Origin of the sequence: Acinetobacter sp. 161(2023) (genome assembly GCF_037027805.1) — a bacterium.
GTDB lineage: Bacteria > Pseudomonadota > Gammaproteobacteria > Pseudomonadales > Moraxellaceae > Acinetobacter.
Window position 1 is genome coordinate 1 of the sequence record NZ_JAZEYD010000007.1, and the last position, 57,671, is coordinate 57,671.

The following is a 57,671-nucleotide window of genomic DNA, read 5'->3' on the forward strand; positions in this document are numbered from 1 at the left end:
AGTATTCATAATGAGTTGTGGATCAGTTTTAATGGTCAGTAAGGCTTGTCCTTTACGAACATATTGCCCCGTGCTCACATAAATCGCTGTAATCTGACCAGCTTGTGGCAAGTTAACGTTATAAATCGCCTGTGGTGGATTTTGAATACTGCCATATACAGTAATTGTATCCATCAATGATTTTTTCACAGGAAACTGGGTTCGTACCAAAGCAACAGGTTCCACATCCTTTGTAGGCTGATCTTTGCTATCGGCAAATACCAATCCACTACTCAAGGTACTGGTTACCAAGATGGCAAAAATAAAAACATTCTGTTTGTTCACGGTGTAACTCCAGCAGATTGCAGTACGGGCAATCCTAATAAAGTATTTAATCCAACTGCTTGCTCGCGAATTGTTTGCTCTAGATTAAGCAAGTCCAGCTTCTGGTTGAGCATATTGTTCTGCAAGGTAAGCCAAATTTGGTCATCGATTAAACGTTGTGTATGTGCTGGGGTAGCTTTCTCTACATCTTGCTGCAACTGCTTTAAACGAAGGTAGCGCTCATGCCAAATTGCCACATTCTGCTGCTGTTCTGCTTGCAAACGCTGTACTTCAAACACCGTCTGATTTAAACGTGACTGATATTCTTCATACATGCGTTGTCTGGTCGCCTTTTCGACAGCAATATTGCCTCGGTTACCGTTAAACACGGGCAAATTGAGTGAAATGCCTAGGCTTTGACTGGAAACTCCCGAAGAGTCTTTCGCTTGCGTTAGGCCAATATTGAGTGAAGGAAATTGAGACCAGATGGCCTGACGTAACTTAGCATCTTCACTGCTATAACCTGCACGCAAAGCCAATAGGTCAGGTCTATGCGTATTGATATGATCCAGTGCGACACGAATCAGTTGAGCGTCCACAACCTTAGGCCTTTGAGCCATGTCCTGATCATTAAATTTTAAATTGAGTTGTGTGTTTGCGGCTAAACCCAGTAATGCATTTAAATCATGACGTGCTACTTGCTGTGCTGTTTTTAAGTCATCAATACGACTATTTATAGCTTGCAAAGCGACTACATCAGCATTTACCTGATCACGCGTGACTCCAGCTGTTTGCATTGCTTTCATCATGCGATTCACTCGATCTTTTGCGATTGCTTGATTTTGCAATTGCACTGACAGTGTTTTTTGCTGCATTTGTAATCGGGTCATTAATAACTGTGCTTGACCTACCACCTGCCACTCTTGCCATAGCAGATTCAACTCAGACTGATGCAAGCTTTCCTTGGCCTGTTTTTTAGCTAAAGAATGCGTCAATAAAGCAATAAAATCATAACTCAGACCAATACTAGAAGCTGCTTGAGATCCAGCCGCCACACGGATGTCATGCGCTAAACTCAACTGAGGATCGGGTAACAAGCCTGCGGAATATACCTGTGCTTCCGCAACGCCCATATCTTTTCGTGCGAGCTGAAGCGCTGGATTATTGCTCACTGCCAACATTGTAATATTCAGCGCATCTAGCCCGAGTTCTGGATTAAATGGATATGCCTTTAGCGCAGGAAAAGGATTAAGCAAACCACGATCAACCGTTAGATCATGGTAATTTGTAGCGGTTGGTAATGATAAAGCTTGGTAGCTCACACACCCTGATAAACAAAGTGTGAGAAGCAATGAAGTACTCAGGCCAGCGTACAAATTTTTCTTATACATAAAAGTTATAAATCAAAATTAATGCAGTAGTTTGGAAAAACTAAAACAATTTTCTTAAAAAGAAATTAAGCAATCATATATAAAATGATCATTTTTCATCGTGTTTGCTTAAAGCCAAAAATCAAAAAGAGTAATAAAAATTTTTTCAAAAATAGATATATAGTGTTATTTATTAATAAATTATATGACACAAGTTTTCAATCTTAGCTTCAGAAAATGCACTACCCTAGAGACAATACACCAATAAAATACGTTAATCTTTACAATTTATTTGATAAAGAAAAAATTAAAAATAGTTTTTGCTAAGAAGAGAATCTAAGCTCTCTTCATAAATACTTATTTCCACTCCTCACACGTTACAGTAACTCTTTCGAAGGTGGCATTACCCCTTTGATTAAGCAGATGTATAAAAAAAGCTTAAAAGAAACAGCTTAGGCTTTCTTAATACTAAGCAAAATAAAAATAATAAAAACGTTATCAGTTATTTAATTTTTCTATGCTTTTATTCCTCCGCAAAAACATTGCAAATGAGTCTCATTTATATATACTTTACACACTTTTTGGGGTCTAGTCGGCACTACGGTTCACTTGAATAGTTGCTCTTTTTTTAGCCTCAACACGATTTTCTATATCACCTAGGTATACTTATGTTTGCTTTCTCCCCACGTAAAAATTTAATTACTGTTGAAATTTTAAAACATAGTAGCCCCTTACTTTTATCATTGCTGCCTATCATATCTTGGGCAGAAACAACTGCGGCCCAACCTGCTCAATTAGAAACCATTAAAGTTCAGGCTGAAGCAAACTCAAGCTATATCGAAAATCAAACGGCATCGACCTTACGAGGCAATCAAAAAAATCTAGAAAGCCCACAAACCGTAAATGTCGTTTCTAAGCAATATATGAAAGACTATTTACCTGCAAATCTGGACAATGCACTGACCCAAGTCAGCGGCATTACGCAGGGTAATACTTTAGGCGGTACGCAAGATACCGTAATGAAGCGTGGTTTTGGTGATAACCGTGACGGTTCAATTACCGTAAATGGTATGCCGATTGTGCAAGGCCGAACCATGAATGCAGCAGTTGAACAAGTTGAAGTTTTAAAAGGCCCTTCTTCGTTACTCTATGGCATTATGGATCCGGGTGGTGTGGTTAATGTCATTACAAAAAAACCGGAGACTACCCAGAAAACTGAACTTTCAATATATGGTTCAAGCTTTGCTGCGGGTAAAAATGGTTTAGGCGCAAGCATCGATACTACGGGCGCGATTAGTGATAGTAACTTTTCCTATCGCTTTATTGCCGATCACTCAGATGCAGACTATTGGCGTAATTTTGGTAACCTCAAACAGTCATTAATTGCTCCATCTTTAGCATGGGATAATGGTCAAACTAAAGTGAACCTGAGCTATCAATACCGCCACTTTGATGTACCTTTTGATCGCTCTACCGTTTTTGATCCAAAAACAAACAAAGCCCTACCCATCTCTAAATATCAACGTCTAGATGAAGCTTTTAACCAAATGAAAGGTGAAGATCATTTAGCTCAACTGTTGGTAGATCACCAAATTAATGATAATTGGTCGGCTCACTTCGGCTATACCTACAACTACGAAACCTATGATGCCAATCAGTTACGTGTAACCAAGTTAGATACGACCAAACATACCGTGACACGCCGTACCGATGCGACTTTAAATGCAGAAAGTATAGACAGTAATGCTCAAGCTTACATCAATGGCTCAACCAATCTGTTTGGTTTAAAACATGATATTCAAATTGGTTCAGACATTGAATATCGCAAATATTTCCGTCCAGATATGGTTCGTGGTGATACCTCAACCTTAGATTATTTAAATCCAAGTTTTGGAACTGTTGAACCATCTCAAAATGTTGTCGCATCAGATAGCGACCAAACAGATAAACTACATACCTATGGTTTTTATGTTCAAGATGCCATTCATTTAAATGAAAAATGGATTGCTGTACTTGGTGGTCGTTACCTAAACTATGAGCAAACTGCTGGACGTGGCAGACCATTTAAGGAAAATACCAATACCAACGATGATACTTGGCTCCCACACGCAGGTTTAGTCTATCAATGGAATGACCAACTTTCATTCTATGGTAGCTATACCGAGTCACTTAAGCCATCTTCTTCAATTGCCCCTTTAGGCGGCGATGCTGTCATTAATGCAGATGTTCAACCTGAACAAGCTAAGTCTTATGAAGTTGGTGCAAAATATGAATTAAATGACCGTGTTAAAGCCAATTTTGCAATCTACGACATTAAAAAACGTAATGTTTTAGCTAAAATTACCAACTCGTCTACTAATGAAGTCGAACTCCATACAACGGGCGCTGTTCGTTCTAAAGGTGCTGAACTCGACCTGACAGGCCGTCTAACAGATCAACTTGATGCTACCCTCACCTATGCCTATACAGATGCTAAAGTGACTGAAGATGAAAGTGGCCTAGAGGGCAACCGCCTAAACAATGTGGCGCGTAATACAGCTTCTCTGGCATTGGCCTATAATTATGGGCAGCTTTACAACGGTAACTTACGTTTAGGCTTGAGCGGTAATTATGTAGGAAAACGTGCTGGTGATTCGGAAAATACCTTTGACCTACCTGACTACACACTAGCCAATGCCTTTGTGAGTTATGACACCACCATTGCTAAACAAGCGGTCACTTTCCAATTTAATTTAAATAATATCTTTGACACAACTTACTACACAGCTAGCGTCAATAATTTGGCCGTATCTCAAGGTGACTCTCGCCAAGCAGTATTACGCGCAACCTTTAAATTTTAAAACACAGGATCAGAGCAGTGTTTAAAGCGCTGCTCTTTCGAGATCAATATGAAAAAGCTTCTTTCTACGGTAGTGTTGATTGGCACACTGTTTAGCTCTTCTGTTTACGCCCAAACACGAATTGCTCTAATCTCACAGATCAAGGGGTCATCGGCTAGTACAGATGTCGCTATTCAAAAATACTTGCAGAGTAAAGGCTATCAAGTTGAAGTATTAGATCAATCTGTTTCACCAAATAATTTAAAGAACACAGATTTGGTCATCATCTCTTCTACTGTTGCTTCTAAAAGCCTTCAATCAGGCTGGCGTCAACTGCCCGTTCCACTGATGACGTGGGAAAACGACTATCTTGATGATTTGGCTATGACAGGTAAACGCATTAATACCGATTTTGGCGAAGTCGAGAAAGAACGTTACTTGTGGCTGGTAAATGCTCCACATCCGTTATCTGCACATCTTGCTGCGGGAACTCACAATGTCTATAAAGCGCAAGCACCAATGAGTTGGGGCAAACCCGGCTTAGGCGCGACCATTATTGCGACCATTTATGGGCAACCTGAAAAAGTGGCAATTTGGGGTTATGAGAAAGGTGCAACTATGGATTATGAATCTTTAGCTCCTGCAAAACGACTCATGTTCTTTCTTAACAATGACACCTTTACCAATCTATCTGACGATGGGTTAAAACTGTTTGATGCCTCAATTCAATGGCTCATCAATAAATAAAATTCTTCAGAAAAATTTTGTTTTGGGGATAGTTGATTATTTACATTTGCTTATCCCTGAAATAAAGCTTTTTACGTCTACAGCAGACACTGCTGCATTTATTATTTTTTTTATTTTTCTACTATTAATATACAACGTTCACACGTACCCAATCTTCATATTGGGTGGCCTGAACATTGGTACTCGATGTAATTACCCCATGAATAGGAATATTTTCTTTCATTCCTGTCGCAATACTTGAGTGTATTTTACTTCCTGACCCTCCCCAAATTTGCGTATGACCAGCATCTTGAAATAGTACATATGCTACAGAAGCTGTGCTTGCAGCAGACTTAAGCTCAAAGTTATTGTCTGAGGTGACCGCTACTTGATATGGTGTATTTTTGCTACATTGGACAGATACATCGGTTCTTGCGGCAGCAACTGGCTGAGCGCGTACAACTGAACCAAAATCTAAATTACCTTGGGTTGAAACTTCACAAGTGTCTACAATGGTTAAGCTAACCTTTAATGAAGTAGATGCATTTCCAGCCTCTGCGCTATTTATTATCAGCATTCCCATAAGGGAAAATAAGGCGTATTTAATGACTTTCATTTCTTCTCCTTATCTTTTTTTGTTCTAATTTCTACTCATCTTTATATTTTCATTTTTCTGTTTTACTAAAGAAACAGTTTCAGGATTATTTAGTTATAAAACTTAATATCGCCTACTGTCAATCGATAATAATCACATGATTTTCATATTATTCTTATAATTTGTGATGGAATAAACGTAATCTATCTAATTTAAAAAGTAGTTAATATTTTTTATTCCTGTTAATTACATTTAATAAACTATTTTATTAGGAGTTAAGAACTAGTGGATACCTCAATGTAATAAGTACTTAAAAATCATTTTTTTAAATACTGAAGCTTAACAAAGTTTAATTTACCAACCTTATTAAGCTGCATTTTTAAAATTAAAAATTGATTTAAATTAATAGTTTATACTTTTACTCAATAGCTAAATAAATTATTATCCCCTTATCTAAAGTTAAAATAGAAAATTTTTATTTTTAATGATTGAAGATAATTTCTTTACTTCAATTTCGACCAAATCAAATTCAACGAATGGATCACTCTTAAGAACATCTTGAAGATGATCTTTATTAACGAGTGTACTTAGAATAAAACCAGCGTTTTCATTCTCGATAGGTCCAGCCAAGATGAAATGACCCAAATCAATGTTTTCCTTCAACCATGCTTTGTGACTTTCAAGATGCTTACGAATGATCTCATCTGAAACTTTATAAGTTAACGTAATATATGAAAGCATAATTAATCTTCTTTTTTATTTAAGTTGCTAATGACTTCATCAATACTTGACAGAGCTTTTTGAATTTCAATATCTTTAATCACTGGGGCTTTTGATGTTCCCTCTGCTCTCACAAAATGAATATCTTTAATGCCTAAAAAATTGAAAAAAGCGGTGATGTATTTTTCTTGAAAGTCCATATGAGAGAGAGGCTCTTTTGAATAGAATCCTCCTCTTGCAGATAAAATTACTACTTTACGCCCCTCTGATAAGCCTACGGGGCCATTTTCTGTATATTTAAATGTTTTACCTACCTGTGCAATTCGATCAAACCATGCTTTTAACTGAGTAGGAATAGAAAAGTTATACATAGGGGCAGATATTATAATGAGTTCACTATTTAGGAACTCGACAACCAACTCATCGGAAAGCTGATGTTCCTTAACTACATTTTTATCAGAAATATCTATATTTAAGTTTCTAAAACCTGCTGCGATTTCTCCTGTTAAATGGCTTATAGGATCTTTAACAATATCTCTATAAGTAATTTCATTTTGATAATCTGCTTTGTTGAACCGCTCTATAAAAGTAGCTGCCAGTTTTCGAGATATAGATTGTTCGCCAAGAATACTCGAATCAATATGTAAAATTTTCATAAATATCGCCTAATGAGAAATTACTATTTAAAGCTTTTAGCTGCTTTATCAATAAGTTTAGAAACTTGATCTGGGTGAGAAATCAAAGATAAATGACTAGAGTTGAGCTGCATTACATTTGAGTGAGTTTGTTTAGAAATCAATTCCTGTGTTCGCGGACTCAATGCATTGTCGTGAGTTGTAATGAGATACCACGTAGGCTTTACACGCCACGCAGCTTCAGAAATTTTTTGAGTGAATGCTTTAGCAGAGATAGGCTGTTGAACAGATGCAAGTAACTTAGCTTGCTTTTCCGACATATCATTCGCCATTACGTGTTGAAACTTTTTAGAGTCATCTAACCAGATTAGGTCATTTTTATCAGGCTCCATCCCCTCCATTGGCGATTTTAATCGGGTGAGTAAATCTGATGCCGATTCATTACTGTCCGGTACAAGGGCTGATAAATAAACAATACCTTTCACATTTGGTGCATTACCTGCTTCTGTTACAACCACACCACCCCAAGAATGACCAACAAGAAGTACGTCACCTTTTTGTCTTTCTAAAACTCGTCTTGTCGCATCAACATCTGCATCTAAAGAAGTTAATGGGTTTTGAACGGAAGTAACATGGTATCCAAGCGATTGCAATCGACTTGAAACAGCACTCCAACTAGATCCGTCAGCAAAGGCACCATGCACTAAAACAATATTTTTAACTGCTGCATGAGCACTTTGAATCACAAATGGAGATAGCGTTAACGCAGATAGCATTAAACGGTAAGTTAAACTTTTAACTTTATTATTTTTCATGATCATTCATTCCAATAACTATTCAACTTTTTAAAAGTATAGTAGGTTTGAAATTATGGGATAGATGTCTTATAAGACAACATTCATGCAAAATCAGCCAAACTATGTAAGCTCAATTTATGAAAATCTTAATTTATGTGCCTCAATTTTGTATTTATTCAGCCATAGCCGGAATTAATGATATTTTCTGGATTGCCAACAATATTATAAAAAGCAAAAACTTATTGAATTTAAAAAACTTAAAGGAAATTAATGAGTTTAAAGTTAACCTCGTAAGTATTGATGGTAAGCCTGTTGTAAATGCGCAAAATAAAATGATAGATGTAGATCTTTCGATAGAAGAAGCAATAAATAGTGATTTAATTATTGTGCCAGGAATGATGCTCAGCGATGAACAAACTCCCATTATTCCTTCAGAATATAAAGCAGTATTAGAATGGCTCCAAAACGAAAATATCAAAAAAACAATTATATGTGGTGTTTGCGCTGGAACTTTCGTACTTGGAGATGCAGGCTTATTAAATAGGAAGAACTATGCCACCACATGGTGGTTGTATCATACCTTTCAAAAAAGATTTTCAAATGGAAAATTAAGTTGGGGCAAAACCTTTGAAAAAGATAAAAATATTATTACAACTGGTGGTCCACTATCTTGGATTGAACTCGTACTTTATATTATTAATCAATTTGCAGGACCGGAAGTCGCCAAGGCAACCTCAGATTTAGCAGTTGCAGGAGCACAGCCTGTATCTCAGCAAATATATGTGCCTGAAGGTTTTACGAGTTCAGTTGATCCTTTGCTCATGAAAATTGAAGAGTTTGTTAAATATACTAATCCGAATATTTCACTTGAAGAACTAGCTGAAAAATTAAATATAAGCGAAAGAACACTTTATAGAAAAGTTAAGAAATTAACCAATGAAAGTCCTAAAGATTTAATTACTCGATTTAAAATAGAGAAAGCATGTTACTTATTAGAAAACAATAGTTTATCTATTAAGACAATCGCACAAAATTGTGGTTACAGTGAAGATACTGCCTTTAGAAAAGCTTTTATAAAGATCTTAAATATGAACCCATTAGAATATAGAAAATATATTAAGAATAGAGTTTAAAGGAATTGAATAACTGAAAGAAATATCATTCGAAATTGGCTTTTTCGTGAATAAGGAAAAAGCCGTCTAAGCTTAGATTCCTATCTCACAATAACTATGCCCCAACAATAACCTGTAAAACTAAATAATTCTATCCATCCTCTTAATTACAAAATAAACAATCAAAGTAAGGTAATTAGAAATAGAATACACCTTTACATATTATATGGATTTACATATCGTCAATCTTCTAGATTCAATCCAAAGAAGACTGTACAGTTAACTTTAAAATGAATAATTTTGGCAGTTAAAGCCACCCTAGTTGTTAATTTGAGAAATGATTGTTATGAAAAAATATTTATTCCTACTTTTACTCAGCTCTTTTTCGGTTCATTCATTTGCTGCCGATAAACTCAATGGTACTGTCTGGAAAACCATTGATGATGAAACCAATCAACCTAGAGCACTGGTTAGATTTAGCGAAGATAAAAATGGGGTTCTATCTGCGAACATTGAAAAAATCCTTGTTACAAATGAAGCAAATAAATGTACGATGTGTGAAGGTACCTACAAAAACAAATCTTTAGTGGGTTTAACCATCGTCAAAAATTTAAAAAATGTAAGTCAAAATAAATATGACAAGGGATCTGTTCTCGACCCTCAGTCAGATAAGACTTATAAATTTAGTGTAATCGTATCACCAGATTGGGATAAACTTACCGCCCGTGGGTACATTGGTATCTCTGCAATTGGCCGCAACCAAACGTGGTATCGAGTTAAATAAGCTTTAAGCACAAAGCCTTGTTCTTAAAATTGCATGGTTTTTTGAAGTCATCACTTGCCTCAAAAACCATGTAATTTTCCATTTAATCTTCTAAATATTGTTAGGCTAGTTAATTAGTTAAAGATGGGATAAGCCCTATCATTTAATTGATTTACCTTAAACAAGTAGGCTTAAAGAAGCATTCCACCACAGCATCCCTTTCATCCAAACTGTTTAAGCTTAAAACCTGTAGCAGCAAACCATCTATTAGGTTTAAAACCATGTCCGCATCTGGTTTTATTGCACAAGTTTCCAAGCTAAAAATCAAATCAAAAATCTCTCGAAGCAGCCATTTTCGATATTCAACCGCCAGATGGTAGGCTTGAGGATAAACAAGTTTAATTTCAAATATGGCTTTGAGTAATAAGTGATAGAGGCTATTGAAACAGACATGTAAGCGCACAATTTCTTTGAGTTTATCGCTTGAGGTGCGATAACGACTTGAGTAGACAATCGAAAGTACGTCTTCTTTCAGCATGCTTTTTTGAAAGACAATGCACATTTCAATCAAATCTTCTTTTGAGTGAAAGTAGTTGTACAAGGTGCCTTTTGGTATTTTGGACTCTTTGGCGATCAGATCTACACCTGCTGTCTGAAAACCATAAGTGGTAAATAAACGTATAGCCGTTTGAACGACTTTTAGTTTTTTGGAAGAGATTTCTAAATGTGGCATATTTTTACCGTTATAAAAAAATTATTGTTGTATATAAATGAGATATAAAAGCCTTCCACTTTTCTAAAGGTGAAAAAAGGCACAGCAAAGCCGTAAAGACTGTGCTTGGCACATCTCAAGTTTTATTGTTAATGCAAATTTTTGAGCCGTAATGACTTAAAGCCTGAAAACCCTAAAGGTGATCAAGCTGCTTTAAATTTTTAAGCTGTGTCGTTATAGCTTTTGGCAAGGGTTGCCAAGAAATAATGAATGTGCAAAGCCAACTCCTTTTTATTGGGAGTTCTGCCAAAACATTAAAATTATGGTGGCAGAACGGAAGAGGGTTCGCAGACTGGTCACACAACCAGCACACCATAGGTGTCCCTCTCCCGTCCTACCGCTACGGGAGGGAACGAGAGTACACACAAAACTACTCCTCAGATGGAATAGCCCTGATGCGGTGTGAAACGGTCTGCGACGACCGACTGGCAATGTAGGCCAGCAGGCAAAGGATAGTGCCCAACCCTCTTGCAGTCAAGCACACAAAATGACATTTGTTTTAAAATAGATCATTAAAAAGTAAGGATAAATAATTAATAAGTTATGGTTAAATTGGAATTTATGAAGAGGCATTTCCCTGCTTAAAGTAGGAGGCAAAATTCACTAACGACTATATAGCGGATCTTCCTCAACAAAAAATACCTCACCCGATGAAGGTAAAACCCATTGATAAGTTCCTTCTATTTTCTTCATTTTTTCTTTGAAAATATCATATATCGCTATAAGGTTATGTTTTTCATCATATTCCCCTACATAGCCAAGTTCCTTTTCTTCATGAAAATCTCTAAACATTTTATGCATTTTTACGGCTCTAAGTTCCATCTCTTTTCTCCTTTTTATTATCAATATAATTATTATGATCTTTTTTTAATTTCAATACTAAAAAAAATGTACCCAAATATATCTTCCAGAAATATCAAATAAATAGTTATCGTAAATTTAATATTTATCAAACCTAAACTTTTGCATATCGTATGGTATACCTAACTTTATGCTCCATTTAAAATAAAAAAAAAATCAAATCTGGAACCTCTTAAAAAATAATAAAGAGGCCTAAGCCTCTTTATTATTATCGCACTAAAAATCAGTCATCCATCATAGCGAACTCTTGCGCAGGAATGCCCACAAAAAAGTAAGGATAAATAATTCGGTATTATCAAAGATAAATCACAACTAAAAATGCAAAAATGCCATACAAACCGCTTACTGCTACCAATGCTCGGTCATTGACCACACCGCGTCGGAACAAGCTCCACAGAAATACAATAGCCAGTGCGGTAATAACACCTGATGCTAATAGCAAAGAATCAAAGCGCCACGGTGTGAAGAAAATACCTAATGCACTTGGAATGGTGGCCTGAATCATCATAGCACCTGAAATGTTAGCTAAAGCTAAACGCTCTTTGCCTTGGCGCACCCAAATCAGAGCATTCATAATTTCAGGTAATTCTGTAGCTACAGGACTCAGTAACAAGGCAACTATGTGAGGCGGCCAGTTTAGAAGTGTACCAATCGCTTCAAGTTGAGCAACAAATGTGTGTGATGCAATGCTAATCACAACTAAAGCCAGCAAGACTTGTAGACCAGCCCAACCTAATGATGGTTCGGCTGTGTTTGGACGAAATTTAAGAGGTTCTAGTTCTTCTTCATCTGAGGCTGTGTCCGCCTCCTTAATCTCACGCCAAACATAGGCTGCATAAGCCGCTAAAAATAGTATGCCTAACCAAGGTTTGATTGCAAATGCCACTAAACCAAGCGCCACTTTTAATACAAAGATAGCAAGGAAAGAGATTTGATCTCGACTTAACCGAGCATAATCAACTTGTACTTGATGCGAAGTTCGAGCTAACTTCTTGCGATGAAGAATTAATACCAGACCAACTACGGCGTAACCCAAGGTAGCCAGAACCAATGGGCCACCCATTGCAGCCCCAACACCAAGATCTTTTTGTTCTGGAGTATTACCAAATACGACAGCCATAAAAGTGACTGCACTTTCAGGCAGCGCTGTACCAAAAGCTGCGAGAACTGAACCTACTGCGGTTGCCCCAAGGTTAAGACGCTTACCAAACCATTCAATGCCGTTAACGAAATATTCACAGGCGAGATAAATTGCCCCAGCGGACAAAAAGAATAAGATAAAAGTGAGGAGCATAGGAATAGTTCCAGCCGGGCGAATAAGAAACCATTGGCGCGACAACGCTCCTCGCCCGACTAGCAAAGTACGTTGCGGCCAAAGGTCTCGCCTAGCTCATACTGTTATACAGTGGCTGAACACGCCATGAGACACTGATCTCAAGTTTGTTGACGTGGTCTTCCTAGCGGGTACTAGGAATGGCTACTCCCCAATGACAATGCTGTGGATTTTAGCAGTGATTTAATTACAACTCTATAGAGTTGGTCAGACAAAATGTATTTCTACACTGGCATGTACAATTTCTTCATGAATAGACAATGCTTTTTTGACCAAATCAGGTGTTAAATCTGTTCTATTCGTTTCTAAAGCCAAAATGCATGAAAATTTTTCCTTACCTACTTTCCATACGTGTAAATCTGTAATTTTCACTTGGGACAATTGCTCAATTACTTCTTGTATTTCTGCCACCACAGGATGTGACATCTCCGCATCTAATAAAGTTTTTCCTGTATCACGTAAAAGCCCCCAAGACCACTGCGCAACCAGTATGGCACCAACGATCCCCAATAAAGCATCTAAAAAGTTCCATCCAAAATATTTACCAGCAATAAGAGCGACTATGGCTAATACCGAAGTTACAGCATCGGCAACCACATGTATAAACGCAGCTTTATGGTTTAAATCGTGATGGTGATCATGATGATGGTGACTATGCTCATGATCATGATGGTGGTCATGTCCGTGATTATCATGTAATAACCATGCACAGATTATATTGACAGCCAAACCTACAACAGCAATAGGAATCGCTTCATTGTAATGGATATCAACGGGATGAAGTAATCGATCAATAGATTGAGCTCCCATTAATAGCGCAACAACCATTAATATGATTGCACTACTATAGCCCCCCAAAATTTCAATTTTCCACGTTCCGAAACTAAAGCGTTTGTCATGGGCATAACGGCGCGCCATTTTGTAAGCAACATAAGCCAACCCTAGAGCAACCATGTGTGAACTCATGTGCCAGCCATCAGCCAAAAGTGCCATGGAGTTAAATATCCATCCACCCACAATTTCAAAGACCATCATCACCGCAGTTAAGATGGTTGCAATCAAAATTTTCTTTTGAGCAAGCGGGTTTCCTTCATCAAACTGATGAGAATGATAGCGTTCTAAATTACTGTTGATTTCCATATTTATGTTCGTTCAATGATACTCCCCTATAGTATATATTTTTTTGAAAGAAAATATGTCATCTCTCTAGTGAGACACGAAAATTTTTAATAAGTATTTGACCTTCAAGACTCATGCACCAGAACATATAGATATATTTTTAGGAAAATATAGTGTTCAAATGGGTAATGAGCCAGAAGCCAAAATCTTATTAGTTATTACTCTTTTAATGTACCGAAAAATAGCGGCTTTAGAATTGCCTCAGATGAAAACGTTTAGCCAGCTTCTTTTGCAAAATAATAACCAATATTGGGAACCCTGCTGCGGAAATTGCACATACCGCCAGTAACGTATTTACACTTTGTGGCGTCATGCCATGAGCAGGTAATAAAAAGGCAGATAAGAAAAAAGCAACTGTTGTCAGCAAATACATGATGGATGTCTGTAATGAAGAAAATCCAGCTCGTTGTCGGTCGTTAGGAAACTGCATCGTAACCACTGAAGATGACACCAAACGACTATAAGATGCACCGAGAAATAAACTAATAAATAACGCTGCATGCTCATAGCCCAGCATTGGTATAAGCAAACTGAGTATAAAGACTAGAGTCGAAGCTGTAGCCAGTAGTAAAGCAGAAAAACGGGAGGTTAACGCCCCTGTAATTTTTGTAGACAAATAACCTATCACGCCCCCACAGAAGAAGAGCCAAGGCAGCAAATTTTTCGAAGCGCCCAACTGCTCAATCATTAATGGTGCCAAAATAGGAATGACCAGCATAGGACTAAACTGTACAAGTGCATTACTGGAAGCGAACAGTAAAGTTTGCATATCGAGAGGCTGCTTAGCGAACGTGTCTAAAGAGATTGGATCTTGGGGGATGATGGATACAATCAATGGCAGTGCCAACACACACAATGCACTTATGAGCCACAAAGCTACATGCCAGTCATAATGTGTGCACAAAAATAATATCGTGGGCATTCCTACAATACTTACTATCGAAAATGACGCAATCACCGTCGCCAACATTTTTCCGCGCAAGTTAGGCGGCACGTTGTTTATCAATATACTGATACCCACGCCCATGGTGGTACCACCAACCAACCCTGCGCAGAATCGAAGTGCAAGTAGAAAACTAAAACTGGATGTGAATGTAGTTAAAAGTGTCAGTAGAGCTAAGAGTGCCATATTGGCGATTAAAAATTTTTTCTTATTGAAATGACCAATCCAGTAAAAGGCAATGACTCCAGAAATGACAGCACCAAGTGTGTACATGCCTGACACATAGCCTGAGAATGATACAGGCACCGCGAAATCTGTTGCCATAAAAACAAATACAGGGTTGAACACCATATATTCCAGTGCATTGGTGAACTGGACAAAAGCAATTACAATGGCTATCCGCATGAGAGCTTTATGATTAAATGTCTGCATGACTGGGGGCATAGCAAGCAACCTATGAATGAAAGATATCCGAGTTTAACTACTATCAATGGTGTTTATTATATGGTAGAAATGGCACTTATTATTATCAAATATGGGATAATTGATGCGTCCGACTCTGGATTTTAATACCCTGAAAGTGTTCATTGCTGTGGTTGAAAGAGAAAGTTTTGTTGGAGCATCGAAAATCCTTGAAATGCCGACATCAAACGTGAGTCGCTGTATTTCTCAGTTAGAAGAAAAACTGGATCTTCAGCTCATTGAGCGTAGCACCCGACATATGAAACTCACTCAGGCGGGGCAACTACTCTACACCCGAGCAAAACCATTATTAGAGGCACTTGAGCAAACTGAGACAGAATTAACGTCGCGGCAAATGCAACTCAAAGGCCCTTTACGAATCTGTATTCCCAATGAAATAGGCCCCGCATTGCTAGGTTCTATTATTGCCGATTTCGCCTGTCAGTACCCAGACCTAGAAATTAGCTGTGTTACCAATTTGTCAGGTTTAGAATCTCTGCGAGATGATCTGGATTTAGCTATCATTATTACCCGTGGTCAGATGGATAACAGTGACTACATCGCTCGTCATCTGGTGACTATCCCTTGCACCATTGTTGCAGCCCCCTCCGTCATTCAGCGTTATGGCACCCCGACTCATATTCAGCAATTTGAAGAGTTACCCTGTATTACAACAGTAAGTGCACTCAAAGGTTCTCCTTGGCAATTTGTAAATAAGAAGGGTGAATTTGAGACCATTAAGGTTAAAGGACATTATCGGGTAAACAGCGGAGAGATGGCCGGACAAGCGGCCGTATCAGGTATCGGTTTTGCGATTCTATCCAAGCAAGCTTGCCAACCCTACATTAGCGATGGACGTTTAATCGAGATTGAGTTTGAACAATCGGCAGCCCCATTGCAATTATTCGCACTTTATTCAAATCGCCGTTACTTACCCGCTAAAACAAGAGCGATTATTGATTTCATGCAGCAGAAATTAAGTGATAGTTTGAGCTGATAAAGTCACTTTCTTTTTGCTGTTTATTTCTTCGCTCATTTTAGGAATCCTTTTTGCCAATCAGTCGCAATTTGTTAAGATGGCAAGCTTGGGAAATTAAGTTAAGCTCTCACACACTGTTGACTCAATTTTGACATAAAAAAGGTACACTAAAAGGTATACTTTTTTCTTTGATTAAGTCCAATTCATACAGAAGTTGTTAGAATTGGTTAGATGACCAAACGTAAAATATTATTGATTTTTTAAGGGTTTATTACGCATGAATAGCGCTGAAATCATGGCCGATCTCTCCACCCACACTCCAATGATGCAGCAATATCTCAAGGTTAAAAAAGACTATCAACATGCGTTGCTGTTTTATCGTATGGGCGACTTTTATGAACTTTTCTTTGAAGATGCCCATTTAGCAGCTAAACTTTTAGGTATTACCTTAACCCATCGTGGTAAAGCAAACGGCAACCCAATTCCAATGGCAGGCGTTCCCTATCATTCGGCAGAAGGTTATCTTGCACGCCTTGTCAAAGCTGGGCGAACTGTAGCTATTTGCGAACAAGTCGGAGAAGTAACCGGTAAAGGTCCGGTTGATCGTAAAGTTGTTCGTATTCTGACCCCAGGTACTTTAACTGATGATGCTTTACTCAGCAGTTATCAATCGTCTAATCTCGTTTCATTATGCATTCATCAAAACCAAATTGGTTTTGCGTTACTCGACTTAAGTGCAGGCATTTTTAAAGTTCAACAGCAAGATTACAAGCCAGAACAATTACCTATTGAACTTGCGCGTTTAATGCCAAGTGAAATCTTGATTGATGAAGACTTGGTCGACACAAATATTATCGAGCAAATTAAAAAACACTTAGAATGCCCTGTTACCAAACGTCCAAATGTAGACTTCAATCTAAATAACGCACAAAAAACTTTATGTGACCAGTTTACGGTATCAACGCTTTCAGGTTTTGGTTTAGACCCACTGCCTTTAGCTAAAGCTGCTGCCGCTGCACTCATTCACTATGCAAAAGAAACACAAAAAACTGCATTACCACATATCCGTTCAATTCAGCTTGAGCAAAGCACAGACTTTATTGCGCTCGACCCTATCACGCGTCGTAACCTAGAAATTATTGAACCGTTATTTGAACATGGCACCTCATTATTCCAATTGGTAAATGATTGCCAAACGGCAATGGGTGGTCGTTTATTAAGCCGTACACTCATGCAACCTGTTCGTGATACAGCCTTGCTCGATGCTCGTTTAGATGCGATTGAACAACTCATTCAGGGCTACCATGAAAGTCCTGTTCGTTTAGTGCTTAAAGAAATTGGTGATATTGAACGTGTGCTTAGCCGCGTTGCACTAGGCAGTGCGCGACCACGTGATTTAGTACAGCTTCGTCACGCATGTGCACAAATTCCAGCTTTAAGAACAGCGTTAACTCCAGTCATTCAAGCGAAAAAATCTAAGTTATTAGTTGAACTTGATCAAGAACTTGGTGATTTTAAAGCGCTTCATCAACATTTAATGGCAGCCATTGTTGAAAACCCACCTGTATTACTTCGTGATGGCAATGTAATTGCAGAAGGCTACGATGCTGATCTCGATGAATTACGCCAAATTCGCGATCATGCAGGTCAGTTCCTCATTGATTTAGAAATTAAAGAGCGTGAACGTACCGGCATTAATACCCTTAAAATCGGCTATAACCGTGTAAGTGGTTACTACATAGAACTGACTCGTGCTCAAGCTGAACAAGCCCCTGCTGACTATATCCGTCGCCAAACTTTAAAAAATGCTGAACGCTACATTACCCCAGAACTAAAAAGTTTTGAAGATAAAGTACTATCGAGTGAGTCGCGTGCATTAGCACGTGAAAAAGCGCTATTTGAAGCTTTACTTGAAAATCTTCGTGAAAATATTGCTCATCTCCAAATGATGAGTTCAGCAATTGCTCAAATTGATGTGGTTGCAAACTTTGCTCATCAAGCACGTTTAAATAATTGGGCGCGCCCTGAATTTACTCCAGAAACTGGAATTAAAATTCAGGCAGGTCGACATCCTGTAGTTGAAGCATTAAATAAAGCACCATTTACCCCAAATGATACTTTCCTTGATGCTCAGCACCGCATGGCAATTATTACCGGTCCAAACATGGGCGGTAAATCAACCTTCATGCGTCAAACAGCATTAATTAGTTTGCTTGCTTATTGCGGTAGCTATGTGCCAGCTAAAGCAGCCAAGCTTGGTCCAATTGACCGAATTTTCACTCGTATTGGTTCAGCCGATGATTTATCTACAGGCAAATCTACCTTTATGGTTGAAATGACAGAAACTTCGCAAATTCTGCACCATGCCACCAATCAATCGCTGGTTTTAATGGATGAAGTTGGCCGCGGAACCAGTACTTATGACGGTTTATCTTTAGCATGGGCTTGTGTGGTTGATTTAACAAAGCGCGTAAAATGCTTATGTTTATTTGCCACTCATTATTTCGAGTTGACTGAACTTGGTAGTGAAGCAGGAATTGATAACTATCATGTTACGGCGCAAGAACTTAATGGCAATCTGATTTTATTGCATAAAGTTCAGCAAGGCCCTGCAAGTCAAAGTCATGGTTTACAGGTTGCAAAATTAGCAGGCATTCCTGCCAACGTTATTAAAGAAGCACAAAAGCGTTTACGCATTTTGGAAAAACAGCAGCAGCAACATCTTCAAACCAGCTTTCAAAATGATTTGTTTGCTCCACCAGATGCGAACTCTGGTTCACAAATTATAGAAAAAGTTGTCGAAATCGAAGTTTCATCCCCTGCTCTAGACTTACTTAAGCAAATTGAAGTCGATAACTTATCGCCTCGTCAGGCGCTTGAACAACTCTATGAGCTGAAAGCTGCTCTGAAATCTTAATAAATCATGTCTGAATAAGCAGGCTTCGGTCTGCTTATTCATCTCGGAGAATAATATTTATATGATCTTAAGATCTTTACAAAATTCAGAAATCGATCTTATTTGGCAGCAGATTAGCCGTCGTGAATTAATTACTCAAAACTACATACAAAAACAGCAACATTTAGAATTAGTAGATTGTTTTTTTGATGTGCAACATTGGGACTCATATCATCTAGAAAATGATCCGCCTAAACTCAAACAACTCTATGAACAAGGTTCAATATTTGTCGGTGCATTTGATGCCGCAGAAAAATTGGTTGGCGTGAGCGTAGTCTCAAATCAACTTATAGCGGATTACCCCCAAGCGAAATTACTCCACTATTTCTATGTCGATGCAGACCGACAAGGTCAAGGTATTGGTACCAAACTTATGCAAGCTGCAAAAGAGTCCGCCAAGCAACTCGGTGCAAAGCAATTGTATATTTCAGCGACCCCAAGTCGACGCACTGTAGATTTCTATATGAGGCATGGTGCACAACCGTTAAGTCTCCCAGATCAACAACTTTGGCAGCTCGAACCTGAAGATATCCACTTGCTGTGTACCCTTTAGTGCTACAGATTTAGGAAGCTTTCAACAAAAACAGCAGAAAATCAAAATTTGTAAAAGAAAAAATGAGAAGTTAAGGCATTTCATAAAATAGATGCCTTGACTTAAATGACATCTGAATATTTAAAGAAAATATTTTTTAAGTTATTGTTTTATAAAATATATTATTATTTTAATTTTATAGACAAGCAGTTCATAAGACTGAAAGATCTGTTTGATTATCAACGTATTAACTTATCTTCATATGCATGAATAAAGAATATCAATAAAAGCAATTGTTTGTTTACCCCTTTTTTGCCTAAAATAAGCTATTCGAAATGAAACCATATTTTTTAGGTAGCTGTCGCCATGACCTTTGTTGTCACTGAAAATTGTATTAAATGTAAATACCAAGATTGCGTAGAAGTTTGTCCTGTAGACTGTTTTTACGAAGGTCCGAATTTCCTAGTGATTAATCCGGATGAATGTATTGACTGTGCATTATGTGAACCAGAGTGCCCGGCAAATGCAATTTTCTCTGAAGATGAGTTACCAGCAGGTCAGGAAGCGTTTATTGAATTAAATGCTGATCTTTCTCAAAAATGGCCTAACATTACTCAAATTGGTGACCAGCCAGCTGACCGTGAAGAATGGAACGGCAAACCTGATAAATTACAATATCTTGAAAAGTAATTTAAAAAAAGATCAGCAAGTGCTGATCTTTTTTATACCCTATTCAAACATTTCATTGCAAATTCCTCGTAATTTGTGCGCTGTTTTGCATTAAAATAGCCGCAATATTTATAAGCTTTTGATTTTTCTTATGCGGAAGTTTTTGCAGAGTATGGTGCCCTTATGCATAATCCCAGTGGTTATGGTAGGTTGTGTCAGCTCTCCCCAACACACAACAACAGGCAAAACCTCTCCAAGTGGTAAACGAATCTTTATCCCACAAGAGCGCGTTATTATCGAGCGCCCGATTCCCCCTAAAGTTGAGCCTGCTTCCTATCGCGCTTGGTTAAATATAGGCGATCATTATGAACGCGTACGTGAATATGAAAAATTTCTAGCGCGTAATGAGGTGGCAGGTATCGTACCAAGTTTTGAATTATTAAGATCAGCTCGTGATTGGCAAAAATGCGGTAGTTCAGAATATGCAGTACCAAACCGTGAGCTATGGAATAACTCTTTATCAACTCTACGCGTATTTAAATATTTAGTTGCCACAAAAATTTTAACCGACTTTGAAGTGACTTCAGTTTATCGTGACCTGCCTTTAAACCAGTGTGCTGGTGGTGCAAGCTCTTCTAAACATTTGTTTAACTCTGCAATTGATTTCCGTATTGGACCAGAAGTTCCGCAGCCACAAGACTATGCTTTTATTGAAAATACAAAGTTTAAACTCTGTCAATTCTGGGCTCAGCATGGTCAAAGCTTAAACTTAGGTGTTGGTTTATATAGCTCTGGACAAATTCATATCGATACTCAAGGCTATCGTACTTGGGGGCCTGATTTAACTCGAGGCAGTTCGATGTGTAATTTCTAATTAAAAAACTCCTTTCAACCGAAAGGAGTTTTTACTTAAGCCCACTACAAGCGTATCGCTAAAGAGATAAGTTTTGAACGGGTTTTAAAGCCACGCTTTTTATAAAAATCTTCTGAAATTGATTCTCTCAAAGTGTGCAAAACAATGGTTTCTATATTATTTTCTCTACATTTTACTTCTATATAATTTAAAAGCTTAGAACCAACTCCTTTTCCCTGATGTTGGGAGTGAATAAAAAAATCATCTAGATAATAACGAAAACCTTGTACAGTTGGATGAATATGTCCCATTCCAACACCAATTAATTGGTTTTCCCATTTTGCGCAAAAGCCAAAAGAACATGAATATTGAAAATAACTCTCAAAATATTTTCTAATTGGTTCTAAATCATCAAACTGCTCATTCCATGGCTCACTACTAAAAGCTGAGCAATAAACCCCCACACCCTCTTCTAAATCTGCACTTGTGAAAACACCGAACCTCATATCCATCTCATTTATACATTCCTAACTAAACAGTGATAAAAAATAAGCAAGAAATGAGCCTTTTCATATTTATTTTTTTAATTTGGGTTAGTGGATTAGAAACAGTAATTTGCTCATTTCCCAATCAACCAACATTTCTTCAATCGAAGATTTTTGCACTCTAGGCATAAACGTTTAAAATACCCCCTAACAACATATAGGTAAATTTGATTATGCAGCAGATGTGGACAGACATTGACCAATATATCGATTCACATTTAATTCCCGAAGACCCGCGACTCGAATATGCATTAAAAAATACCGACGAACACGGCTTTTCAAATCATCTTGCAGTGGCTCCTAACCAAGGTATGTTCTTGCAGATGCTTATTCAAATGAATAAATGCAAACGAGTTTTAGAAATTGGAACCTTTGCTGCATACAGTACCATCTGGTTGGGTCGTGCGTTACCTGAAGATGGTTATTTACTGACAATAGAAGGCCGTGATACTCACGCAGAAATGGCACAAAAAAATATCGACCATGCTAATCTTCCTGTAAAAGTTGAGCTTAAAGCTGGCCGTGCCGCAGATATTCTTTCTGAGATTGATCCTCAATCTATCGAGCCTTTTGATTTTATTTTCATTGATGCAGATAAACAGGGTTACCCGGAATATTTAGAGTTGAGCCTAAAATTCTCCAGATCAGGTACGATTATTGTGCTTGATAATGTGATTCGCGCAGGTGACATTTTAAATCCAGATAATAAAAAACCAAGTATTGAGGGCATCCGTGAAATGTTTAAAGCCCTTGAAAACCATCCACAAATATTGTCTTGTACAGCGTTACAAACGGTTGGTTCAAAAGGTCACGATGGGTTCGCAATTGCAATTGTGAAATAACGGTTAAAAAATCATCTTTTTTATTTTTTTATTTATAATCAATATATTACTTTTATTACTGTTGCTTTTCCATATAGTTATCCACAAGATTTGCGGATAACTATATGGAAATCTTATTATTTAGCCACAAGTAACGGTACAGTCGCGTTTCTAAAAATGGTTGTTGCAATACTACCCAAGAAGAATTGATGAATCTTGCTATGACTAAATGCTCCTAGCACAATAATTTGAATACCATGTTCTTGTTGGTACTCTAAAATATTTTGTGCAACATCACCATAACGATATACAGTCACAACATCGATACCTGCTTGTTTAAGGTAATGCTCAGGTTCATTTAAAATTTCTGGATGATCCCCTACATAGACCAAATGACATTGCAGTGTTCGCAATAAATCACTTTGCGCAATACGACGCATCATTTTTTGACAAGTTGGTGAATATTCATAAGCGAAGATAAAACGGGTTGGTATTTTAAAGTTTTCACCAATAGTCAAAACAGTACAGTTGGCTCCACGAATAAAGTTTTCAACATTGCTACCAATTGGTTTATGTTTTTCGGCAGCTCTTTCACCGACTCGACCTAAAATTACGATGTCATTTTCATGCAAGAGATTAAAACTTTGCTCTAAAAAATCACCTTTTTCTTGAATTTTTGAACACGTAATATCGTGTTTTTCTTTAATAAGATCAGAAATATGACGGAGTAAATTATTGCTATAGTCTAAAGCGAGTTCACTTTGTTTTTGTTCCAGCTCAGCTAACTCTTTTAGCAGCATTGCATTGCTTTCAAAGCCGATTACTCCACTAATTTCACCAAGATGATAACTTGCAGGGTAATAGTCTAGAATTTGTAATAATACAAGTTCTCGTCCGGTTGCTTTCGCAATCCATGCTGCTGCATCGGCAATAGCATTAATACACGGTGATGAGTCAATACACGCAATAACACGGTTCATGTTAGCCTCTCTTCTTCAGGTCTATTGCCTTGGAGATTATTATTAAAACTTAGCTTTAACTTAACATAGATAAAAATTCGTATGTTAAGGTTTATGTATAAAAACCAACTTTTTTGTTTAAAGATCAAACATTTTATTACATTCTTGAGACTGTATTATTCCCTTAAACGAATAAATTTTGCGGGGTTGCCCCCTACAATGTGGTAAGGTTCCACATCTTTTGTGACCATACTATTCATGCCAACCACAGCATGTTTTCCTATTTTAATACCATCTTTAATACCCACATGTGCACCTAACCAAACGTCCTGTTCAATTTCAATTCCTTTGGAAGTAACAGGTTGCTGGTAAAGGGGACGGTCTAACTGCATGCCATGATCAAACGCATATAAATGACAATAAGCAGCAATACGGACTTGGTCATGCAACTTTATGCCAGCTCGGCCCCCATCTAAAATACAATGATGATTTATCGCGACCTCATTGCCAATTTCAAGCGGTCCATGCAAACTGCAATCTGCTGCAACAAAACAATTATCACCGATAATAATTTTGCGTCCGGGTTCAGCAAAAATATGAGCTAAGGGTGAAATAAAACAGTTTTCACCAATCTCAACTGTTTCCATATCCATCAAATAAGCTTGATATTCTTTTTGCCATTCTTCGGCCCAAGCACGATGTTTAGGTTTTAAAGTCCAATATAACCAAGGCATATAGTTTAAACGGTGCTTATGTTGTTCCCGATATTTGAGTAAGGAATCAGTCATCAGTTAATTCCTCTTCAATTTTTAATTCTTCACGACCACGCGTAACATCTCTAAGTTTCAAAGCAAGTGGTTCAATTTGATGTATTTGTAGTCTTGCCTCAATATCTACACCCGTTGCAGTGTAGGTTTCCTGATATTCAATTTGTTGTTGAGTAAGCTCATATTGAAATATGGCCCATTCATTAAAGTGACAAGAAAAATGAATCGTCTTCTTTGCAATGAGTTCAATACGCTCAGCCAAAAGTAAACACTGCCCAGCACAGCCACCGTATGCTCTAACAAGACCGCCAGTTCCAAGTTTTATTCCACCATACCAACGGTTCACCATCACAATAATATTCGTCAGGTCATTCCCTTCAATGGTTGCCAAGATTGGACGCCCTGCCGTTCCGGATGGTTCACCATCATCATTAAACCGTACGTTATGGCCAATTTTCCATGCCCAACATTGATGAGTTGTCGAGATATCTTTGTTTTGTTCTAAAAATTCTTTAACTTGCTGCTCATTTTCTACGGGTACAGCAATCGCCTGAAATCTACTTTTTTTAATTTCTTCTTCAAATGTAACGGGTGATGCAATCGTAAAAGCCATAAATTAAATAAAGCATAATAAAAATCAAATTATAACGTGAATTTAATAGAATCAAACCCATAAAAAAGCCCCGAATCTCGGGGCTTTTTTATTATCTTTCTCGTAACGCTTCTTTGGCTTTGTTAAATGGTTTAAGCAAATAGTCGAGTACGGTTTTTTCACCAGTACGAATATCTACCGTCGCCACCATACCTGGCGTAATGCCAAATGCCTTACCTTCTTTATTGTAAAGCTTGTCGGAATCAGTGCGGATATAAACACGATAATAGAATTGATCTTGTTTAACTTCATCACGAATCGTGTCTGGGGAAATAACCGTAACCTTCCCTTTTAAACCACCATAAATTGAGTAGTCATAGGCAGTAATCTTAACTAGTGCTTCTTGTCCCGGTCGAATAAAAGCAATGTCACGCGGTAAAATACGCGCTTCAATGAGCAACTGTTCATCAATCGGTACAATGGTCATTAATTTACCATTTTGTGGAATAACACCACCATGGGTTGTGACCGCAATTTCTTTTACTACACCGCGTACTGGTGCTTTAAACACTGCACGATCTAAGCTGTCACTACGACCCAATACGATTTGTTGTTGCGTTTCACTATCAGTATTCGCTTTAGATAACTCTTCACGAGCCTTAACATAATACTGATTCTGCGCATCATTCATTTTGTTTCTAAGATCGTTTGCTTCACGACGTAAACGTAGAACTTCAACCTCACTTGCTGCACCTTTAGCAACCAATGGCTCGGTCATTGCCAGTTCTTGTTGTACCAGTTGCAAAGCCTGTTTGAAACCAGCAAGTGTTTGCTCAAGATCAGCCCGACGTGAACGATATAGCGCTGTTTCTTCTTGTACAAGTTTTGGTTGTTTCATCACAATTTCAGGAAAAACCAATGGTGTACCATTTACTTCCGCTCGCAAACGTGCTGCTGTCGCCTGAGCAGAAGTAAGTAAAGATCTAGATTCACCAACATTAGATGCAAAACGGGTTGGATCTAATTGCGCAAGAATTTCGCCTTTTTGAACAATATCGCCTTCTTGTACATTCAGCTTAGTTAAAATACCGCCCTCTAAAGACTGGATGACTTGCTCTTTAGACGATGGAATCACTTTACCTGTACCAGTAGAGACTTCTTCAAGTTTAAATACCCATGCCCAGATAAGGAAAATAACTAAACCAATACCCACAATCCAGATCACTAAACTAGCACGTGGTAACGGTGGCTCACTATAAGATACATTCATTGAACGGGTGAGTTCTTGTTGTGGTTCGCTCATGAATTACCCCCTTGCACTTGTTTTTGTTGGGCTATTGATTGATTAAGTACCTGATCTCTTGGACCATCCATTACGATTTTGCCTTCGTTAACGACAATAATACGGTCCACGAGTTCTAAAACAGCCCTGCGGTGAGTCGCAACAACCAAGGTCCGATGTGCCAGCCATCCTTTTAAATGATCAATCAGTAGCTTCTCTGACACATCATCAATAGCTGCTGTAGGTTCATCCAGCAATAAAATGTTGGGTTGACGAATCAATAGACGGGCCAATAACAATGCTTGTCTCTGACCGCCCGAGAAACCAACACCACCTTCTAAAATCAGGTGATCTAGCCCCTCTTTTTTCTCTTGTACAAAATTTAATGCGCCTGTCACGACTAAAGCTCGAAGAATATCTTCATCCGTTGCAAGCGGCGCACCTAAAGTAAGGTTTTCACGAATCGTGCCGTAGAATAATTGTGCATTCTGGTTAAGCAGGCCCATATCACGGCGCACATCAGATGGGTCAATTAAAGAAAGATCTAGACCATCTAAATGCACAGCACCTTGAGTTGGAACTTGCATCCCTGATAGAAGTTGAAGCAATGTCGACTTACCGGCTCCATTGCGCCCTAAAATTGCAATTTTTTCACCAGCACGAACTTTTAAATGACGAATTAACAAACTTGGTTTCGGGTCTTCATCGCCATATTGGAACATGACATTTTGTAATTCGTAGTCGCCATTTAAAGCAGCTTTGTGTACCAGATGTGCACGATCAGCCTGATCAATCGGGCGTTGCATGAGTTCATCTAGACTTTGTTTTGCAACCTTCGCCTGCTGTAAACGACCTAGAACACCAGTAATTTGTGTAATTGGTCCTAACATTCGTGAAGATAAAATTGAACAAGCCACTAACGCACCCGTGGTCATTTCACCGTCCATCACCGCAAAACATCCCACCAAAACCACAATCGCATAGGTCAAACCCTGAAGCATTTGAGTCCATGCCATTAAGGTGCCAACAATTTTACGCTGTTTCATAGCGATATCGGCCGAAACTTCGTTCATGTGGTTCCACTGATTTTGGAAACGTGATTCGGCACGCAATAGCTTGATATCTTCAATACCCTGCACCGCTTCTACAAGAATTGCGTTACGGATTGAAGATTCTCTCATGCCTTCCTGTGCGAGCTGCGCTAGCTTCTTCTGTACCAAAATACCCGGTAAAATCATAAGCGGTACAATCAGCAGCATTACCCAGAATAGCTTCCCACCAATAATGCCAAAGATCGTAAGAAACAAGAAAAAGAATGGAAAATCTGCAATTGCACTAATGGTGGTAGAAGTCACCAGTTCACGAACACCTTCGAGTTCACGAATCTGTGAAATAAAAGTACCAGTCGACTTTGATCGATCTTTATTTTTGATTCTTAAGGCATGCCCAAATACACGGTCAGAAACACGTAAATCTGCACGTTTACCAATAATATCGGATAAATAAACCCTTGATATACGTAAGGTAAATTCGAAAAGCGCAGCAATGAGCACACCGCCTGCAAGCACCCATAAGGTCGGTATAGACTGTGAAGGTACAACGCGGTCATAGACTTGCATTGAGAAAATAATCGTTGCCAATGCCAAAACGTTGGCAATTAAAGAGGCAAACATAATATCAACGTAGCGCTTCCAGTCTCTTAGAACAATTGACCAAAACCAGCTTGCTTCATACGGTTTGATATATTCATCAATACGTGCATCGGGAATAGAAGTTTCAGGACGCAGAATATAGACATTCTTGATTGTATTTTTTAAGACATCTAAGCTTAAATTTTGAGAAAGACCATGGTCTCCACTCAACTGGATACTCACATTTCCTTGTGTATCTGCTTTATCAATAACACCGACCTGTCCGTCATTAAACTCGACCATAACAGGTAGGCGCCACGGGTTCAGCACCTCTAAAGAAAACGGTACCTTACGTAAATTTAGACCAACCTGACGTGTAATGAGCTGTAAAACATCATCGAGGTTTTGATTTTGGTTCCAGTCAAGTTGTAAACGAATTCTTTCTTCTGAAGGCTCAATTCGATAATGTTTAGCAATCGTTAAGACCGCCTGTAACCAGGGCTGGTAGTTTATTTTTGTCATCATGGTTGTACTTCGAACCCCTGAATTGAAATATTATTTAAGCCATAGGCTTGGCGGGAACGTCCTGTTGCCGAAATGTACTGAACAATACTGTTGTAGATGTCATAACGTGCCGACTCAAGGTCTGCATCAGCACTATGAATGGCCTGTTCTGCATTCAATAAATCGACCAATGACCGTGTACCAAGTTTGTACTGCTCTTGATAAAGTTCACGTGTACGAACCGTTGTGGCTTGGCGATTTGCTAAAACCAACATTTGGCGTTGTTTATTTTCAATTTGCTCACGGCTCGTTCTTATCTTATCCAGAACATCTAAATAAACAGAATTGACTTTAGACTTTGCAGCTTCTTCTGCATAACTTGCCATTTTTACCTGAGAAGAAACCGCCCCTCCTTGATAAAACTGACTGCTCGCTTCAAGCATGATGGAACTATATAGGCCATCATCCTCATTATTATTTGGGTTTTTTCCATTAAGGGCCTGACTTACAGAACCTTTGACCGATAAGGTTGGATAACGCGTTAAACGAGTCTGCTCCTTTTGTGCTTTGGCAACTTCCACGCTTGCCTGTGCAGCAATCATTTTTGGAATGGTATTAAATTCAGGTTCACCATATAAATCAGATTGTTTCACTAGATCATCTGAAATAATCCAACCTGTTCGCGAGACATCTGCACCTAATAATGTTCTTAAATGCTGCTGGTACTGACGTAATAATGATTACTGTGCAATCAAACTCGACTGAGCAGCTTGTAAATAAGACTGGGCTTGAATTGGGTCAGCCTGACTGCTAATACCAGCATTTGCACGTAAATTGGCAATTTCCTGAATTCGCTGGATACCTGCAATTTGCTGTTCGGCAATTTTATTTAATTGAAGATAGCGCTGAATATTGACGATCGACTGTGCAACATCAAGTGCAATATCATCAATACTGACCAGCACATTGGCTTGTTCAACCTGAACCTTAGCTTGCTCAATATCTACGCCTGATTTAACTTTACCAAAATCGTAGAGCATTTGAGTCGCACTTAGGGTCAGTAACTGCCGACCACGCTCACCACTAGTCAAGTCACCTGTCGTTATTCCACCTGAAAGCTGAGGATAATAACCAGCCTTGGCATAATCAATACCTGCATTTTGACCAGCTAAAGTCGAAATCGCTTGAGAAATATCAGGGTTGCGCTGGATGGCGATTTTCACCGCCTCCTGCAAAGTCATATTGCTTGATGGCAAACTTGAATAAGATAAAGCTGCTCTATCATTGAGTTGAACAGTCGGAAACTCCTGAACTCTAGAACGATCTAACTTAAAATTACTCAGCTCTTGCATCTTGGCAACTTTAAATTCATCACTACTCTTAGGGGCAAAAAGTTGTGATAAGTTGTCTTTTAGGGTGTGATATTGCTCACTTGGTTTAGCAGCATATATCACTACAGGTACATGCAATGATGTTAAAAGCATTAACCCTTTCAGGAAAGCCGGCTTTTTACATGTCCTTGTTACTTTTCTCTGGTTATTTCCAATCATGCTTGTCTTGTTGATCTTGTTTGTTATCGTTTAAAAGCTTTTACATTCTACATATTTTTTTGGATAAAGAAGCATAATTGCAGGAATAATTCACACATTATTTTTTCATAAAATGAATCGTTAATTTGTTGTTTTTAAAAAATAAATGCAAAAAAACTAAAAAGAGGCATTGACCTCTTTTTAGACAAATAGATTCACTGTTTTACTTAAACTGTAAAATCGTCACCTAAATAGACTTTACGAACTTGTTCGTTATCCAGAATTTCTTGTGGTGTACCTTCGGCAATTACAGCTCCTTCACTCACAATATATGCACGCTCACAAATTGCCAGAGTTTCACGTACATTGTGATCTGTAATAAGCACACCAATACCACGATCTTTCAGAGTCTGAATAATATCTTTAATATCGCCCACGGAAATTGGGTCAACACCGGCAAATGGCTCATCAAGTAACATAAATTTAGGGTCTGCTGCTAATGCACGTGCAATTTCAGCACGGCGGCGTTCGCCCCCAGACACACTCATTCCTAATGAATCTTTAATATGACTGATTTTAAAATCATTCAATAATTCAGTAAGACGTTGCTGGCGCTGTTGCTTATTTAGGTCTTTGCGTGTTTCTAAAATGGACATAATATTTTCAGCGATTGTCAGCTTTCTAAAAATAGAAGCTTCTTGCGGAAGATATCCGATTCCTTTTCTTGCCCGTTCATGCATTGCCAAGTCGGACATATCAAGATCATCAAGGTGAATTTCACCTTTGTCCATACGCACTAGCCCCACAACCATATAGAAGCTTGTGGTTTTTCCTGCACCGTTAGGACCAAGCAAACCAACAATCTGTCCACTTTGCATACTAAAAGATACGTCCTTGACGACCCAACGCTTACTATAGTTTTTTCCTAAGTGCTTAATACACAAAGTTTGGGGTTGTTGCAGAGCTTGTTGCATTATTCACGCGCTCCTGGAAAGCTTTTTGAACTTGATGGTGGAATAATAATTTGCACACGATTTGACGATGAACCCTGAGCTTCAACATCACCTTTGTTCATACTATATTTTAATGAGTTACCACGAATACTTGAACCATCTTGATATAAATATGCACCGCCAGACAAAGTAATAATGCCCGTATCTGCGTTATAGACAATAGTCTGCCCTTCACCACGTGCAAGGCCTTTATTCGCATTGACTTGCTGCTGGAACTTAGCAGGTCTACCTTTTGCAGTAATGACCTGAATTTCACGTTTCGAGTTTAGATTTGCAACAATCGAGTCAGCTTGAAGCTTCATCGTACCTTGCTCAATCACGACATTACCTGTGTAAGTCGTCAAACCAGTTTTATCATTATATGTTGCACGATCGGCTACTAATGAAAGTTGTTGATTACGGTCAGACGGCAAAGCAAAAGTCGAAGCTGATGTTAAAGCAACGAATGTAATTACCGCAGCTTGTTTTAGGAAAGCTGAAGAACGTTTTAAATTAAGACTTTGGTGCATACTTTCCTCGAATATTAAAAAATTCGTACTGACCGTTATTCAAATTGGCTTTTAATCCTTTGCTAACAAATTCGGCCTGTGGAGACTGAACAAGCACTTGATGAGTCGTTTCAATCTCTCTGGTCTTTGGATATCCAGTTAACTCATCGGTCTGGAATTCAATTTTTCCTTGTGGCGCCAGTTTAGTTGCGACCACATTACCCGATAATATAACTTTACGGTTATCATCATAACCATTTGCCTGTTTTGCAGTGAATGTCGCATCAACTTTGCCATCTTTATACATAGATGCATTGAGTTGATCCAACTTTGACGTTTTCTGTTGCATATCCTGTTCAAGCTGACGAACTTCAGCACGGATATACAAATTGCCTTGATCATCAGTTTGAGTCAAATGGACGCCCTGCGCCGAATATGTCATATTCTTCGCCGAATCAATGTCTAGTTTTTTGGCCTTGCCGCTATAATAGTAGAAACCACCACTTACAGCAGCAATAACTACAGCAACAATAGATAAAACTCTGGTATCCATGAGCAGGAATAGCCTACCTTTTTAAGTAATCTTATTATTAATGCGGTACTGCAAGATATTTTTCAAGAAGTTCTTGGTAAATGCCTTTTGCGATCAGCAACATATCACACACTTCACGTACAGCACCGCGCCCACCCATTGACTGGGTAACCAAATGCGCACGACGACGCACTTCTTCATGACCATTTGGCACAGTGACACTCATTCCTGCTATTGCAAAAGCAGATAAATCAGGCCAGTCATCACCCATATACAAACAATCAGAAGGCAAAATATTAAACTGTGCACAAGCTTCACGGAGCGCAGAACCTTTGTCTTCACGCCCTTGAAAAACGAGATCCACACCTAAATCAGACATACGCTTTTCAACAATATTACTTTTTCGACCAGTAATAATGATGACCTTCATGTCTGCTTGCTGTACAAGCTTCATGCCTAAACCATCACGAATATCGAATGATTTAATCTCATCGCCACTATTGGTTAAAGTTACAAAGCCATCACTCAAAATACCATCGACATCCAGAACCAATGCCTGTAAGTGACGTGCTTGTTCTAACAATGCATAAGATGCCATTGATTAATTTACCCCTGCCTGAATAAGGTCATGCATACTAATTACACCAATCACTTTATTTTGGTCATCAACCACAACAAATTGACTAATTTTTTTCAGGTTAAGCTGTTGTAGAGCTTCTACCGCACGTGCTTCTTGAGAAATAGTTGACGGTTTTTTTGTCATTACTTCAGAAACAGGTAAATTCACATCAAAACCTTGCTGTTTATCAATTAAACGACGTAAGTCTCCGTCGGTAAAAATACCAAGCAAATGTTCTTGTTCATCAACAATCGTGGTCAAGCCTAAACGCTTATTAGAAATTTCGTAAAGCACTTGATTCATTGGCGTGTCTGGTGAAACTTTTGGCAATTCATCGCCTGTGTGCATCAGATGCTTTACATGTAAAAGTAAACGCTTACCCAATGCTCCAGCAGGATGCGAGCGAGCAAAATCATCTGCAGTAAAACCACGCGCTTCAAGTAATGCAACAGCCAGCGCATCACCCAATACTAGTGTCGCTGTTGTGCTTGATGTCGGAGCTAATCCTAGTGGACACGCTTCATCAGACTCACCTAAAGTTAAAGCGATGTCGGCGTTTTGAGGCATTGGGCCTTTATCATTACGGCTAATGGTAATAAGAGGTACACCAAGATGTTTGATGAGTGGCATCAACATCATGATTTCATCACTTTTCCCAGAGTTGGAAATCGCAATTAAAACGTCGCCACGAACCAGCATACCCAAATCGCCATGCCCAGCTTCGCCTGGATGCATAAAGAAAGATGGTGTACCAGTTGAAGCAAAAGTCGCAGCCATTTTACGGCCAATATGCCCTGACTTACCCATGCCAGTAATCACAACACGACCTTTACACTGCAACAATATTTCACAAGCCTGATTAAAACTGTCATTAATTTGTGTGGCTAACACGTCTATGGCTTGCTGCTCAATACGCAAGGTTGCTAATGCGCTGCTTTGAAAATCTGTAGGATTAGGCATACGAGTTTGACTCAAAATAATTGATCTGATCTCTTATGAAGATCGGTGATTTTAATCAAAAGATTTGGGGGCATTCTAACATAACTCAATCATCTACACGTTTTTAAATGTATAAGATTTCACAAGCTTATAAAATTCTTGCATAAAACTTTGTGAAAAATGATGCATCAGTTATGATGTAACACTGTTTTTGTTGAGTGTTTGAAAACCCTTATGCAACCGTTTGTTTTATATAACTCTGAGCAACGAAAAAAAGTTGAATTTGTACCTCGCAAAGAAGGTCACATCGATATGTACGTCTGCGGTATGACCGTTTACGATTACTGTCATATCGGGCATGCTCGAGTTATGGTTGCATTTGACTACATTATTCGTTTTTTACGTAGCCAAGGCTGGAATGTTCGCTATATTCGCAACATTACTGACATTGACGACAAAATTATTAAACGCGCGAATGAAAATGGTGAGACCATTCAACAACTCACCACTCGTTTCATTGATGCAATGAACGAAGATGCAGCCAATTTAGGCTGTGCTGCACCTGATGAAGCACCAAAAGCGACTGAATATATCGATCAGATGCAAAATATGATTGGCAATCTGGTCAATAAAGGCTCGGCTTATCCCGCTGCAAATGGCGATGTTTATTTTGAAGTGACCAAATTCGAAAAATATGGTCGCCTCTCTGGCCGTAAGCTTGATGACATGCAAGCTGGCGCGAGTGAACGTGTTGACGTAGAAGTTGAAAAGAAACATCCGTTTGACTTTGTACTTTGGAAACATGCCAAAGAAAATGAACCATCTTGGGCATCCCCTTGGGGTAATGGCCGTCCGGGTTGGCACATTGAATGTTCTGCCATGTCGACTTGCTGCCTAGGCAATCACTTTGACATTCATGGAGGTGGTTCAGATTTAATGTTCCCGCACCATGAAAATGAAATTGCGCAAAGTGAAGCTTCAACTGGCGAACAATATGTAAACTACTGGATGCATGTTGGCTTTATTAACGTTGACGGTGAAAAGATGTCTAAGTCTTTAGGCAACTTCTTTACTATTCGTGACGTGATGGAGAAATTCCACCCTGAAGTGATTCGCTACTTTATTGTGTCTTCGCACTATCGTAGTCCTGTGAACTTCTCTGATGTGGCACTTAAAGAAGCAAAAACTTCTTTAACTCGTTTCTATCATTCATTTAAAGCTTACCAACAAGTGTACGGTCAAACGATAACTGAAACGCTTGATCAAAGCTTTATTGAGCGCTTTAACAATGCGATGTGTGATGACTTCAACACTGCCGAAGCAATGGCGGTATTGTTTGAACTGAACAAAGAATTGAACCGTGCTGTAAAAGAAGAGCAAGCTGACCAAGCAACTGTGCTTTATTCGACATTACGTCACCTCACCAACATTTTAGGTTTGGTACAACACAATGTAGATGATTTCTTAAAATCAGATATTGGACAAGAAGCGCTTACTTTGTCTGATGCTGAAATTGAAGATTTTATTCAACAACGTGTTGATGCGAAAAAAGCAAAAGACTTTGCTAAAGCAGATGGTATTCGTCAGTCTTTACTCGACCAAGGTGTTGTATTAGAAGATACACGTCAAGGTACAGTTTGGCGTCGTGCTGATTAAATGTTCAATTAAATCACAAGAGTGTTGACACTTTAGTGAAACACTCTATAATGTGCTCACATTGCGGGAATAGCTCAGTTGGTAGAGCATAACCTTGCCAAGGTTGGGGTCGCGAGTTCGAGTCTCGTTTCCCGCTCCAAAATTTAAAAACCACTTAATTCGAAAGGATTAGGTGGTTTTTTATTGTCTATTGATTAGTTTTGACTGGTTAAAATGGATATTAAAAATACTTCATGTACAGACTGCTATAACAGCTTATATAGTGCGTTAATAGATTAATGAATGACTAGCCCTTTTCGGGCATTAATCTATTCTCTCTCGTAGCTCACACCAAATATTTCTAGTAAATATGTGTGCAAGGCTATATTGGAAATAAGTCCCTCACTTATGCAATTATTACTAAACAAATTTTTCAATTATTAAGAATAGCTTTTCAACCACTAACTTAGGAAAAACCTCCTAATATTTTGAATTTCCCTCCTTGATTTTGCTCAAGCAACTTTTTGGAGAGAAGTTAATAATGAAACTCCATCATATAATTATTACTCGTAGTGATTATTTAAGGTCTATACTTGAAGCAATTTTTAGTATAATTTTTCAAGCTAAAAATATAGAACCTAATCTTTAAAAAAGCGATATATTTATTTTCGATGCTCCCCTCATTCCAAAGTTTTCATCTATAATACATCAATTCATATTATTGTGATGGTATGTCTTACACGATATTTTAAACATTAATATAAATTTTTATAACTAATTTAACGGTAACAAAATGGCTGAAACACAAAACATTAGTGAGATGGCAAAAATTTTGTCAGAAGAAATCTTTAATTATTTTCGTTGGAACAAAAGCAAGCCAGAAGATATAAATTGGAAATGTGAAAATGATGAACATACTAAAAAGACACACCCTGCTGATGTAGTATTTTACTATGATGATCCCTATACAAACACAAGAATATATATTCATACAGATCTTAAAAGTTTTTCTGAAAGTACTTTAGAAAAATTAGACTTAGATGACGTATTAGAAAGTTTATCCATGCAAGTAGAATGTGCTGAAATAAGTGAAGAGTGGCAAAAATTATTTGCTGAAGAAAATATTGATTATAAAATTCATGGTATGCTTTTTATTTATAACCATGACAATAATTATACTAAATCTTTCACTTCCAAGTATAAAAAAGTTTCCAGAAATATTATTAAAACACCAAAGAGTAGCAGGGTTTATGTTTTAGATCCAAATGATATATTTTGGCTTGATAATGTTGCTACCCATATGAGTAAATTATTAGAAAAGAATGTAATAACCTCAGATTACACATTCTTTTATCCTCAACGCAAAGATCAAGCTACTATAGGTAATAGTAAAGCAGCAACAATTGATCTTATAAAATCACCCTTCCTGATTATTGAAGATAAAGTTAAAAACACTAGTATTATTTTCTATAGACCCGATGGAAGTGAAGTTGATGAATTCGTATATTTAATTGATTATTTACGACATCATCAAATTTTAGAGTCAGGTAATTCAATTAAAATTTTTCAGCTAGATCAAGATAAATTTGCACCTACAAACTTTGTTAATGCAATAAAAAAATGTGAGTCTATCTTAAATATTAAAGATCCAAATCTTTTATTACTAATGAATTCTATAGAGCACCAGAAAATTAAAAAATATACATCACAATTTAGTGAAATTGAAATTGGTATGGGGATACGATAATGAAAAAATTTGGTTTTGATAATTTACTTGTCTCTGATAGAGAGATTTTTGATGCAATATATAGTCAAAAGCAAAAACTTACAGATGATAAATTACTTGAGCTTTGCAAAAACCACGGTATTTACGTCTCTGTTAATGAAACCAGAGAAACTCTCTGCCAATATATTTCTACTCAATTTAAAGATTGGTATAGTTTAAAAACTATTTTAGATAGCTTAAATCATAATGAGAAAAATAGGAAAACTGCTACACTTTTAGTATCAGGTGCCAATTTAGATGACTTTAAAGAGGCAATCAAAGATATTGCTCCTCAATTTGGTGATAACCAAATGAGTCATAAAGGAGTTGGTAAAAGTAAATATGAGGTTAATCTCACGACATCTTCATTAGAATTTAGCAATACTCGCTTAATTCAAAAACCTTTAACAGATCAACAAATTACTGTAGAGACAAATGGGACAGATATTGTTTTAAGGTATGATTCTGAGGAAGTTTTAGAACCAATTATTAATAAAATAGTTCAGAAAGTTGCTGGGACAAAAAGAGACACTTTTAAACAAAAGGAAATTAGTCTTTCGCCAATAAAATTATCTGAATATCGTACTAATTTTTTCCTAAACCTTATTGTTCTTGATGATGATAGATATCTTCTCCATGACGTTAAACGTATGAAAGTCCATCACAATAAGCAAAATACTTCTTTGGAAATAACACAGGAAGAATTAAGCAATGAAAAAGAAGAGAAAGAAGATGGCTTCTTAAAGACAGCTCATTTATCAGGATCTTCGCTCCATACTAACAAGCTTTACCAAGAGTTAAAAAAACTTGGACATTATATTACGGAAATTACATGGACCGTTATTGATACTAAAGAAAACAGGCTTATTGAAATAAATGCAGGTTTTTTAGAACCTAAAGATTGTAAGAAGTTCTTTTACGATATTAAAGGTTATTATAAACAAAATACAAAAAAAACAGATTTCACTTTAGAACGGCATAAAATGCAAGATTCTGAAAAATCTATCTTTCTTAAATTTTTTGATGCTTTTCTATATAAAGTTTATGATCAAATTATAGATGAGTATGAAAATCAATTGGTGAAGAATGATGAGTAAATTAAGCTTTTTCGATGCCTCTTTTTCTCTAAATTTTGAAGATATTGCACAAAAAATTGAAAAAGAAGCTTTAAAAAATGTGAATGAATATATAAAAATCACAAAAAAACGTTCAAATTTTTTTGAAGGCACTTATACGCATATTAAAACAATATTAGAGGAATACATCGATGTACATGGACGAACATCTACCATTGAAAGACTTTATAAAAAAGAAATTATCTTTCGTGTTTACAACAGATTAAACAATAACTTTATTATTATTAATCAACCCCGCAGTATTTTAGATTTAAAAAACTTCCTCACTAAATTATTTAAATTTGATTTTTTTATAAATAAAAAAGATGTAAATTTAAATACATTTTTAAAGAATGAGAGGAATCAAATTCAGAATATCAATAAAATTGATATTAGAGAGATAATTTATCCAGACAATATATTTGCTAAAACAGTTTTTTACACACAAAATCATTCTACTGATCTAATAGAAGCATTAGATCTTTATATAAAATCGAATCATTATAAAATTTTTAAAGTCGAATTTTACTGTGTAAAATTTCCTTCTACTAAAATAACCCTAAGTTATGATTTTAAAATTTCATTTTTAAATTCAGATGTTGAAAATATAATTGATTTCTTTCATAACTGCTTTAATTAATATCTATTTAAATTAAAAATTAGGTATTCTAGCTTCGAATTGATGAGGATTTTGCATAACAAGTTAAATATGAACAAAAACATATTTCCCCATCAAACTCCCCCTATAACAATACCTGACGGTTAAAGAATACGTTCCCTTTCATTTACTCCTTATTAAATTCAAGGAGATCGCATTCCTGTTAGCTATTTCCCACCAACACCCTCAAATATTTTTAGCTAATTCTTTTGCCAAACATTGTTCATGCCATGTAGTTTGGAAGTTCTCGACAGCTTTTGACTTAATGAGAGGGTCTTCAAATAGCTTTGAAGAATATGCAGATTTGATAAGCTCTTGATAAAGTTGTTTGGCTTTTTGCTCTTCAAGATGATTGGCTATGTCATGTAATTCTTTAGCTGGCACTTCATGTTGTCTAGCATCCATCACCCCGCTCGCTGCTTTCTTCACAGTTTCACAGTAATGAAGTTCCATCGCTTCTGATGCTGCATAACACTGAATTGAAATTGCGCTTATAAAGAGGAATATAAATCTCATAATCTCACCTTAATTTGACGCGCAAGGGTACCAACTAATCTCTGCAAATTTAAGTTAAAAAAGGTTATTTTTGTTTTGTCTTATTTTATTTCACCTTTTGCACTTGAGTATTAGAAACTCTCAGCACTGTTCCATCTGCCGCGACTGGCGCCATAAATGGAATTTGTTGTCCTGTTGTTTTATCAATTAACAAAGAATGGCGTTCACCACTTTCAAATAGGTTCTGCTCTCCCCATTGTCGCAAAGCCACAACCACAGGAAACAAACTCTCCCCTTTATGAGTCAACACATACTCTTGATAAGCCGTGCCATCCGAAGCATCTTGCAGTTCAAGAACACCAGCATCCACTAGTTTTTTCAGTCGGTCAGAGAGAATATTTCGCGCCACTCCCAAGCTCCGCTGGAAATCTCCAAAACGGCGCATTCCATCAAAAGCATCACGCACAATGAGCAGTGACCATCGGTCTCCTATCAGATTGACGCAGCGCGCAACAGGACAAGGTTCATCTTTTAACAATGTAGAGTTCGTCATTGAGTTTCCTTACCAATCATCAGTAATAAGTTATCTAGTTGCATTTTAAAACTAGCAGGCTTAACATTCAACTAGTTGCATTTTAAAACCAGATTGAATGGATTTAGGCCATGAAAGCTTCTCTTGCATCTTCAACTTCACGCGCTAAAAACGATAAACCGCTTTCAAGCATGCCTCGTGGCATAATTTTGCTGTTTGCTATTGCAAGTGGTGCAAGCGTAGCAAATGTCTATTATGCGCAGCCCTTACTCGACATATTCGCCAAGGACTTTAATGTTAGTCATGCTGCTATTGGTGGTGTAGTGACAGCCACTCAAATAGGTTGTGCCCTTGCACTCGTGTTTTTAGTGCCGCTGGGTGACCTTGTCAATCGGCGTAAATTAATGGCTATGCAATTACTAGCTTTGATCTCGGCATTACTCGTGGTTGCCTTTGCCCATTCGACGATTATTCTTTTAGCGGGAATGCTTGCCGTGGGTTTACTCGGCACAGCCATGACTCAAGGGCTTATTGCTTATGCTGCGAGTGCTGCGGCTCCACATGAGCAAGGACATGTGGTTGGTACTGCACAAAGTGGTGTGTTCATTGGTTTACTGCTTGCTCGTGTATTTTCAGGGGGAATTAGTGATTTAGCTGGATGGCGTGGCGTGTATTTTTGTGCAGCCATCATCATGCTCATGATTGCATTGCCTCTTTGGAAACGTTTGCCTCATTTAAAAATTCAGCCCGTTACCATGCACTACCCACAACTTTTAGCATCGATGTTAAAACTGCTTCGCCAAGAAAAAGTGCTGCAAGTGCGTAGTGTTTTAGCTTTACTCATGTTCGCGGCATTCAATATTTTTTGGAGTGCACTTGTACTACCGTTGAGTGCACCACCATATAACTTCTCGCATACTATTATTGGGTCTTTTGGACTCGTTGGAGTCGTGGGTGCCCTGGCTGCCGCACGTGCGGGTTATTGGGCCGACCACGGATATGCTCAGCGTACAAGCTTAGTAGCACTCGTAATATTACTGCTTGCTTGGGGACCACTCTCACTCATGGCTTACTCGCTCTGGGCGATAGTGATTGGCATCGTATTGCTCGACTTGGGCGGACAAGCCTTACATGTGACCAACCAGAGTATGATTTTGCGTACTCGTCCAGAAGCGCATAGCCGGCTTGTCGGGCTATACATGCTGTTTTATGCAATCGGTAGTGGGCTGGGTGCAATTAATACCACAGCCACTTATGCCTATGCGGGATGGATTGGCGTGTGTGTTCTAGGTGCAGTCGTTAGTCTGTTCGCATTATCATTTTGGTGGATAACACGTAAAGTCTCTTAAATAGTAATAAGTTTAACTTCAAATAAAACAATTGACAAAACCTAGAATTCAAGCAGAATAAATTCAATCTAAACTTATATTTAAATTATAAATTTAAAAATTCAGAGCTCATAAAGGAGCTAATAGATATTAAAAACATTGCTGTAAAATCAACTTTAACATTCCCAATATTTTGAACTATTATATTTACCTGATTGTCATTTACGTCAGATTTAATATTCAAATCAATATTGTATAATTTCATTAATTCTAATGCTCCTAACAAACTAGATGAACTATTCCACCCCCGTTTCACCCCTTCTACAGGTAAAGTAATTTCAACTTTCTCATTAATATCAAGCTTAATGATTTGACTCGAAGTAAGTCTAATTATATTAGATTTAGTTAAAAAATTGTAAGCTTGCAAATCAGCAAATGTATCACCTAGCTGCATATAGCCATCAATCTGTCCTCCTTCCAATATAAGGCTATCAGTAGAATATCCATTATTATAAATTGCAGGACCATCTTCTACGATGAAACTATTAGAAAGAAATTTAATTCTTAATTTTTTTGAATTATTTAAATATAAAGAAAAGTTTGAATAATTTTTAAATAAATTATTAGAAATCATTAAATCAGTAGAGCTACCCAAGAATAAACTACCTTTAGAAAAATTATCTGAAATACTTGATTCCAAAATATTATTTAAAACAATAGATGATAAATTTTCATTGACTACTAAAATATTATTTGAAATCATTAAATTTCTATGGCTTTCTTTAGTTAAGCCAGTAGTTGAAATACAAGAATTAAAATTCTTAACAATATTGCTTTGTAAAAAAACTTTATCCACGCCAGTGATATTCTCGTAATTTAGACCTGAAACAGATATATGATTAGATTGTATATTTATTCCGATTCTAGGCATAGTTTTTATTGAGTAAGCAATATCGCTTAAACTTATATTATTATTAGCAACAGTAATATTTTTCGCTCCTTCAATATAAACACCTGAGAAAACTGAATTTTCAAAATTATTATTTTTTACCGCTACATTACTGGAGCATTGACCTACATAGGTTCCAATAAAGTCAGTTGAGGCAACTTCTCCTAATTTGATTGCATTTAAAACACTCTCAGACACAAAATATTTATTTGATTGAGATAAACCATTATAACAATATGCATCAATTAAAGCATTTACTAACATATCCTGTGTTTCATTAAAAGAGATCTCTAAATTCTTACATGCTAAACATCTACTCATATTACCTATAATATATTTCCCTTCATTATTTTTATCTAATAATCCACCTACAACCTTATTGTTAGTAATTTTAATATTTTCACACCAACCATTTTTAGGATAAAGCTCATCCCAGATACCTGTGATATTAGGATTTGTACCAGCCATTCCACCTATGACTTTAATTAGATTAGATCCCCCCATATCAAAGGCTATACAGTTTGATATATCTAAATTTTTAACTTTATGAAATACCATAATATTTGAGCTAACAGAGTTTCTTGCAGTTATAAAATTAATTGAATGAAAGCTAATATTTTCCACATACGGGATTGAGTTATAAATACTTTCTAATTCCGGGTCTTCCTCTCTGTTCCTATTGGAGCCAACGATAAAACCATTATGAATAAAATTATTTTCATTTATTTCAGTTGAATCTGAAAAATCCAAAGTACCATTAAAAATTTTAGTAGTACTTGGTACATCTAATTTCTTCAATTTAATACTTAATCCATCTAAATTTATTCCATTTTTAGAACAATTAACTAAAGCTTGAAAATTTTTAGTATAATCTAGACTAGATGATAGTATTCCAGCATCATAAATTGATAAACTTTTTTCTACTCGACACCAATAGCCTATATCTGCCTTAAAAACAGTAACTAGATTTTCTTTTTCTGAGTTATTTTTTTTAAAGAAGAAATATCCACCCCCTTTATTTTCACCAACATGATAAGATTCAACATATCTTACTTCTCCCTCAGTTGGATTTTGAATATTTATTAATTCCGAAATACTTCCTACCACATCAATAATTATATTCATTATTTACCTGTATCTTACTGATCCATTAATAGAATATATATTATTTATCAATAATTTTTATTAAACAACTGAATTCCTAATAACAACGACAACTTATGACGCGACAAATAAGTTATAGTCAGAATTAATTAAAGTAAAACTTAACAGTCGCACCTAAATAACTCCACCTATAACCTATTTAATTCTACAGTTATAGTTAATTACAAACTATAAAAGGCAGTTAATAATATTAAATTTTGTATAATTTTAAAAAACTTCCTAAAATAAAAATTAATGAGCTGTCTCTGCCGCTTTAGGTTTAAAAACCATTAAACAGACAACAATAAAAGCAAATAAAACGAAAGATGCACTAAATCTGCTTAACTCTAATCCACCATGTGCGATAGGTTTATCAAGGATAATCTCCTCGTACTGTACCTAGAGGTCGAGTAAGAAAGAAGGCCAACCAAAATAATAAGGTTCTTGAAATTTTGGTATAAAATTTGAGAAAACATGATGGTTAACCAATAGAAGGCTTCACTTTTTGCAGATTGGATACTTTTTACTGAAATTGTGCCGCAACTTAAATACCAAACAAACAGAGATAAGCCTAATAAAATAAGTAATATTAAGACTCCCTCCTGCCTAGTCCACACCTAAAGTTCGGTCAACGAAATACAAATACCTTTTTTATAGAAGGTGACACGGCGTATCTTGCCTCAAGAAATCTCCATGTCAGCGAATGAAATGAAATCTTCTCTAACAATCTAAATGTTGATATGCAACATTAGTGCATTACTATCAAAATTATATGAAAACCCCTATAGGAACAAAATTGGGTATTAATAATAAATTGATTTGCGCCGCTGTATTTGCCCTTCTTGCAGGATGTCAGCAGCAAGAGGCAAATGAAAATACAAGTGCCGTGAAACTGCCCGTTTATCAATTGAAAGGTGTTTCTACATCAGCACGCTTAAAAGGAATATTGCAGCTCAAACAAGAGTGCCTCTATGTAAACGATATCCTCATTATTTTTCCTGAAAACACTGCTCAATGGGATTCTGAAAAAGAGACTTTAATTTATAAAGGTAAGCTGACTGCTATCGGTAATAAATTAGATATTACTGGGAGTTTTGGTGATTTTGAGCAAGACAACCTACGCATTAAACGTTTAAGCCCAATGTGTGATCATCAGAATATTTGGTTTGCTAGATAACTTACGGTGAAGGGTTTGAATTCAATTTTCGCTCCTCTCAATCTCTAGGCCTTAAACAGAACGATTTAATTCACTCTCAGATTTATATATTTTTCTAACAGGTAACCAGAAATAAATATAGATTAAGAGAATGACCCCACCCAACAATACATCTCCAATTAAATGTGGAGTTTCATGCGTCATTACCAACCCCATAACAAGCATTGCGCCGAAATGAGCAATATTTGCAAACATGGTAAATTCAAAAAATAGATAGTTTTTTAAAGGCTCATTGGCGGCTTTTAAAAGAAACCAACCCCATACCATATAGATGGCTGAGATCATCAACTCGTAAAGTTCACCCCCTCCATGCAACTCTCCCCAGCGAACTAATCGAACAAGAAATTTACCCCATTCAAACTGAAGTAAAATTGCAGGAATATTTAAAAAGATAAGAAGCGCTGCTCCCGCAAAAAACAGCAGAAAGCTAATTCCCGTAAATTTTGCGGCTAGGCTAAATCTCGATATTTTTATCTGATGGTCTGTCGACATCACTTATATCCTCATTGATATAAACGTTAATTTATAATTTTAAGAAGCACGTAATCGACGAGTTTTGAAAATACCCAATCCTTTATCTTTAATATCCAAAATAAAAGATTTGAGTCCATTTTCATTTGGAATTGGCAAGCGCCCTCGCCCTAATCTATGCATTTGACGTGTATACCAAGTGATTTCCAACGCACCCAAGTTATCAATAAACTTAATACCCGTAGTTAACGGTTTAACTTGGTTTATCGTTTCAAGCCCACTTAATAAACGTTTAGCTGCCAACGGTTCAATTGCAAAAATTCGTCCAAGACCAACAAAATCTAAATCGTTATTTGATAAAGCGCTTTCGATCCCTTGCAGACTTCTAAAGCCACCAGTTACCATAAGTGGCACTTTACTAAGTTCACGAACTTTTTTAGCAAAATCTAAAAAGTAGGCTTCACGAGAGATTGTGGAATCTTTAGGTTTACCCAACTGCATAATCGGTTTTTCATAGGTTCCGCCAGAAATCTCGATTAAGTCAATTCCCACTTCATCCAACGCTTGAATAGTTGCCAGTGATTCTTCTTCGGTAAAACCGCCTCTTTGGAAATCGGCTGAGTTTAATTTAATGCTTACTGGATAATCGGGCCCGACTCGATTACGAATTTTCTTATAAACCTCAAGGACAAATCTACGTCGATTTTCGATAGTTCCGCCCCATTGATCTGTACGGCGGTTATGATGCGGAGAAAGGAATTGGCTAATTAAATAACCATGTGCGCCATGTAACTGAACACCACTAAAACCTGCTTTCTTGGCAATTTCTGCAGTGTTTGCATAACGTTGAATAAGGTCTTCAATTTCATCGTGAGTTAACTCTCGCGGTGTGGCAAAAACTGCGGCCATTTTCGGGCCGAACGGCACAGCTGACGGTGAAACTGTTTCTTGATTTAATCCACGAATTGCTTGTTTACCTGGATGGTTTATTTGCATCCAGACATCACTGCCACCAGATTTAGCAACTTCAACCCACTCTTTAATTAAAGCAAAATCTTTTTCGTCTTCAATAATGACATTGCCCGGCTCACCAATTGCTCTAGAGTCAATCATTACGTTACCCGTGATCAAAACTCCAGCTCCAGATTGCGACCACGTTCGGTATAGTTGAATCAGCTCTTTGCTCGGTCGCCCATCTGTATGAGCCAATCCTTCACTTAAAGCCGATTTAATAATTCTGTTCTTGAGTGTAAACCCATCTTTTAAAACAAAGGGTGATGCCAGTTTTAATTCGTTTTTCATCTTAGACCTCCAGCTTTATTTTTTATGCAGTGAGCTTTTGAATATAATTACGAATAGGGATTGCGATTAAATCAGGATGACTCGCAATTCCCCAATGACCCGCATGAATATCAGTACGAGTAAAAGATGAATTTACCCATCTGTCTTGTTTATCTACGATGTGTTGAGGCACAAAGCGATCTTTGGTCATTGATAAAACGTGTACAGGTACCGAGGTATAACGCTTTTTAGAGTTCATTAATGGCTTAAATAGGTTCAATCGATAGAAACCTAACCCACGTACGGCATTTTTGAGTTGATTAGGATGTGGTCTAACTTTCTTACCTTCGAGTTGCGAAACCACTTGTGGCCATATTTTTGATAAGCCCAAATACCAACTTAACTCTGGAATAATTGGAATATTAAAAAACAGCATATAACTCGAAGAAATCATTTGCTTGATAGCAGCAAACTGTCTCGCCAGCTCTTTACTGTTCAGATTTTCTTTAAACCACATACCAGCATGATCAATGCTAGGCGCTAAAGCCGTATAACTTTTGATATATGGTTTTAACTTATCGTCCAAAATCGCTTCCCAACCTTGGAGGGCACCAAGATCATGGCCAATCAAATGAACAGGCTGCTGAGGACTCGTTTGCTCAATAACTGCTTTTAAATCTGAAATGAGATAGTCCATGTGATAACCCGCGTCAGACAACGGAGTTCCTGATAAACCTGTACCTCTTACATCGTAAGTCACAATATGAAAATCTGACTTCAGTAATAAAGCCAGTTCATCCCAGATTTGTGCTTCATCAGGATAACCATGAATAAACACCAGTGTTTCACGATTGTCTGCCGCTGTACCCCACTCATATATAGATAGCGTGACATCAGCAGACTGAATATATCTTTGTTGTTTTTCGATATTCGTATTCATATTAGCTCACCAATCCTTTTTGTATTTCTTCATAAAGTTTGACCGCTGGTGAACGGTTTATATAATCCAATGCAAGCTCTGTTGAACCTTCATAGTAAGGATGATACGAAGGTTTAAAGAAGTTTTTAGCCGTAGTCATAAACCACACAGGACTTGGTACTAATTCTTGAGAACTTGCTTTAAACCATTGTTGCCAAAAACCAAAGCGAGCTAAGCTTTGTTGAGATTTAGGTAAACTACGATCTACTGCTGCAAGCTCCTGCGTGCCTTTGACCATTAAATAAGTGAAAATTGGTGCCACCATACTCATGATTGCAGCACGTAATGCATAGTTACCGCCTAAGTGCTCAAATAAATCGAAAGCAACCGTTCGATGTTCAACTTCTTCGGCACAGTGCCAAGTAAATAGATCACTTACTGCTGGATCACAGCCTTTGTCTTCCCAGTGTGCTTTCGTCAAAGCATATTGACCTAATGCACACGTATAATGTTCAGCAGCAGCAACAATGCCTACACGAAACAATAACCAAGACTTTTGCATACGCTTTGGTAGAGCTTTTCCAAACGGCTTGTCTGCAAGCATGTAATCAAAGAGTTCAATTACGCGTTCGTATTGTTTTTCAATATCAACGCCATAACGTTGAATATATTTTTCGATAGATTCTTTATGCGCTTGAGCATGAATCGCCTCTTGGCGGATAAAAGTTTCTACATCTTTTTTTAATTTTTCATCGGTTACAAAAGGCAATGCCTTATTAAAAATACGGCAGAAAAAGTACTCTCCTCGCACAAGTGTAAAACTGAAATGGTTTACAGCATGACTTCCCATTGGAGATTGTGGCATCCAGTGGAGTGGTGATTCATTCCAATCAAACGCAACGCGACGTGGAAATAAAGGCCATAAAGTTTTAGAAGCCATATCTTTGAATGTGTTTGGGTGCATGTTCTTTTTCTCGTCCTCAAGATATCTACACACTAAGTTCTAAAATAGAACTTGTTAATATCATTAAAGGACAATTCCGATGTCAGAACGGTAAAAATCATTTTATCTAATCGATAGGTCGCAATAAAATGGAGGTCGTACTTCTACTTATGCAAAGTCATTAAAAATAAAAAAAGTAGTGCGTAAGGTGCTTGTTTCAATATTTACATTCAGCTTTTAATGAATTGAGTGAAGTCCTTTTCAACCAAATGAATCTTTACATCAAATTATATGCTCATCATTATTCCAACTTGAAAAGCTCGGCCAGGTAACGGTGCAATATATTTTAAAGGTGAGTTCTGGGGACGTGCTTCTTCATTAAGTAAATTTGTACCATTTAAGAAAATATCAAACGATGCATTCTTTAAATTCAAATTTTTATTAATTTTGAAATCGACTAGATTATATGCAGGCAAAGGGACTTCTTGATTAACATTCTTACCTAAATATTTTGGTTGCGCATAATAAGTACTTGATACTTGTGCTGACCAAGAATTATTTTGCCATTCGAGATAAGATCCATAACGATTTGTTGGCATATTTGGTAAATAAACCCCATCATTGTTCAATCTTATATTCGAAGGATCAGTAGCTTTATTTTTAACTAAATCGGCAAAACCACCAAGCTTTAAGTTTCCATATTGATTAAGATCAAAATCATAATTTGCATCAACTTCAAAACCTGTAATTTGTGTATCTGTCTGTGTCCAATATTTCAAAGGTAAGCGGTTTGCCATAGAGGCACCAGAATGCGTGAGATATATGTAATTATCAAAAACCATTTGGTAACCGACTATTTTTAGTTCAGCTTCTTTCCAATTCACGATCATGCTTAATTCTAAACTTTTGACTTTTTCTGGCTCAAGGTTCTGATTACCCTCTTCTTGGGTCATCACAGAATAGTGAGCATTACTTGAATATAGTTCATTAATTTCAGGAGCACGCTCTGAAATTGCATATTTTGCCCTTAGTTTAATGTAATCATTAATATTTAGTCCTCCCCCTATATAATAATGATTTAAATCGAAAGATTGATTTTCCAGTTTTGAATTACGAGCATTACGCGCTAACTTAAATGTTTGGTCTTGAATTTCATGTTCTATACTCTCAAAACGGTAACCAGCATCAAAATAAAACTTATTAAAATTTAACTGTTCTTGGAGAAATATAGCTTTATTACTGGTATTCACGTTCGGCAAATACCGCTGCTTGCCATCACCTTTAATTTCTCTATTTCTTAAACTTAAACCTAGAGTACCAGTTAAACTCTTAAATGACTTTTGTGTCATTAAAACCTCTGCTAATTGCTCATCGATTTTATATTCGTTGGCTTGCGTTGCACCTAAATACTCACCTGACTTGTTCGAAAGCTGTTGTAGATTGAAGTGTATATTCTCAAAAATAGAAATTGGTTGCTTCAATAATGAATCTAAAGCAAAGCGATTCTGCTCAATTTTCACGCCAATAGGAAGCATCACATAGCGGTCTTGAAATGATTGATTTTGCATTGAAAATCCTGGCACACCATATTCGCTTTTTTTTCGATCTGCGCTTATCCCAATGTAACCTTTATCAAAAAAATATGTTGTACCCACTCCCACATTTTCGCTTTGAGCATAACTATTTCCTAATTTTTTGTAATAATTAGGTGTCACATCACTATTAATCTTCTTTATTGTATTCTGTGGTGTATTAGGAATATATTCAGGATTCTTCGGGTTGATATAGGTTTTTCCGCTCCAGATTGATGATGGTTTATCACTATAAAATGAGAATTCCCCATCAGCCCAATCAGGGTTTTCAGTCATAAACTGATCTATATAAGGTTGTGAAGACTTATTGTAAATATGCTGAATCCGAGTGTCTTTTTGACACGAATCTGCTAATGCACTGTTCACACCTCCAGTCTCAGGGAAAACCTGATTTTCACAGGCATTCGCTTTACTATTTCCTGGAATTTTATACGATGAAATTTCTTGTTTTGAATATCTAATATTTGTCGACCAATTATTTTGATTGTTAATATTGAATTTGAATCCCTTCGCATCTAAATCATTAAACCCTTTTCTATAGGCTATATCTAATTTATGCTCTTTATGTTCTATTTCTTTAGAAATTAAACCAGATTCTATTTGAACACTTCCACCAATTGAATTGCCTCCATAACGGATACTATCCGAGCTTTTATTCACTATAATTTGTTCTGTAAAAAGTGGGTCGAATGGAATGTTAATATCTCCACTTATCGCATTCATCCCACTGACTAATTGACCATCTTCAAAAACACCAACTCTATTACCCGACAAGCTACGAATTATTGGTGCACCTGCATTCGGTCCAAATGCTGAATTTTGCACACCAGAAATTTTTGAAAGAGCATCCCCTAAAGTCTTTGCAGCTTTTATTTCTAACTTATTAACTTCAACTACATTTTCTGTAGAAGATGCTTTTATTCTTAAGGGTGTAAGTTGTGTGACATTATTATATTCCTCAGCCTTAATTTGTTGCATTACAAACAACATACTCAACATACAGGTGGTATAGCGCATTCTATCCTCGATTAAATGAAGTAATGTTATAACATTACATCATTTAATCACTATACTTATCAAAAATCTACAATCTTGTTTTTTGGTATGTGCTTATAAGTGCCTATGAAAAAGACCCAATGTGTCTTGTGTCTGAAAAGGTTAATAAAGAATCAAAAAAATAAGTCAGCTCTAGAGAGCTGACTTATTTTCACCCACTGAATATCTCTGCTTTGAATTGTAAGAATATTCGACAGCTTTAATCATAATAATTGACACGCAAGTGAATCAATTAGTTTTAAATCTTAACTCGGGTGAATTTCTGCCGTTAATCTTTGCAAATCATGACCCGAAGGTGCTTGGTAAACACGTAAACCAAATTCGGGAAGAATCGCAATTAAGTGATCAAAAATATCTGACTGAATTGCTTCATAAGAAACCCATGCAATCGTATTGGTAAATGCATAAATTTCTAAAGGCAAACCTTGGCTTGTAGGCTGTAACTGGCGAACCATAATGGTTTGATTTTGGGCAATTCCCTTGTGCTGGCGCAAGTAAAATTCAACATAGGCTCTAAACGTCCCAATATTGGTTAAACGGCGCTTGTTATAACGAGATTGATTGCTTAAATGCTTATTGAACTCTTCAATTTCAGAATTCTTTGCATCGAGATATTGGTCTAATAATAAAAATTCTTTGAGCTTTTGTTGCTCTTCGTCACTCATGAAATGAACACTGCTTTGATCGAGAAAAAGTGAACGCTTCATTCGACGGCAGCCCGAATTGCTCATGCCTCGCCAGTTTTTAAACGTATCGGTAACGAGTTTATTAGTTGGAATGGTGGTATAGGTTTTATCAAAATTTTGCACAGTGACCGTATGCAGCGAGATATCAATCACATCACCATCTGCATTAAGTGACGGCATCTCAATCCAATCTCCAATTCGTACCATGTCATAAGAGGCAATTTGTACACTCGCCACTAAAGACAAAATAGTGTTTTGGAAAACCAGCATTAATACCGCTGCCATTGCACCGAAACCTGCAAGCAAAGTGAACACATCCTTTTTAAGGAATGTTCCCAAAATCATCAGGCCACACACAACAAATAAAATTAATTTAACGAGTTGTAAGTAACCTTTAATCGGCTTATTTCTAGATTTCGGATTACGCTGATAAATAAGATTGAAGATATTTAAAAGCTCGCTGACCGTAAGTGCGAGTGTAAGAAAGATAAATGCTTGCGCGCCCATTTCTACAAACGAAATGAACTTTGGAGTGAGATGAGGAACCGTTGCAATACCGTTCATAATCACAACAGCAGGAACAATATTTGCAAATTTCTTTATGACGCTATGCTGGGCAAAAATAGATTTATTGGGTGATTTTAGTTTGGTCACCAAGTGGCGAACGCCCCGCACAATAATGCGTTTAGCAATAAAATTTGCTAGTGCTGCAAATAAAATCAAAATGGTGAGTGAAACTAACATTTCTAGCCAAGGATAATGGCTTAACTGAACCCGAATATCGCGGAAAAAACTTAAAAAATCCAAACCTATACACCTTAAAACTTTCTTTTCTAGAATTTTAAGGGCTAAAGCATGTGTTAATAAGACTTGTTTACATATGTAGTCATAAATACAACAACTAAGTTATATACCCTGCTATTTATCTCATTATTTTTAACCTTTAACGATAAGGTTTTATCTGCTTATGTTTTAGATCAAGTACATCAACTAGATCGAACAAATCTGTTCATTTAGAATAATACGTTAAACGAATAATTCTGGCTTTAGTGAGTGAAGTTTTCTGATTTTTTGACTTTTATTGGAGTGGTCTGGTTCAGCTTATTATTTATCTATATTGCTTGGACCTTTTTTCTTAAAAGTCTGGTTCATAGGTTTTTAATTTATAAACGTGGAATGATTACTTCTGCCGAGGTTGTGTATTTTCAGGACTCATTAGCTAAGGTGCAATATCGCCCGTTATGTTATATAAAATTGAAATTTCAAACTGAGCAAGGCGAAATCATTACTGAAAACCTTAAGGTGCTTATTGCTAAACAAAATCACGATCAATATAAGGTCGGTAGCATCATCAAAATTAAATATGATCCACAAAATTTAAAGAATATTTCAATATTGGGAGAGGTTATGGTTTAAGTCATTAGAGATTATTTAAAAAGTACGATAAGCCTTGCGGTGCGCGTCCGTTTAAGCGAGTACTCGTTGTCACTCGCACCAGATTACTCCAAGTAATATTGCAACAATGCTTGATCAATTTTTTGATTAAACAAACATCTTCATGACATGAAATAGGATCAAAACCTCCTACCAAAAGATAAGCTTCTGCGCTAAAACTTAAATTTGCCCCATGAATATGCGCATGTTTCATCTGATCTTTATAATGCGCCAAATACTTCTGCCGTTTGGTTGTAGATAGATGACTTAAGTCATCTAGGGTCACCGTACCGCAAATTGCATCTGTGGGTTGATGCTGGATTTGATAGTGCAGCCAATCAGGACTGACCACCGTATCTGCATCCGTACATGCAATCCATGTCACGCCACGCCCAATTAAATGACGAATTCCTAGATCTCGTGCTTGCCCAACACAGGCGTAGTTACATTCAATCCAATTGATCTGATGGCTTTGTACAATCAACCGCGACTGATCTGTACAGTTATCGAGTACCACAATCACTTCTACGTCATAACCGCTAATATTATTTATAGCGACCTGAATAGAGTGCAAACAGGCAGATAGATAGTGCTCTTCGTTATGGGCTGGAATGACGATACCTATTTTCATCTTAATTTTTCCTGCTGTGCTAAAGAGGAAGTCTTGGCCGTCCATAGATCAATCATAAAATCTGGATCGTTTAAACTGAGATAGTGATGAAATGGAAAAAGTTGCTGAAAACCTTGATGGACTTGTTCTGCATTTAATTCAAAATCTTGAATTTCATGACGCCAATGACAGCACAGAATCTCACCATCGTCATTTAAACTATGTTTTAACTTTTCAATAAACTGATGCAATTCATCAGCAGATAAGTAATAGGCCATCTCACTAATTAAAATGAGATCGAATTTTTGAATTGAGTAGTCTTCAGGTATTTTTCTATTTTCAACAACCACATGCTCAAACTCTTTTAGGCGCTCGGACGCTAAGCGAACAGCACTCTCAGAGACATCTATACACAACAATTGCTCGGCTCTTTGCGCCAAATGAAAACTTAAATGTCCATTTGAACAGCCCACTTCTAACACTTTTGAGTAACGAGGTTTTGTCAGCAGCGCGAGACAAATTTGTCTTTTACGAGCTTCATACCAATGAGAGTCATAGCCCCACGGATCACTGTTATGACGATATAAATCTTCAAAGTACATGCGAGAATGAATCACTCAAATAAACCTCATAAGGCATTAAAAGACGTTTAATTGCACTTTGGGAGAGAACCGCAGCATTGCCCGTGGTTTCATCTGCTTCAAGTTGGGTTTTAAACTGCAAAATTGCTTGATGTTTTTTAGTTAGCTGTTCTTCGGTTAAGCGGTAGGCTTTTGCTCGGTACCAATCAATTCGTGAGTCTAAAGGCTTTGCCCAATGCCAAGCCCAAATTAATACGTGTAAACATAGAAGTCGCTTAGCGGTTGCATAAGCTTGTACGGTTTTACCTACTGCTTCATGGTCTGGATGACCATCAAAGGCATAGCTACAAACTAGAATGTCATCGGCTTGAACGATCTGCTCTAAGTTCTGCCACAGTTGATCGGTTTGCAAATAGATCTGACCATCTAATAAATTAAGCTCTACATGCTCGGTTGACTCTGCTACCCCTAAACAATTTAATGCTGCCAAGCTTTCTTGCGGACGAAGAATGTTGAGCTGATCTGGAGGATATTTTGTAGAGTTAGGATGGCTTTGGGTGCCGTTAGTCACCGCTAAAATGAGGATCTTACAATTCAGCGCAATGAGTTGTTGCATTCCCCCCCCGCAACCAAGTACCTCATCATCAGGATGTGGAGCGACAATCACCACTCTTTTAGAGCGAAACAACTCAAGATCTAAAGCCGCTAAAGGTTGTTGTTGAAATGCATTTAACCATTGCTCTTTGGTCGTACCCTCACCAAAAATAACGCGGTCTTCGACCAAAGGATGTTTTAAAGTTCCCATAGGCTTTGGTCCGATAAACAAAGTTCTGTAATTTGTTGGTAATCAAAAGCAGCATGACTCTGTCTGATAAACACAGGCAAATCAGCCATGAGCCGTGCAAAAGTAGCATCTTCACAAAAAGGACGAGCACCTAACGCTTTCCCTACTCGCTCAACTACACCCAGACAGCATTGTTCTGTTTGAGCACGTAATATTCGTATTTCCCGTTCATGATTTAGCATGGGTTTGCTGTCAATCAGTTCAGCAACATATTTAAAATATTGCTTAGTAATTTCTAATTGATGAGCGACCTCGCCTAAATACAATTTTTTAAAAGGATTTGGACTGACCTGACAACTTTCTTGTAAAAAACCAGCTAAACCAACGGCGGCACCATACCAACAAGCGGCAACACCTGCTGCACCATGCCAAAAACCTGAGCGTTTTAAATAACTATTTGGATGACCAATCAATTTAACAGGTGTATTTTCAAAACTTACTCTTGCAGTCTGTGTCGCATCCATTCCGACTGCATGCCAGTGGCTTAAGTCCGTGCTAATCGAAGAATCACTTAAGTCGACAATACAAAGCTGAGCCTGCCCTTGTTGATTTTTAAAACTCATTAAAACTTTTTGAATAAACTCTGCACCAGAACACCAAGGCTTTATGCCCTGACATAGGTTATCTTTCACTTGCAACGGAGCTGGTCCACCGTCTGCTGCCCAAACAGCCCAAAGCTGGTCACCTATTTCTTGCTGATAACCCAACTCATATAAAATGCTTACAGCATCGCAATGTGACTCAAAAAGCTTCGCCAAACTTAAATCGACTCCAGCAATCTGAGCAAAAAGTTGCCAGCGCTGATAGGTCTGACCCGAAGCTGGATGAGGTAAATTTTTGGCTAAACTTACCAATTGAGAGAGTAAATCTATACGAAGCTTACTTTTATCTTCAGCCGAGGCAGATTCAAATTCACTCAAGATACTTAATATCGTCACATTTATAGGTATTTTAATATTCATTGCAAATAATTATTTATAAGACTTGGTTTAACCTTATCTAAATACTTCTGTTTAAATAAACATGTAAATTGTAATAAAAAGATAAATATTATTAGTTTTATATCTAATTATTTCATTGTTACTCAAATATATTTATTAAGTGAACTTATAAACCCATCCTGTAAGGTTTATTAAAAACCCCACATTTACCCGCTTATTTAAAGTAATTTAGGTCTTACCATTTTTCTATTTTTAAAGAAGAGGTCTAAAATGAGCACTTTAAATATTAATGATATTAAAAAACACGCAGACGTTATTGCTTCTTGTGGTACTAAAGTAGGTACAGTCGACCATCTAGAGGGTGAAAACCAATTAAAGCTGACTCGAGACGAAAGCGGTCAACATCACCTTATTCCTACTGGATGGATTGGGGAAGTGAAAGAAAACCAAGTCATTCTGAATAAAAATTCAGAAGAAGTTAAAGATCAGTGGCAAGCGATCTAGACTTTTAAGCACGATACGTGACTTAACCTGAACTTTATAATAAATCGTTTCAGCTTATAAAAATGAATAGGCTTAAAAACTTTACAGCCTAACTCCCCGAACTGAAGGCTCCTTTTCATAAGGAGCCTTTTTTTATTTATGAAATCTCTGACTTAGACCATTTGTATCTCTATAAGCCTTTGGTTGGATGTTTTTGTCCTTTACTCACATGGTGATCGATTTTACTTAATGCTAAAAATTGTCCATTCGCATTAAATGAACAATTATGAATAGGGTGACGTATATGATCACAGGGAATCATCAACTTAAAGCAAGAAAAGTACATTTTGATTTTGCCGAGTCGTCTGTCTGTTGGATGCCGAATGATCCGCTCTGCTCACATGTAGCAAATGGCATTAATATGCTCTTGCCGGCTGGTGAATTTTGGTTTTGCCGCGTGTTTAATAAAACCCTTCCCTTGATTACCGATGAAACATTAAAACAAGAAGTGATTGGCTTTGTTCGCCAAGAAGCGGCGCATGCCCGTGCCCATGAAAAAGCCCAAGACTTTTTACGAGAAAATGGCTACGACATTCAAGACCCACTCAACCGTGCACATTTTGTTTTTAATATTTTATTGGGCGATAAACCCTTTGGTCTGCCGCTTGTAAAAGGCAAAAAACTTGAAGAATATTGGTTACTTTTCCGAGTAGGTGTGATTGCTGCAATCGAGCACTTTACGGGCACTATTGGTCAGTGGACACTTGATAGTAAGTCTTGGGATAGCGCTGACCCTGCAATGGCAGATTTATTCCGTTGGCATCTGGCTGAAGAAGTTGAACATCGATGTGTTGCTTACGATTTATTTGAGCACCTTTTAACAAACAAGTTGGGTTTTTATGTGTCTCGCCAAGTCATTATGGCGGCTATTTTCCCACTGTTTATTTACTTCCTTGCCGATTTTGCACGGAGTCTAGGCAAGCAGGATTTAGAACACGAAGACATTCAAAAATTGATGCGTCGTGGCTTCTTTAATTTCATTCGTGAATTTGAAAAAACTGCGACTCGCTCAGACAACTTACCGACCATTAAATATTTATGGAAAGCGACATTAAGATGGGTTTCTCCAAAATTTAACCCACTTCATGAAGGTGACACCGAGCAAGCTTTAGCTTATATGGCTCGTTCGCCTGCCGTGCAATATTTTGAAGGAATGACACAGGCTGCAAAACCTGCGACATTAAGCTAAGCAGCTATTTTATTTAAAATGAAAAGCCTCCTTGTTTGGAGGCTTTTTCTTAAGTAAATTTTGTCGCTTAAGCAAAATTTAAAAAGAAATAATCCAACAACCGATCTCTTTCATCTACCGCATTTTTATCTAAAAGCTGGACCAT

Annotated in this window: 55 protein-coding genes, 1 tRNA gene, 2 pseudogenes and 1 riboswitch (1 of these 59 running past the window's edge); of the genes and pseudogenes, 20 read left to right on the top strand and 38 right to left on the bottom strand. The window is 37.3% G+C overall.

Annotated features, from left to right (window positions below; genetic code table 11):
* A partial coding sequence (locus tag WA249_RS07980; RefSeq protein ID WP_336167684.1) for a biotin/lipoyl-binding protein occupies positions 1–324 on the bottom strand: 324 nt, incomplete at its 3' end.
* A complete protein-coding gene (locus WA249_RS07985; protein ID WP_336167686.1) occupies positions 321–1,694 on the bottom strand; it encodes a TolC family protein in 1,374 nt (457 codons plus the stop codon). The genes WA249_RS07985 and WA249_RS07980, both read right to left, overlap by 4 nt.
* Positions 1,695–2,341: 647 nt before the next feature.
* On the opposite strand from WA249_RS07985, the gene WA249_RS07990 reads away from it, so the two are divergent.
* Both WA249_RS07990 and WA249_RS07995 read left to right on the top strand, forming a co-directional pair.
* Positions 2,342–4,513: a TonB-dependent siderophore receptor gene (locus WA249_RS07990; protein WP_336167688.1), complete on the top strand. Its 2,172-nt coding sequence runs from the start codon at positions 2,342–2,344 to the stop codon at positions 4,511–4,513.
* Between the two features lie 48 nt (positions 4,514–4,561).
* Entirely contained in the window at positions 4,562–5,239 is a 678-nt protein-coding gene (locus WA249_RS07995; RefSeq protein ID WP_336167689.1) for a hypothetical protein, read from the top strand.
* 124 nt (positions 5,240–5,363) lie between these two features.
* Here WA249_RS07995 and WA249_RS08000 read toward each other — a convergent pair whose 3' ends face one another.
* From WA249_RS08000 to WA249_RS08015, 4 genes are all read right to left on the bottom strand, one after another.
* Positions 5,364–5,834: a Csu type fimbrial protein gene (locus tag WA249_RS08000; RefSeq protein WP_336167691.1), complete on the bottom strand. Its 471-nt coding sequence runs from the start codon at positions 5,832–5,834 to the stop codon at positions 5,364–5,366.
* A 438-nt stretch (positions 5,835–6,272) separates the two neighbouring features.
* On the bottom strand, positions 6,273–6,554 hold the full coding sequence (locus WA249_RS08005) for a YciI family protein (protein WP_336167693.1): 282 nt from the start codon (positions 6,552–6,554) through the stop codon (positions 6,273–6,275).
* A 2-nt stretch (positions 6,555–6,556) separates the two neighbouring features.
* A complete protein-coding gene (locus tag WA249_RS08010) occupies positions 6,557–7,189 on the bottom strand; it encodes an FMN-dependent NADH-azoreductase (protein ID WP_336167695.1) in 633 nt (210 codons plus the stop codon).
* A 23-nt stretch (positions 7,190–7,212) separates the two neighbouring features.
* A complete protein-coding gene (locus WA249_RS08015; RefSeq protein ID WP_336167697.1) occupies positions 7,213–7,983 on the bottom strand; it encodes an alpha/beta hydrolase in 771 nt (256 codons plus the stop codon).
* A 119-nt stretch (positions 7,984–8,102) separates the two neighbouring features.
* Between WA249_RS08015 and WA249_RS08020 the strand changes: the two genes are divergently transcribed.
* Both WA249_RS08020 and WA249_RS08025 read left to right on the top strand, forming a co-directional pair.
* Positions 8,103–9,098 (top strand): GlxA family transcriptional regulator, encoded by a 996-nt coding sequence (locus tag WA249_RS08020; RefSeq protein WP_336167699.1) that lies wholly within the window; start codon positions 8,103–8,105, stop codon positions 9,096–9,098.
* Positions 9,099–9,423: 325 nt separating this feature from the next.
* A complete protein-coding gene (locus WA249_RS08025) occupies positions 9,424–9,861 on the top strand; it encodes a DUF2147 domain-containing protein (RefSeq protein WP_336167701.1) in 438 nt (145 codons plus the stop codon).
* Positions 9,862–10,012: 151 nt separating this feature from the next.
* Here WA249_RS08025 and WA249_RS08030 read toward each other — a convergent pair whose 3' ends face one another.
* The 5 genes from WA249_RS08030 to WA249_RS08050 form a co-directional block, all read right to left on the bottom strand.
* Positions 10,013–10,573 (bottom strand): TetR/AcrR family transcriptional regulator, encoded by a 561-nt coding sequence (locus WA249_RS08030; protein ID WP_336167703.1) that lies wholly within the window; start codon positions 10,571–10,573, stop codon positions 10,013–10,015.
* Between the two features lie 642 nt (positions 10,574–11,215).
* A complete protein-coding gene (locus WA249_RS08035; RefSeq protein ID WP_336168054.1) occupies positions 11,216–11,404 on the bottom strand; it encodes a hypothetical protein in 189 nt (62 codons plus the stop codon).
* A gap of 364 nt (positions 11,405–11,768) precedes the next feature.
* Complete coding sequence (locus WA249_RS08040) at positions 11,769–12,767, bottom strand: sodium:calcium antiporter (protein WP_336167705.1); 999 nt, start codon at positions 12,765–12,767, stop codon at positions 11,769–11,771.
* Positions 12,768–12,777: 10 nt separating this feature from the next.
* Positions 12,778–12,975: riboswitch (yybP-ykoY riboswitch) on the bottom strand.
* 38 nt (positions 12,976–13,013) lie between these two features.
* A complete protein-coding gene (dmeF, locus tag WA249_RS08045; protein ID WP_336167707.1) occupies positions 13,014–13,946 on the bottom strand; it encodes a CDF family Co(II)/Ni(II) efflux transporter DmeF in 933 nt (310 codons plus the stop codon).
* A 229-nt stretch (positions 13,947–14,175) separates the two neighbouring features.
* On the bottom strand, positions 14,176–15,372 hold the full coding sequence (locus tag WA249_RS08050) for an MFS transporter (protein ID WP_336167709.1): 1,197 nt from the start codon (positions 15,370–15,372) through the stop codon (positions 14,176–14,178).
* 103 nt (positions 15,373–15,475) lie between these two features.
* Here WA249_RS08050 and WA249_RS08055 point away from each other — a divergent pair, with 103 nt between their 5' ends.
* The 5 genes from WA249_RS08055 to WA249_RS08075 all read left to right on the top strand — a co-directional run bounded on the left by WA249_RS08055 (position 15,476) and on the right by WA249_RS08075 (position 21,400).
* On the top strand, positions 15,476–16,387 hold the full coding sequence (locus WA249_RS08055) for a LysR family transcriptional regulator (RefSeq protein WP_336167711.1): 912 nt from the start codon (positions 15,476–15,478) through the stop codon (positions 16,385–16,387).
* A 259-nt stretch (positions 16,388–16,646) separates the two neighbouring features.
* On the top strand, positions 16,647–19,286 hold the full coding sequence (gene mutS, locus WA249_RS08060) for a DNA mismatch repair protein MutS (protein WP_336167713.1): 2,640 nt from the start codon (positions 16,647–16,649) through the stop codon (positions 19,284–19,286).
* Positions 19,287–19,347: 61 nt separating this feature from the next.
* Entirely contained in the window at positions 19,348–19,878 is a 531-nt protein-coding gene (locus WA249_RS08065) for a GNAT family N-acetyltransferase (protein WP_336167715.1), read from the top strand.
* Positions 19,879–20,223: 345 nt separating this feature from the next.
* Positions 20,224–20,547, top strand: a complete 324-nt coding sequence (gene fdxA, locus WA249_RS08070; protein ID WP_336167717.1) for a ferredoxin FdxA — start codon at positions 20,224–20,226, stop codon at positions 20,545–20,547.
* Positions 20,548–20,677: 130 nt separating this feature from the next.
* Positions 20,678–21,400, top strand: coding sequence for a peptidase M15 (locus WA249_RS08075; RefSeq protein WP_336167719.1), 723 nt, complete (start codon positions 20,678–20,680; stop codon positions 21,398–21,400).
* A gap of 44 nt (positions 21,401–21,444) precedes the next feature.
* Here WA249_RS08075 and WA249_RS08080 read toward each other — a convergent pair whose 3' ends face one another.
* The gene (locus tag WA249_RS08080) at positions 21,445–21,885 is read right to left on the bottom strand and encodes a GNAT family N-acetyltransferase (RefSeq protein ID WP_336167721.1); all 441 of its coding nucleotides are present in this window, start codon (positions 21,883–21,885) and stop codon (positions 21,445–21,447) included.
* 212 nt (positions 21,886–22,097) lie between these two features.
* Here WA249_RS08080 and WA249_RS08085 point away from each other — a divergent pair, with 212 nt between their 5' ends.
* Positions 22,098–22,766, top strand: coding sequence for an O-methyltransferase (locus WA249_RS08085; protein ID WP_336167722.1), 669 nt, complete (start codon positions 22,098–22,100; stop codon positions 22,764–22,766).
* Between the two features lie 116 nt (positions 22,767–22,882).
* Here the strand turns inward: WA249_RS08085 and WA249_RS08090 are convergent, their stop codons facing one another.
* From WA249_RS08090 to WA249_RS08140, 11 genes and pseudogenes are all read right to left on the bottom strand, one after another.
* A complete protein-coding gene (locus tag WA249_RS08090; protein WP_336167724.1) occupies positions 22,883–23,725 on the bottom strand; it encodes a universal stress protein in 843 nt (280 codons plus the stop codon).
* 155 nt (positions 23,726–23,880) lie between these two features.
* The gene (locus WA249_RS08095; RefSeq protein WP_336167726.1) at positions 23,881–24,492 is read right to left on the bottom strand and encodes an acyltransferase; all 612 of its coding nucleotides are present in this window, start codon (positions 24,490–24,492) and stop codon (positions 23,881–23,883) included.
* A complete protein-coding gene (locus tag WA249_RS08100; protein WP_336167728.1) occupies positions 24,485–25,084 on the bottom strand; it encodes an IMPACT family protein in 600 nt (199 codons plus the stop codon). Before WA249_RS08100 ends, WA249_RS08095 begins: the two co-directional genes overlap by 8 nt.
* 91 nt (positions 25,085–25,175) lie before the next feature.
* Positions 25,176–26,366, bottom strand: coding sequence for an HlyD family efflux transporter periplasmic adaptor subunit (locus tag WA249_RS08105; protein ID WP_336167730.1), 1,191 nt, complete (start codon positions 26,364–26,366; stop codon positions 25,176–25,178).
* Entirely contained in the window at positions 26,363–28,501 is a 2,139-nt protein-coding gene (locus WA249_RS08110; RefSeq protein ID WP_336167731.1) for a type I secretion system permease/ATPase, read from the bottom strand. The genes WA249_RS08105 and WA249_RS08110 overlap by 4 nt, the downstream gene beginning before the upstream one ends.
* Positions 28,498–30,030 (bottom strand): annotated as a pseudogene (locus WA249_RS08115) (TolC family outer membrane protein). The gene WA249_RS08110 and the pseudogene WA249_RS08115 overlap by 4 nt, the downstream one beginning before the upstream one ends.
* A 206-nt stretch (positions 30,031–30,236) precedes the next feature.
* Positions 30,237–30,983: an LPS export ABC transporter ATP-binding protein gene (lptB, locus tag WA249_RS08120; protein WP_003650837.1), complete on the bottom strand. Its 747-nt coding sequence runs from the start codon at positions 30,981–30,983 to the stop codon at positions 30,237–30,239.
* Complete coding sequence (gene lptA / locus WA249_RS08125) at positions 30,983–31,531, bottom strand: lipopolysaccharide transport periplasmic protein LptA (protein WP_336167733.1); 549 nt, start codon at positions 31,529–31,531, stop codon at positions 30,983–30,985. Before lptA ends, lptB begins: the two co-directional genes overlap by 1 nt.
* Positions 31,515–32,063, bottom strand: coding sequence for an LPS export ABC transporter periplasmic protein LptC (gene lptC / locus WA249_RS08130; RefSeq protein ID WP_336167735.1), 549 nt, complete (start codon positions 32,061–32,063; stop codon positions 31,515–31,517). Before lptC ends, lptA begins: the two co-directional genes overlap by 17 nt.
* Positions 32,064–32,100: 37 nt before the next feature.
* A complete protein-coding gene (locus tag WA249_RS08135; RefSeq protein WP_199964979.1) occupies positions 32,101–32,640 on the bottom strand; it encodes a KdsC family phosphatase in 540 nt (179 codons plus the stop codon).
* Positions 32,641–32,643: 3 nt separating this feature from the next.
* Positions 32,644–33,621, bottom strand: coding sequence for a KpsF/GutQ family sugar-phosphate isomerase (locus tag WA249_RS08140; RefSeq protein ID WP_336167740.1), 978 nt, complete (start codon positions 33,619–33,621; stop codon positions 32,644–32,646).
* A gap of 213 nt (positions 33,622–33,834) precedes the next feature.
* On the opposite strand from WA249_RS08140, the gene cysS reads away from it, so the two are divergent.
* The 5 genes from cysS (at position 33,835) to WA249_RS08165 (ending at position 38,755) form a co-directional block, all read left to right on the top strand.
* Complete coding sequence (cysS, locus tag WA249_RS08145; RefSeq protein WP_336167742.1) at positions 33,835–35,256, top strand: cysteine--tRNA ligase; 1,422 nt, start codon at positions 33,835–33,837, stop codon at positions 35,254–35,256.
* 63 nt (positions 35,257–35,319) lie between these two features.
* A tRNA-Gly gene (locus WA249_RS08150) sits at positions 35,320–35,395 on the top strand.
* Between the two features lie 633 nt (positions 35,396–36,028).
* Entirely contained in the window at positions 36,029–36,982 is a 954-nt protein-coding gene (locus tag WA249_RS08155) for a hypothetical protein (protein ID WP_336167744.1), read from the top strand.
* Complete coding sequence (locus WA249_RS08160) at positions 36,982–38,097, top strand: hypothetical protein (protein ID WP_336167746.1); 1,116 nt, start codon at positions 36,982–36,984, stop codon at positions 38,095–38,097. Before WA249_RS08155 ends, WA249_RS08160 begins: the two co-directional genes overlap by 1 nt.
* Positions 38,087–38,755: a hypothetical protein gene (locus tag WA249_RS08165; protein ID WP_336167748.1), complete on the top strand. Its 669-nt coding sequence runs from the start codon at positions 38,087–38,089 to the stop codon at positions 38,753–38,755. Before WA249_RS08160 ends, WA249_RS08165 begins: the two co-directional genes overlap by 11 nt.
* A 204-nt stretch (positions 38,756–38,959) precedes the next feature.
* Here the strand turns inward: WA249_RS08165 and WA249_RS08170 are convergent, their stop codons facing one another.
* Complete coding sequence (locus tag WA249_RS08170) at positions 38,960–39,289, bottom strand: hypothetical protein (RefSeq protein ID WP_336167752.1); 330 nt, start codon at positions 39,287–39,289, stop codon at positions 38,960–38,962.
* Positions 39,290–39,374: 85 nt separating this feature from the next.
* Positions 39,375–39,821 carry a winged helix-turn-helix transcriptional regulator gene (locus WA249_RS08175; RefSeq protein ID WP_336167754.1) on the bottom strand — a complete coding sequence of 149 codons (447 nt, stop codon included), beginning with the start codon at positions 39,819–39,821 and terminating at the stop codon, positions 39,375–39,377.
* A gap of 110 nt (positions 39,822–39,931) precedes the next feature.
* On the opposite strand from WA249_RS08175, the gene WA249_RS08180 reads away from it, so the two are divergent.
* On the top strand, positions 39,932–41,149 hold the full coding sequence (locus tag WA249_RS08180; RefSeq protein WP_336167757.1) for an MFS transporter: 1,218 nt from the start codon (positions 39,932–39,934) through the stop codon (positions 41,147–41,149).
* 85 nt (positions 41,150–41,234) lie between these two features.
* On the opposite strand, the gene WA249_RS08185 is transcribed toward WA249_RS08180, so the two are convergent.
* Together WA249_RS08185 and WA249_RS08190 are read right to left on the bottom strand one after the other, a co-directional pair.
* Positions 41,235–43,202 carry a hypothetical protein gene (locus tag WA249_RS08185; RefSeq protein ID WP_336167759.1) on the bottom strand — a complete coding sequence of 656 codons (1,968 nt, stop codon included), beginning with the start codon at positions 43,200–43,202 and terminating at the stop codon, positions 41,235–41,237.
* Positions 43,203–43,472: 270 nt separating this feature from the next.
* Positions 43,473–43,856 (bottom strand): annotated as a pseudogene (locus WA249_RS08190) (hypothetical protein); the annotation flags it as partial.
* 136 nt (positions 43,857–43,992) lie between these two features.
* Here WA249_RS08190 and WA249_RS08195 point away from each other — a divergent pair.
* Positions 43,993–44,397, top strand: a complete 405-nt coding sequence (locus WA249_RS08195) for a hypothetical protein (RefSeq protein ID WP_336167760.1) — start codon at positions 43,993–43,995, stop codon at positions 44,395–44,397.
* 51 nt (positions 44,398–44,448) lie between these two features.
* On the opposite strand, the gene WA249_RS08200 is transcribed toward WA249_RS08195, so the two are convergent.
* From WA249_RS08200 to WA249_RS08225, 6 genes are all read right to left on the bottom strand, one after another.
* Entirely contained in the window at positions 44,449–44,928 is a 480-nt protein-coding gene (locus WA249_RS08200; protein WP_336167762.1) for a DUF6632 domain-containing protein, read from the bottom strand.
* Positions 44,929–44,967: 39 nt separating this feature from the next.
* The gene (locus WA249_RS08205; RefSeq protein WP_336167764.1) at positions 44,968–46,209 is read right to left on the bottom strand and encodes an NADH:flavin oxidoreductase/NADH oxidase family protein; all 1,242 of its coding nucleotides are present in this window, start codon (positions 46,207–46,209) and stop codon (positions 44,968–44,970) included.
* A gap of 22 nt (positions 46,210–46,231) precedes the next feature.
* On the bottom strand, positions 46,232–47,128 hold the full coding sequence (locus tag WA249_RS08210; RefSeq protein WP_336167766.1) for an alpha/beta fold hydrolase: 897 nt from the start codon (positions 47,126–47,128) through the stop codon (positions 46,232–46,234).
* Between the two features lies 1 nt (position 47,129).
* Positions 47,130–48,071, bottom strand: a complete 942-nt coding sequence (locus tag WA249_RS08215; RefSeq protein WP_336167768.1) for a metal-dependent hydrolase — start codon at positions 48,069–48,071, stop codon at positions 47,130–47,132.
* A gap of 266 nt (positions 48,072–48,337) precedes the next feature.
* Positions 48,338–50,659, bottom strand: a complete 2,322-nt coding sequence (locus tag WA249_RS08220) for a TonB-dependent receptor (RefSeq protein ID WP_336167770.1) — start codon at positions 50,657–50,659, stop codon at positions 48,338–48,340.
* 284 nt (positions 50,660–50,943) lie between these two features.
* The gene (locus tag WA249_RS08225; RefSeq protein ID WP_336167773.1) at positions 50,944–52,191 is read right to left on the bottom strand and encodes a mechanosensitive ion channel family protein; all 1,248 of its coding nucleotides are present in this window, start codon (positions 52,189–52,191) and stop codon (positions 50,944–50,946) included.
* A gap of 246 nt (positions 52,192–52,437) precedes the next feature.
* On the opposite strand from WA249_RS08225, the gene WA249_RS08230 reads away from it, so the two are divergent.
* On the top strand, positions 52,438–52,800 hold the full coding sequence (locus WA249_RS08230; protein ID WP_336167775.1) for a DUF3592 domain-containing protein: 363 nt from the start codon (positions 52,438–52,440) through the stop codon (positions 52,798–52,800).
* A gap of 4 nt (positions 52,801–52,804) precedes the next feature.
* On the opposite strand, the gene WA249_RS08235 is transcribed toward WA249_RS08230, so the two are convergent.
* Genes WA249_RS08235 through WA249_RS08250 form a run of 4 tightly spaced genes read right to left on the bottom strand, consistent with a single transcriptional unit; the run spans position 52,805 to position 55,815 of the window.
* Positions 52,805–53,449: a glycosyltransferase gene (locus WA249_RS08235; protein WP_336167777.1), complete on the bottom strand. Its 645-nt coding sequence runs from the start codon at positions 53,447–53,449 to the stop codon at positions 52,805–52,807.
* Positions 53,446–54,045, bottom strand: coding sequence for a class I SAM-dependent methyltransferase (locus WA249_RS08240; RefSeq protein WP_336167778.1), 600 nt, complete (start codon positions 54,043–54,045; stop codon positions 53,446–53,448). Before WA249_RS08240 ends, WA249_RS08235 begins: the two co-directional genes overlap by 4 nt.
* The gene (locus tag WA249_RS08245) at positions 54,020–54,814 is read right to left on the bottom strand and encodes a PIG-L deacetylase family protein (protein WP_336167779.1); all 795 of its coding nucleotides are present in this window, start codon (positions 54,812–54,814) and stop codon (positions 54,020–54,022) included. Before WA249_RS08245 ends, WA249_RS08240 begins: the two co-directional genes overlap by 26 nt.
* Positions 54,802–55,815 carry an acyl-CoA dehydrogenase gene (locus WA249_RS08250; protein WP_336167780.1) on the bottom strand — a complete coding sequence of 338 codons (1,014 nt, stop codon included), beginning with the start codon at positions 55,813–55,815 and terminating at the stop codon, positions 54,802–54,804. The genes WA249_RS08245 and WA249_RS08250 overlap by 13 nt, the downstream gene beginning before the upstream one ends.
* 249 nt (positions 55,816–56,064) lie before the next feature.
* Here WA249_RS08250 and WA249_RS08255 point away from each other — a divergent pair, with 249 nt between their 5' ends.
* The gene (locus tag WA249_RS08255) at positions 56,065–56,298 is read left to right on the top strand and encodes a DUF2171 domain-containing protein (protein WP_005303705.1); all 234 of its coding nucleotides are present in this window, start codon (positions 56,065–56,067) and stop codon (positions 56,296–56,298) included.
* A gap of 283 nt (positions 56,299–56,581) precedes the next feature.
* Positions 56,582–57,526 carry a metal-dependent hydrolase gene (locus WA249_RS08260; RefSeq protein WP_005303702.1) on the top strand — a complete coding sequence of 315 codons (945 nt, stop codon included), beginning with the start codon at positions 56,582–56,584 and terminating at the stop codon, positions 57,524–57,526.
* 67 nt (positions 57,527–57,593) lie between these two features.
* Here WA249_RS08260 and WA249_RS08265 read toward each other — a convergent pair whose 3' ends face one another.
* Positions 57,594–57,671: the 3' end of a TetR/AcrR family transcriptional regulator gene (locus WA249_RS08265; protein ID WP_336167781.1), read on the bottom strand. The gene runs 477 nt beyond the window's last position; only the last 78 of its 555 coding nucleotides appear in the window; the start codon falls outside the window, past its right edge; its stop codon occupies positions 57,594–57,596.

Excerpts from the sequence above, each read along its gene's own strand:
- WA249_RS07985 (WP_336167686.1), bottom strand. The coding sequence starts at position 1,694 with ATGTATAAGAAAAATTTGTACGCTGGCCTGAGTACTTCATTGCTTCTC.
- WA249_RS07990 (WP_336167688.1), top strand. The coding sequence starts at position 2,342 with ATGTTTGCTTTCTCCCCACGTAAAAATTTAATTACTGTTGAAATTTTA.
- WA249_RS07995 (WP_336167689.1), top strand. The coding sequence starts at position 4,562 with ATGAAAAAGCTTCTTTCTACGGTAGTGTTGATTGGCACACTGTTTAGC.
- WA249_RS08000 (WP_336167691.1), bottom strand. The coding sequence starts at position 5,834 with ATGAAAGTCATTAAATACGCCTTATTTTCCCTTATGGGAATGCTGATA.
- WA249_RS08005 (WP_336167693.1), bottom strand. The coding sequence starts at position 6,554 with ATGCTTTCATATATTACGTTAACTTATAAAGTTTCAGATGAGATCATT.
- WA249_RS08010 (WP_336167695.1), bottom strand. The coding sequence starts at position 7,189 with ATGAAAATTTTACATATTGATTCGAGTATTCTTGGCGAACAATCTATA.
- WA249_RS08015 (WP_336167697.1), bottom strand. The coding sequence starts at position 7,983 with ATGAAAAATAATAAAGTTAAAAGTTTAACTTACCGTTTAATGCTATCT.
- WA249_RS08020 (WP_336167699.1), top strand. The coding sequence starts at position 8,103 with ATGAAAATCTTAATTTATGTGCCTCAATTTTGTATTTATTCAGCCATA.
- WA249_RS08025 (WP_336167701.1), top strand. The coding sequence starts at position 9,424 with ATGAAAAAATATTTATTCCTACTTTTACTCAGCTCTTTTTCGGTTCAT.
- WA249_RS08030 (WP_336167703.1), bottom strand. The coding sequence starts at position 10,573 with ATGCCACATTTAGAAATCTCTTCCAAAAAACTAAAAGTCGTTCAAACG.
- WA249_RS08035 (WP_336168054.1), bottom strand. The coding sequence starts at position 11,404 with ATGTTTAGAGATTTTCATGAAGAAAAGGAACTTGGCTATGTAGGGGAA.
- WA249_RS08040 (WP_336167705.1), bottom strand. The coding sequence starts at position 12,767 with ATGCTCCTCACTTTTATCTTATTCTTTTTGTCCGCTGGGGCAATTTAT.
- dmeF (WP_336167707.1), bottom strand. The coding sequence starts at position 13,946 with ATGGAAATCAACAGTAATTTAGAACGCTATCATTCTCATCAGTTTGAT.
- WA249_RS08050 (WP_336167709.1), bottom strand. The coding sequence starts at position 15,372 with ATGCCCCCAGTCATGCAGACATTTAATCATAAAGCTCTCATGCGGATA.
- WA249_RS08055 (WP_336167711.1), top strand. The coding sequence starts at position 15,476 with ATGCGTCCGACTCTGGATTTTAATACCCTGAAAGTGTTCATTGCTGTG.
- mutS (WP_336167713.1), top strand. The coding sequence starts at position 16,647 with ATGAATAGCGCTGAAATCATGGCCGATCTCTCCACCCACACTCCAATG.
- WA249_RS08065 (WP_336167715.1), top strand. The coding sequence starts at position 19,348 with ATGATCTTAAGATCTTTACAAAATTCAGAAATCGATCTTATTTGGCAG.
- fdxA (WP_336167717.1), top strand. The coding sequence starts at position 20,224 with ATGACCTTTGTTGTCACTGAAAATTGTATTAAATGTAAATACCAAGAT.
- WA249_RS08075 (WP_336167719.1), top strand. The coding sequence starts at position 20,678 with ATGCGGAAGTTTTTGCAGAGTATGGTGCCCTTATGCATAATCCCAGTG.
- WA249_RS08080 (WP_336167721.1), bottom strand. The coding sequence starts at position 21,885 with ATGAGGTTCGGTGTTTTCACAAGTGCAGATTTAGAAGAGGGTGTGGGG.
- WA249_RS08085 (WP_336167722.1), top strand. The coding sequence starts at position 22,098 with ATGCAGCAGATGTGGACAGACATTGACCAATATATCGATTCACATTTA.
- WA249_RS08090 (WP_336167724.1), bottom strand. The coding sequence starts at position 23,725 with ATGAACCGTGTTATTGCGTGTATTGACTCATCACCGTGTATTAATGCT.
- WA249_RS08095 (WP_336167726.1), bottom strand. The coding sequence starts at position 24,492 with ATGACTGATTCCTTACTCAAATATCGGGAACAACATAAGCACCGTTTA.
- WA249_RS08100 (WP_336167728.1), bottom strand. The coding sequence starts at position 25,084 with ATGGCTTTTACGATTGCATCACCCGTTACATTTGAAGAAGAAATTAAA.
- WA249_RS08105 (WP_336167730.1), bottom strand. The coding sequence starts at position 26,366 with ATGAGCGAACCACAACAAGAACTCACCCGTTCAATGAATGTATCTTAT.
- WA249_RS08110 (WP_336167731.1), bottom strand. The coding sequence starts at position 28,501 with ATGATGACAAAAATAAACTACCAGCCCTGGTTACAGGCGGTCTTAACG.
- lptB (WP_003650837.1), bottom strand. The coding sequence starts at position 30,983 with ATGCAACAAGCTCTGCAACAACCCCAAACTTTGTGTATTAAGCACTTA.
- lptA (WP_336167733.1), bottom strand. The coding sequence starts at position 31,531 with ATGCACCAAAGTCTTAATTTAAAACGTTCTTCAGCTTTCCTAAAACAA.
- lptC (WP_336167735.1), bottom strand. The coding sequence starts at position 32,063 with ATGGATACCAGAGTTTTATCTATTGTTGCTGTAGTTATTGCTGCTGTA.
- WA249_RS08135 (WP_199964979.1), bottom strand. The coding sequence starts at position 32,640 with ATGGCATCTTATGCATTGTTAGAACAAGCACGTCACTTACAGGCATTG.
- WA249_RS08140 (WP_336167740.1), bottom strand. The coding sequence starts at position 33,621 with ATGCCTAATCCTACAGATTTTCAAAGCAGCGCATTAGCAACCTTGCGT.
- cysS (WP_336167742.1), top strand. The coding sequence starts at position 33,835 with ATGCAACCGTTTGTTTTATATAACTCTGAGCAACGAAAAAAAGTTGAA.
- WA249_RS08155 (WP_336167744.1), top strand. The coding sequence starts at position 36,029 with ATGGCTGAAACACAAAACATTAGTGAGATGGCAAAAATTTTGTCAGAA.
- WA249_RS08160 (WP_336167746.1), top strand. The coding sequence starts at position 36,982 with ATGAAAAAATTTGGTTTTGATAATTTACTTGTCTCTGATAGAGAGATT.
- WA249_RS08165 (WP_336167748.1), top strand. The coding sequence starts at position 38,087 with ATGATGAGTAAATTAAGCTTTTTCGATGCCTCTTTTTCTCTAAATTTT.
- WA249_RS08170 (WP_336167752.1), bottom strand. The coding sequence starts at position 39,289 with ATGAGATTTATATTCCTCTTTATAAGCGCAATTTCAATTCAGTGTTAT.
- WA249_RS08175 (WP_336167754.1), bottom strand. The coding sequence starts at position 39,821 with ATGACGAACTCTACATTGTTAAAAGATGAACCTTGTCCTGTTGCGCGC.
- WA249_RS08180 (WP_336167757.1), top strand. The coding sequence starts at position 39,932 with ATGAAAGCTTCTCTTGCATCTTCAACTTCACGCGCTAAAAACGATAAA.
- WA249_RS08185 (WP_336167759.1), bottom strand. The coding sequence starts at position 43,202 with ATGAATATAATTATTGATGTGGTAGGAAGTATTTCGGAATTAATAAAT.
- WA249_RS08195 (WP_336167760.1), top strand. The coding sequence starts at position 43,993 with ATGAAAACCCCTATAGGAACAAAATTGGGTATTAATAATAAATTGATT.
- WA249_RS08200 (WP_336167762.1), bottom strand. The coding sequence starts at position 44,928 with ATGTCGACAGACCATCAGATAAAAATATCGAGATTTAGCCTAGCCGCA.
- WA249_RS08205 (WP_336167764.1), bottom strand. The coding sequence starts at position 46,209 with ATGAAAAACGAATTAAAACTGGCATCACCCTTTGTTTTAAAAGATGGG.
- WA249_RS08210 (WP_336167766.1), bottom strand. The coding sequence starts at position 47,128 with ATGAATACGAATATCGAAAAACAACAAAGATATATTCAGTCTGCTGAT.
- WA249_RS08215 (WP_336167768.1), bottom strand. The coding sequence starts at position 48,071 with ATGCACCCAAACACATTCAAAGATATGGCTTCTAAAACTTTATGGCCT.
- WA249_RS08220 (WP_336167770.1), bottom strand. The coding sequence starts at position 50,659 with ATGCGCTATACCACCTGTATGTTGAGTATGTTGTTTGTAATGCAACAA.
- WA249_RS08235 (WP_336167777.1), bottom strand. The coding sequence starts at position 53,449 with ATGAAAATAGGTATCGTCATTCCAGCCCATAACGAAGAGCACTATCTA.
- WA249_RS08245 (WP_336167779.1), bottom strand. The coding sequence starts at position 54,814 with ATGGGAACTTTAAAACATCCTTTGGTCGAAGACCGCGTTATTTTTGGT.
- WA249_RS08250 (WP_336167780.1), bottom strand. The coding sequence starts at position 55,815 with ATGAATATTAAAATACCTATAAATGTGACGATATTAAGTATCTTGAGT.
- WA249_RS08255 (WP_005303705.1), top strand. The coding sequence starts at position 56,065 with ATGAGCACTTTAAATATTAATGATATTAAAAAACACGCAGACGTTATT.
- WA249_RS08260 (WP_005303702.1), top strand. The coding sequence starts at position 56,582 with ATGATCACAGGGAATCATCAACTTAAAGCAAGAAAAGTACATTTTGAT.